The 57,671-nt window shown below is 66.3% G+C and carries 45 protein-coding genes and 1 tRNA gene (2 of these 46 cut by a window edge); 19 read left to right on the forward strand and 27 right to left on the reverse strand.

Going from position 1 to position 57,671, the window contains the following annotated elements; genetic code table 11:
• From bchZ to AAF184_00790, 6 genes are all read right to left on the reverse strand, one after another.
• Nucleotides 1-882: the 5' portion of a chlorophyllide a reductase subunit Z gene (bchZ, locus tag AAF184_00765; GenBank protein MEO0420837.1), read on the reverse strand. Its footprint begins 561 nt before the window's first position; 882 of the gene's 1,443 nt are visible here — the first part of the coding sequence; the start codon lies at nucleotides 880-882; the stop codon falls past the left edge of the window.
• A gap of 3 nt (nucleotides 883-885) precedes the next feature.
• Entirely contained in the window at nucleotides 886-2,499 is a 1,614-nt protein-coding gene (gene bchY / locus AAF184_00770; protein ID MEO0420838.1) for a chlorophyllide a reductase subunit Y, read from the reverse strand.
• Nucleotides 2,492-3,487: a chlorophyllide a reductase iron protein subunit X gene (locus AAF184_00775; GenBank protein MEO0420839.1), complete on the reverse strand. Its 996-nt coding sequence runs from the start codon at nucleotides 3,485-3,487 to the stop codon at nucleotides 2,492-2,494. The genes bchY and AAF184_00775 overlap by 8 nt, the downstream gene beginning before the upstream one ends.
• Nucleotides 3,480-4,436, reverse strand: coding sequence for a chlorophyll synthesis pathway protein BchC (gene bchC, locus AAF184_00780; protein ID MEO0420840.1), 957 nt, complete (start codon nucleotides 4,434-4,436; stop codon nucleotides 3,480-3,482). Before bchC ends, AAF184_00775 begins: the two co-directional genes overlap by 8 nt.
• A gap of 132 nt (nucleotides 4,437-4,568) precedes the next feature.
• The gene (locus AAF184_00785; GenBank protein ID MEO0420841.1) at nucleotides 4,569-5,744 is read right to left on the reverse strand and encodes a methyltransferase; all 1,176 of its coding nucleotides are present in this window, start codon (nucleotides 5,742-5,744) and stop codon (nucleotides 4,569-4,571) included.
• A gap of 18 nt (nucleotides 5,745-5,762) precedes the next feature.
• Nucleotides 5,763-6,629, reverse strand: coding sequence for a polyprenyl synthetase family protein (locus tag AAF184_00790; GenBank protein ID MEO0420842.1), 867 nt, complete (start codon nucleotides 6,627-6,629; stop codon nucleotides 5,763-5,765).
• A gap of 81 nt (nucleotides 6,630-6,710) precedes the next feature.
• Between AAF184_00790 and AAF184_00795 the strand changes: the two genes are divergently transcribed.
• Complete coding sequence (locus AAF184_00795) at nucleotides 6,711-7,763, forward strand: carotenoid 1,2-hydratase (GenBank protein MEO0420843.1); 1,053 nt, start codon at nucleotides 6,711-6,713, stop codon at nucleotides 7,761-7,763.
• 179 nt (nucleotides 7,764-7,942) lie between these two features.
• Here the strand turns inward: AAF184_00795 and AAF184_00800 are convergent, their stop codons facing one another.
• From AAF184_00800 to bchF, 13 genes are read right to left on the reverse strand one after another with little or no spacing between them, the layout of a single operon-like run.
• A complete protein-coding gene (locus AAF184_00800) occupies nucleotides 7,943-9,085 on the reverse strand; it encodes a phytoene/squalene synthase family protein (protein MEO0420844.1) in 1,143 nt (380 codons plus the stop codon).
• Nucleotides 9,082-9,903 (reverse strand): putative photosynthetic complex assembly protein PuhE, encoded by an 822-nt coding sequence (gene puhE / locus AAF184_00805; GenBank protein ID MEO0420845.1) that lies wholly within the window; start codon nucleotides 9,901-9,903, stop codon nucleotides 9,082-9,084. The genes AAF184_00800 and puhE overlap by 4 nt, the downstream gene beginning before the upstream one ends.
• Before the next feature lie 21 nt (nucleotides 9,904-9,924).
• On the reverse strand, nucleotides 9,925-10,989 hold the full coding sequence (gene acsF / locus AAF184_00810; protein ID MEO0420846.1) for a magnesium-protoporphyrin IX monomethyl ester (oxidative) cyclase: 1,065 nt from the start codon (nucleotides 10,987-10,989) through the stop codon (nucleotides 9,925-9,927).
• Nucleotides 10,990-11,041: 52 nt separating this feature from the next.
• Nucleotides 11,042-11,581, reverse strand: coding sequence for a photosynthetic complex assembly protein PuhC (gene puhC, locus AAF184_00815; GenBank protein ID MEO0420847.1), 540 nt, complete (start codon nucleotides 11,579-11,581; stop codon nucleotides 11,042-11,044).
• A gap of 5 nt (nucleotides 11,582-11,586) precedes the next feature.
• A complete protein-coding gene (gene puhB, locus AAF184_00820; GenBank protein ID MEO0420848.1) occupies nucleotides 11,587-12,258 on the reverse strand; it encodes a photosynthetic complex putative assembly protein PuhB in 672 nt (223 codons plus the stop codon).
• Nucleotides 12,255-13,031: a photosynthetic reaction center subunit H gene (gene puhA, locus AAF184_00825; GenBank protein MEO0420849.1), complete on the reverse strand. Its 777-nt coding sequence runs from the start codon at nucleotides 13,029-13,031 to the stop codon at nucleotides 12,255-12,257. The genes puhB and puhA overlap by 4 nt, the downstream gene beginning before the upstream one ends.
• A gap of 30 nt (nucleotides 13,032-13,061) precedes the next feature.
• Nucleotides 13,062-14,504 (reverse strand): BCD family MFS transporter, encoded by a 1,443-nt coding sequence (locus AAF184_00830; protein ID MEO0420850.1) that lies wholly within the window; start codon nucleotides 14,502-14,504, stop codon nucleotides 13,062-13,064.
• The gene (gene bchM / locus AAF184_00835) at nucleotides 14,501-15,202 is read right to left on the reverse strand and encodes a magnesium protoporphyrin IX methyltransferase (protein MEO0420851.1); all 702 of its coding nucleotides are present in this window, start codon (nucleotides 15,200-15,202) and stop codon (nucleotides 14,501-14,503) included. Before bchM ends, AAF184_00830 begins: the two co-directional genes overlap by 4 nt.
• A gap of 44 nt (nucleotides 15,203-15,246) precedes the next feature.
• The gene (gene bchL, locus AAF184_00840) at nucleotides 15,247-16,152 is read right to left on the reverse strand and encodes a ferredoxin:protochlorophyllide reductase (ATP-dependent) iron-sulfur ATP-binding protein (protein ID MEO0420852.1); all 906 of its coding nucleotides are present in this window, start codon (nucleotides 16,150-16,152) and stop codon (nucleotides 15,247-15,249) included.
• On the reverse strand, nucleotides 16,149-19,907 hold the full coding sequence (locus AAF184_00845) for a magnesium chelatase subunit H (GenBank protein ID MEO0420853.1): 3,759 nt from the start codon (nucleotides 19,905-19,907) through the stop codon (nucleotides 16,149-16,151). The genes bchL and AAF184_00845 overlap by 4 nt, the downstream gene beginning before the upstream one ends.
• A complete protein-coding gene (bchB, locus tag AAF184_00850; GenBank protein MEO0420854.1) occupies nucleotides 19,882-21,474 on the reverse strand; it encodes a ferredoxin:protochlorophyllide reductase (ATP-dependent) subunit B in 1,593 nt (530 codons plus the stop codon). Before bchB ends, AAF184_00845 begins: the two co-directional genes overlap by 26 nt.
• Before the next feature lie 19 nt (nucleotides 21,475-21,493).
• Complete coding sequence (locus AAF184_00855; GenBank protein MEO0420855.1) at nucleotides 21,494-22,759, reverse strand: ferredoxin:protochlorophyllide reductase (ATP-dependent) subunit N; 1,266 nt, start codon at nucleotides 22,757-22,759, stop codon at nucleotides 21,494-21,496.
• Nucleotides 22,760-22,776: 17 nt separating this feature from the next.
• Nucleotides 22,777-23,301: a 2-vinyl bacteriochlorophyllide hydratase gene (gene bchF, locus AAF184_00860; GenBank protein MEO0420856.1), complete on the reverse strand. Its 525-nt coding sequence runs from the start codon at nucleotides 23,299-23,301 to the stop codon at nucleotides 22,777-22,779.
• Between the two features lie 464 nt (nucleotides 23,302-23,765).
• Between bchF and AAF184_00865 the strand changes: the two genes are divergently transcribed.
• The 8 genes from AAF184_00865 (at nucleotide 23,766) to AAF184_00900 (ending at nucleotide 35,316) form a co-directional block, all read left to right on the forward strand.
• Nucleotides 23,766-24,431 (forward strand): cobalamin B12-binding domain-containing protein, encoded by a 666-nt coding sequence (locus tag AAF184_00865; protein MEO0420857.1) that lies wholly within the window; start codon nucleotides 23,766-23,768, stop codon nucleotides 24,429-24,431.
• A gap of 63 nt (nucleotides 24,432-24,494) precedes the next feature.
• Complete coding sequence (gene ppsR, locus AAF184_00870) at nucleotides 24,495-25,943, forward strand: transcriptional regulator PpsR (protein ID MEO0420858.1); 1,449 nt, start codon at nucleotides 24,495-24,497, stop codon at nucleotides 25,941-25,943.
• Nucleotides 25,944-26,037: 94 nt separating this feature from the next.
• The gene (gene chlG, locus AAF184_00875) at nucleotides 26,038-26,967 is read left to right on the forward strand and encodes a chlorophyll synthase ChlG (protein ID MEO0420859.1); all 930 of its coding nucleotides are present in this window, start codon (nucleotides 26,038-26,040) and stop codon (nucleotides 26,965-26,967) included.
• Between the two features lie 2 nt (nucleotides 26,968-26,969).
• Nucleotides 26,970-28,361, forward strand: coding sequence for a BCD family MFS transporter (locus AAF184_00880; GenBank protein MEO0420860.1), 1,392 nt, complete (start codon nucleotides 26,970-26,972; stop codon nucleotides 28,359-28,361).
• A 27-nt stretch (nucleotides 28,362-28,388) separates the two neighbouring features.
• Nucleotides 28,389-29,597 carry a geranylgeranyl diphosphate reductase gene (locus AAF184_00885; protein MEO0420861.1) on the forward strand — a complete coding sequence of 403 codons (1,209 nt, stop codon included), beginning with the start codon at nucleotides 28,389-28,391 and terminating at the stop codon, nucleotides 29,595-29,597.
• Nucleotides 29,598-29,797: 200 nt separating this feature from the next.
• Nucleotides 29,798-32,458 (forward strand): M14 family zinc carboxypeptidase, encoded by a 2,661-nt coding sequence (locus AAF184_00890; protein ID MEO0420862.1) that lies wholly within the window; start codon nucleotides 29,798-29,800, stop codon nucleotides 32,456-32,458.
• 54 nt (nucleotides 32,459-32,512) lie between these two features.
• Nucleotides 32,513-33,550, forward strand: coding sequence for a glycosyltransferase family 9 protein (locus tag AAF184_00895; protein ID MEO0420863.1), 1,038 nt, complete (start codon nucleotides 32,513-32,515; stop codon nucleotides 33,548-33,550).
• A 143-nt stretch (nucleotides 33,551-33,693) separates the two neighbouring features.
• The gene (locus AAF184_00900; GenBank protein ID MEO0420864.1) at nucleotides 33,694-35,316 is read left to right on the forward strand and encodes an FAD-dependent oxidoreductase; all 1,623 of its coding nucleotides are present in this window, start codon (nucleotides 33,694-33,696) and stop codon (nucleotides 35,314-35,316) included.
• On the opposite strand, the gene modA is transcribed toward AAF184_00900, so the two are convergent.
• Nucleotides 35,306-36,103 carry a molybdate ABC transporter substrate-binding protein gene (gene modA, locus AAF184_00905; GenBank protein ID MEO0420865.1) on the reverse strand — a complete coding sequence of 266 codons (798 nt, stop codon included), beginning with the start codon at nucleotides 36,101-36,103 and terminating at the stop codon, nucleotides 35,306-35,308. The genes AAF184_00900 and modA overlap by 11 nt on opposite strands.
• 78 nt (nucleotides 36,104-36,181) lie before the next feature.
• On the opposite strand from modA, the gene AAF184_00910 reads away from it, so the two are divergent.
• Genes AAF184_00910 through solA form a run of 4 tightly spaced genes read left to right on the forward strand, consistent with a single transcriptional unit; the run spans nucleotide 36,182 to nucleotide 40,780 of the window.
• Entirely contained in the window at nucleotides 36,182-38,254 is a 2,073-nt protein-coding gene (locus AAF184_00910; protein MEO0420866.1) for a prolyl oligopeptidase family serine peptidase, read from the forward strand.
• The gene (locus AAF184_00915; GenBank protein MEO0420867.1) at nucleotides 38,255-38,647 is read left to right on the forward strand and encodes a cupin domain-containing protein; all 393 of its coding nucleotides are present in this window, start codon (nucleotides 38,255-38,257) and stop codon (nucleotides 38,645-38,647) included.
• Nucleotides 38,648-38,704: 57 nt separating this feature from the next.
• The gene (locus AAF184_00920) at nucleotides 38,705-39,601 is read left to right on the forward strand and encodes a PHB depolymerase family esterase (GenBank protein MEO0420868.1); all 897 of its coding nucleotides are present in this window, start codon (nucleotides 38,705-38,707) and stop codon (nucleotides 39,599-39,601) included.
• Nucleotides 39,602-39,628: 27 nt separating this feature from the next.
• The gene (gene solA / locus AAF184_00925; protein MEO0420869.1) at nucleotides 39,629-40,780 is read left to right on the forward strand and encodes an N-methyl-L-tryptophan oxidase; all 1,152 of its coding nucleotides are present in this window, start codon (nucleotides 39,629-39,631) and stop codon (nucleotides 40,778-40,780) included.
• A 160-nt stretch (nucleotides 40,781-40,940) separates the two neighbouring features.
• Here the strand turns inward: solA and AAF184_00930 are convergent, their stop codons facing one another.
• The 6 genes from AAF184_00930 to AAF184_00955 all read right to left on the reverse strand — a co-directional run bounded on the left by AAF184_00930 (nucleotide 40,941) and on the right by AAF184_00955 (nucleotide 47,311).
• Complete coding sequence (locus AAF184_00930) at nucleotides 40,941-41,480, reverse strand: hypothetical protein (GenBank protein ID MEO0420870.1); 540 nt, start codon at nucleotides 41,478-41,480, stop codon at nucleotides 40,941-40,943.
• 973 nt (nucleotides 41,481-42,453) lie between these two features.
• Nucleotides 42,454-42,530, reverse strand: a tRNA-Arg gene (locus tag AAF184_00935).
• Nucleotides 42,531-42,599: 69 nt separating this feature from the next.
• Entirely contained in the window at nucleotides 42,600-44,030 is a 1,431-nt protein-coding gene (gene mltF / locus AAF184_00940) for a membrane-bound lytic murein transglycosylase MltF (protein MEO0420871.1), read from the reverse strand.
• A complete protein-coding gene (tdh, locus tag AAF184_00945; GenBank protein MEO0420872.1) occupies nucleotides 44,027-45,052 on the reverse strand; it encodes an L-threonine 3-dehydrogenase in 1,026 nt (341 codons plus the stop codon). The genes mltF and tdh overlap by 4 nt, the downstream gene beginning before the upstream one ends.
• Nucleotides 45,052-46,254 (reverse strand): glycine C-acetyltransferase, encoded by a 1,203-nt coding sequence (kbl, locus tag AAF184_00950; GenBank protein MEO0420873.1) that lies wholly within the window; start codon nucleotides 46,252-46,254, stop codon nucleotides 45,052-45,054. The genes tdh and kbl overlap by 1 nt, the downstream gene beginning before the upstream one ends.
• Before the next feature lie 88 nt (nucleotides 46,255-46,342).
• Nucleotides 46,343-47,311: a cupin domain-containing protein gene (locus AAF184_00955; GenBank protein MEO0420874.1), complete on the reverse strand. Its 969-nt coding sequence runs from the start codon at nucleotides 47,309-47,311 to the stop codon at nucleotides 46,343-46,345.
• A 131-nt stretch (nucleotides 47,312-47,442) separates the two neighbouring features.
• Here AAF184_00955 and AAF184_00960 point away from each other — a divergent pair, with 131 nt between their 5' ends.
• The 4 genes from AAF184_00960 (at nucleotide 47,443) to AAF184_00975 (ending at nucleotide 52,919) form a co-directional block, all read left to right on the forward strand.
• A complete protein-coding gene (locus AAF184_00960; protein MEO0420875.1) occupies nucleotides 47,443-48,735 on the forward strand; it encodes a hypothetical protein in 1,293 nt (430 codons plus the stop codon).
• 100 nt (nucleotides 48,736-48,835) lie between these two features.
• Nucleotides 48,836-50,311, forward strand: a complete 1,476-nt coding sequence (locus tag AAF184_00965; protein ID MEO0420876.1) for a tetratricopeptide repeat protein — start codon at nucleotides 48,836-48,838, stop codon at nucleotides 50,309-50,311.
• Nucleotides 50,308-52,032 carry a CRTAC1 family protein gene (locus AAF184_00970; protein MEO0420877.1) on the forward strand — a complete coding sequence of 575 codons (1,725 nt, stop codon included), beginning with the start codon at nucleotides 50,308-50,310 and terminating at the stop codon, nucleotides 52,030-52,032. The genes AAF184_00965 and AAF184_00970 overlap by 4 nt, the downstream gene beginning before the upstream one ends.
• Nucleotides 52,029-52,919, forward strand: coding sequence for a PDZ domain-containing protein (locus tag AAF184_00975; GenBank protein MEO0420878.1), 891 nt, complete (start codon nucleotides 52,029-52,031; stop codon nucleotides 52,917-52,919). The genes AAF184_00970 and AAF184_00975 overlap by 4 nt, the downstream gene beginning before the upstream one ends.
• A gap of 91 nt (nucleotides 52,920-53,010) precedes the next feature.
• Here AAF184_00975 and AAF184_00980 read toward each other — a convergent pair whose 3' ends face one another.
• Complete coding sequence (locus tag AAF184_00980; protein ID MEO0420879.1) at nucleotides 53,011-53,601, reverse strand: proprotein convertase P-domain-containing protein; 591 nt, start codon at nucleotides 53,599-53,601, stop codon at nucleotides 53,011-53,013.
• 657 nt (nucleotides 53,602-54,258) lie between these two features.
• Here AAF184_00980 and AAF184_00985 point away from each other — a divergent pair.
• Together AAF184_00985 and AAF184_00990 are read left to right on the forward strand one after the other, a co-directional pair.
• Nucleotides 54,259-56,760: a PAS domain S-box protein gene (locus tag AAF184_00985; protein ID MEO0420880.1), complete on the forward strand. Its 2,502-nt coding sequence runs from the start codon at nucleotides 54,259-54,261 to the stop codon at nucleotides 56,758-56,760.
• 151 nt (nucleotides 56,761-56,911) lie between these two features.
• A protein-coding gene (locus tag AAF184_00990) for a LysR family transcriptional regulator (GenBank protein ID MEO0420881.1) crosses the window boundary here: on the forward strand, nucleotides 56,912-57,671 show its 5' portion. It continues 146 nt past the right edge of the window; 760 of the gene's 906 nt are visible here — the first part of the coding sequence; its start codon is at nucleotides 56,912-56,914; its stop codon lies off the right edge, out of view.

Here is a 57,671-nt window from a genome sequence, read left to right on the forward strand (position 1 = left end):
CTCGTTAGCCACCACGCCGAAGTTGGCGGTGGCAAAGAAGTCCTGGGTGACCGAGCGCCAGAGATCCCACAGCGGTTTGATCGTCGTGTGCTTCTCACGCTCGATGAACGGCTCCGGATCGAGATCCAGCTCCTTGCCGAGCGCACGCAAGAACGCGGTGGTGCTGTGCAAACCGATCGGCGCTTGGAAGTAAGGCCGATCCAGCGCTTCGCACAGCAAGCGACCGTACTCGCGATACATGCAGATGTTGACGTCGCCATCCACCAGCTTCGGAATGTCGGCAAGGTGGGTCGACAGGGGGAATACGAGGTTGATCTCGGCGCCGATGCCCTCGACCAGGCGGCGAATCTCGGCGAGGTCCGACCACGTGTTGAAGTAACCGTAGGCCGGGCCGATGATGTTGACCCGCGGCTTCGCGTCAGGCTCGCGCTTGGCGCGTTTGGGCATCACGCCGCCGCGACGCAGGCCGTATTCCTTCCACAGCCAGTTCATGGCGCGGTTTGCACTCTGCCACTGATCCTCATCGATCGTGCGCGGCAGGAAGCGCTTGATGTTGGTGCCTTCCGGCGTCACCCCGCCGCCGATCATCTCGGCGATCGAGCCCGTCACCACCACGCTCGGCAGCTCCGGATCCAGCGTCTCGTTGGCCCGGCGCATAGCGTTTTCCGTGCCGTGCTGACCGAGTTCCTCCTCCGCCAAGCCGGTCACCACCACGGGCAACTCGTGAGGCGGCAGGGCATCGGTGTAGTGGAGCACGGAGGTCACGGGCAGGTTCTCGCAGCCCACGGGACCGTCGATGACCACCTGCAAACCCTTCACCGCAGTGAAGACGTAGACCGCTCCCCAGTAGCCTCCGGCGCGATCGTGATCGAGTACCAGCATCGTCTACAGCGCCTCGCCTGCCACGTTGGTCCGCGCGGCCGCCGCTTGCTTGCGTGGCTTCTTGCGGAAGTTCGGTCGATCGACCGGGATGTCCTCCCAGACGCCCGTTGCGTGGCCGGTGCCGACGCCCTCGAAGAAGGTGCGCATCTGCTCGAAGCGGCCGCGGCGCTTGATCGCCGCGTTCACCACCTCGGCGAGTGACCCAGCACCCGCGGGCCCCATGAGCGGCCGTGCGGAAATGAGATTGGTGAAGTACAAGGACGGGATCGCCCGTTCCTTAGCCTTCTGCACCACCGGCGTCGTGCCGACCGCGAGGTCCGGCTCGAACTCCTCCATGGCGGCGACGTCCTGCTCCAACGACGCACGGTAGTTCACCAGCACGCCGCGGGCTTCAAGCCATTCGCGGTCGGCTTGCGACCAAGGCGTGCGCGGGCAAGCCGTACCGACGTAGCGCACGTCCGCGCCACTCTCCACCAGCAAGCGAGCCACCAGCAGCTCAGAGCCTTCGTAGCCCGACAGGGTGATACGCCCGTCGATCCGCGCCCCGCTGAGCGCGCCGCGGATGGCGGGCACCGCCGCGTTGATCGCCTGATCACGACGGGTCGGCGATACTTCACAGGCTTCGGCGATGGCATTGAGCCAGGCGACGGTGCCGTCCACCCCGACCGGCGCCGACCCGACCACGGGACGACCCGCAGCCTCGAACTCACGCACGGACGCAGTGTAGAACGGATGCAGCGCGGCGACCGCCACCCCGGCGAGAGCCTCGTACAGCTCACGCCATTCGCGGGTGGGCACGACCGGACCCGCCGCCAAGCCCATGGGCGCCAGCAGCGCCCCGATGCCGATCGGATCGGCCGGGAAGAGTTCGCCCAACAACGTCACCGTAGGACGCTGGCTCGCCCCGCCACGGGGCGCTGCCACCGGGCCCTGGCTCGCCTCGTTGCGCGCGTACTTGAGCATGGCGCCGGCGAGCACGTCCTTCGCCTCGGCGTGGGTGGGAATGCCGAACCCCGGCACGTCGATGCCGATGATGCGCACGCCGTTGATCTGATCCGGCAACAGCTGCAGGGGCACGCCGGAGGCGGTGGGCACGCAGAGGTTGGTGACCACGATCGCGTCGTAGTCGTCCGGGTTTGCCAGCTCATGGACGGCATCGCGGATGTCCTCGAACAGGCGACCGGTGACCAAGGTCTCGCTGTTGAACGGCACGTAGCCGACCGTGCGCTTGGCACCGTAAAAATGGGAGGTGAAGGAGAGGCCGTACACGCAGCAGGCCGACCCGGACAGGATCGTCGCGGTGCGGCGCATGCGCAGGCCCACGCGCAGGGACCCGAAGGCGGGGCACATGCTTTGCGGCTGATCGTGCGGGCCCTTCGGGTAGTCCTTGGCGTAGCGTTCGAGCAGATCACTCTTGCCCGCCATCTCGGCGGCCTTCTGCATCTGCGCGGCGCCACCGTGGCACCCGCCACCCGTGGCCAGTTCTGCGACCTCGGCACTAGGCGCATGCGCCGTGGCCTCGCTTGCGGATGCGGTCGGCGCGGCGGGCGCTTCCGTCACGGGCACATCGCCCGTGCGGTCGTACACCACCTCACCCTCGCGGCTGTCATCAGACATCGTCGTACACCACCTCGAGAGACGGCTTCTCGACGACGTTCTTGCCGCACATGTCCATCGCCGTCGCCGGCTCCAGGACGACGTCTCGACCCGTCGTCTCGCTGGAGAACAGGTCTAGCAAGCCCTCCTGGCTGAGTGGCGTGGGATGCACCGGCGGCGCCTCTGCGACGTTGCGCGCCAACTCCTCGAACAGCGGTCCCCACTCACCACCGGGCACCCCGATGATCTGGTAGTTAGCGCTCTTGCGACGAATATCCTCGTTAGCCGGTATCGCGGCCAGCACGGGGATGTCGACGGAGTTCGCGAAGGCCTGGGCCTCGCCCGTGCCGTCGTCCTTGTTGATGACCATGCCGGCGACGCCGACGTTGCCGCCGAGCTTGCGGAAGTACTCCACCGCCGAGCAGACGTTGTTGGCCACGTACAGGGACTGCAGATCGTTGGAGCCGACGACGATGACCTTCTGGCACATGTCGCGCGCGATGGGCAGGCCGAAGCCGCCGCAGACCACATCGCCCAGGAAGTCGAGGAGCACGTAGTCGAAGTCCCACTCGTGGAAGCCGAGTTTCTCCAGGGTCTCGAAGCCGTGGATGATGCCGCGGCCACCACAGCCTCGGCCCACCTCTGGCCCGCCGAGCTCCATCGCGTACACGCCGTCGCGCTTGAAGCAGACATCGCCGATGCTGACTTGTTCGCCCGCGAGCTTGATCCGCGAGGAGGTCTCGATGATGGCGGGACAGGCGCGGCCGCCGAACAGTAGCGACGTGGTGTCACTCTTTGGGTCGCAGCCGATCAGGAGCACCTTCTTGCCCTGCTGCGCCATCATGTAGGAGAGGTTGGCCAGGGTGAACGACTTGCCGATGCCTCCCTTGCCGTAGATCGCAATGATCTGTGTCTCCTTGGTCACCTCACCTGTAGCCACAGGATCGGGCCCCTGAGCAGCCTCAGCGCGGAGCTTGGCGGTCATGTCCGCCCGTACATCATCAGCCATTGAGACCGTCCCTCCAGTCCAAAATCATCTTCAGGCAATGGGGATCGCCGAAGGCGGTGTGATAGGCACGATCGGCCTGGTCAGCGGGCAACCGATGAGTGATCAGGCCGTCCAGTGACAGGGCATCGCGGGTGAGCAGTTCGAGCACGGCAGCGAGGTCAGCGGGCTGCCATTGGGCGGCCACACTGATACGCGCCTCGCGCATGAAGGCGGGCGGGAAAGTGAAGCTGAGGGGCTCGCTGTAGAAACCAGCCAGCACGACTTCCCCGCCGGGGCCGAGACGGCCGATCAACGTGTCGAGCAAGCCGCTTTGCCCACTCGCGTCGCAAACCCGTCGGTAGTCCCGACGAGGATCGGTATCCGCACAGGCCACGGCGTAGTCGTAGGGGCCCGTTTGCTTACGGTCTTCATTCGGTTCCCACACCGTCGGTGCGGGGTGGCCGAGGGCGATTGCGATACGGGTGATCAGGCGCCCGAGCACGCCGTGACCGACCACCAGATCGACGGCGGCGGCCTTCCCTTCGCGATCGCATAGGGCGTGGTGCGCGGTGGCCGCCAGCGCGAGCAGCACGCCTTGCTCACCGAGACCCGAGGGGAGGACGACCACACGAGACCCGGGCACGACCAGGGAGGACGCGGCCCCACCGAACAGCCCGTGCACATCTTGGAAACAGCGGGCGCCAGGGACGAACACCTGCTCCCCGGCCCGGCGACCCGACGCGGGCCCGGCGGCACGGATGGTGCCTACCGACTCGTAGCCCGGCACCAAGGGGTAGCCCATCCCTGGGAATGGCGGCATCTCCCCCGTCCAGAGGAGGCGCTCGGTGCCGGTGCTGATGCCGCTGTAGGCGATATCGACGACAACGTCTTCGTCGCTCGGCGGATTGAGCGCTACTTCCCGTAAGCGCAGGTGCTGCGGCTCTTCGAGTACTACAGCGGTGGCATCCATTATATGAAGCAGCCCCCCGGCCAAATCCCTATGCGGAGCTCGGCAAATTCAACAGGAAACCGCGGCTTTGCAGAGCAACTGTCAGTCTATGCTTACATCAAATGTTGTCAAGTTTGCCTGACGCACCACGCGTCACGCCTTTGCAACAAGTACTCGAGTAAGTAATGGGATGGCGGTCGACGCGGGTCGCACCTGCCGAAAACCGGCGTCATGCAGCATCTGGGTGAGCTCGCCGGCGGAGCGCGGCCGCCCCTGGCCCATGGCCAGCAGGTAGAAGCCGAAGTAGGCCCCACCCATCGGCTCGGCACCCGCCGTCTCCGCCATCGGTTCCGCCACCACCAGGGTGCCCCCGGGCGGCAGGGCCGCGTGCACGGCGGCGAGCAGTTGCCGCACGACAGCATCATCGTGATCGTGGACGATGCGCACGAGAGTGATGAGGTCTGCCCCGGTCGGTAGGGGATCGGTGATGAAGCTGCCTGGGACCACACGAATTCGATCGGCCATGCCCGCCTGACGGTTAGCGGACTGCGCCTCGCTGGCCACGGCCGGCAGGTCGAACAGGCTCAACGCCAGGTCCGGATGGCGGGCACCGACGGCGCGCAGGAAGGCGCCCGTGCCGCCACCGATATCGAGCACGTGCTGATGGGCGCCGAAGCGGTAGGCATCGAGCACCTCATCGGCGATGAGCTGCTGTGAGGCAGCCATCAAAGCGGAGTAGTCAGCGGCTGGGCGCGCCGACGGATCGCTCGCCGCGGCACCGTAGTCCCAATAGCGCTGTAAGGCCGTGGTGTCCTGCTCGCCTCGCAGGAGGGCCACGGGGTCGGAAAGATCGTCGTAGAGCACCGCGTGATGGTGAATCATCGCCACCACGCCGGGATTGGCCAAGAGGGACGCGCCAAGCTCCCCGAGCACGACGCGCTCCTGGCGAGCATCGAGGAAGCTCACCAAGCGCAGGGAGGCGGCAGCCACCATGAGGCGCTGCGTCGCGTCGAGGGAAAGGCCCAACTGGGGCGACAAGCTGTTCAGGGAGCGCGGCCCCTGGCTCAGGAGCCGCGGCAGCTCCAGCTCCACGAAGGCGCGTAACACCTGCGTGTACACGAAGCCCGCGCAGAGATCGAACAGCGAGCGTGCCTGCTGGCGTGCAACGGGGCGCGCGAACGGCAAGCGCGTGGCGAAGCGGTGAAAGCGAGGGTCCGCCAGCAGCTGCGCGCGCTTGCGCAGGAACCAGCTACGCAGGGCCGTGAACATGCCAGAGCCCGCCGCTGGCGGCTCTGTCGCCGGCAGTGGCTGCTGATTGGAGGAGAGCATCGGAGGACTGCGCTTCGATCAGGCAGCCTTGCGCCCCAGCTTCGATAGCAGCCGTTGCGACTCCATCACGATGAGCGTGCGCAGGGTGGCCGCGCCCGGACAAGGCGGTACCGCATCCGCCGCGCCCTGCACCAAGGCCTGGAGGTGAGCGATAGCCCCCTGCAAACCCATCTCCTGCACGGCGCTTGGTCGACCGTTGATCTCGTCTTGATTGGTGGGCTTGCCCAGCTCTTCCTTGCGCCCGACCACGTCGCGGATGTCATCCACCACCTGGTAGGACTCGCCCAACTTTTCTCCTAGCTCGCGCCAGGGCTCCGACTCCATTCCCGCGGCAGCGGCGCCAGCGACGGTCGCCGCGGCGAAGAGGGCACCCGTCTTGGCGCGCTGATAGTCGGCCAGGGACACCTGCGGCTCACACTCCCACGCTTGGCCGGCGACGATGCCGCCCGGCGCTCCCACCAGGCGCGCCACCTCGGACACCACCGGTGCCAGGTGGGCGGGTTGCTCGACGAAACCGCTCGCGAGCGTGTCGAAGGACAGGACGATCAGCGCATCGCCGGTGAGCACCGCCAGGCTCTCGCTGAAGGCCCGATGCACGGAGGCCTTACCGCGCCGAGTGTCCGCGTTGTCGAAGCACGGAAGATCATCATGGACGAGCGACGCACAGTGCAGCAGCTCCACGGCCGCCGCCGCCGCATTGGCCGCCGGCGGACAGCCATCGCCACACGCCGATGCCACCGCCAGACAGAGGCGAGGCCGCAAGCGAGAGCCCCCGGGAAACACGGCGTAACGCAGCGCTTCGGCAAGCCGGGGTGGGCAGCCCGATGCATCGGCGCTGACGATAGCAGCCGTCAGTGACTGCTCGATCCGTGACATAGCGTGCATGAGGGGGCCTCCTGGCGGCCGCTCGCGGGGCGCGAGTGTAATCTTTTCGTGTCACCACAGAATGTCACGTAAGATAGACACATGGCTAAACTCACGTCAACGGCCCCTTTGCCCCTCTCGCCGGCAGCGGCCGCTCCCGCAGACCGTTCGGCCGCCACCGACACCTTCCGCTGGCACGACGCGCGCGCCCACCAACAGGCCGACTGGCATTGTTTTGATGCACCGCTGCAAAACGATGGCTATCGCTGGTGGTATGTGGACGCGCTCAGCGAGGACGGGCGCTCGGGGCTAACGTTGATCGCAATGCTCGGCAGCGTGTTCTCCCCCTACTACGCTGGCGCGCGACGCCGCGGACCCACCGATCCGCTCAACCACACGGCGCTCAACGTAGCCCTCTACGGCCCGCCGGCGCCCCGCTGGGCGCTTACCGAACGCGGCCGAGAGGCCGTCGAGCGCACACCCTCGCGCCTCGCCTTCGCCAACAGCGGCCTCGAGTGGGACGGTGACTGCCTGCGCGTGCGTATCGACGAACGCACGGCGCCCCTCGGCCGTCGGGTACGCGGTGAGGTCCGCATCACGCCGCGCGTGATCACGGACACGCTGATTGAACTCAGCCCGGCCGGGAACCACTGCTGGTGGCCCATCGCGCCCTATTGCGATGTCGAGCTACGCATCGACGAGCCGCAGGTGCGTTGGACCGGCACCGGATACCTCGATTCGAATTTTGGCGACGCGCCGCTGGAGCAGCACTTTCGGCGCTGGGATTGGTGCCGCGCCGCGACCGGCGTCGACGAGGCGTGCGTGCAGTACAACGTGGAACGTCGCGACGGCAGCCGCCCGGTGCTCGCCGCTCAGGTGCGAGCGGATGGCGACGTCCGCCCTCTCCCCGTGCTACCCACCGCCGAGGCCAGACGCGGCATCTGGGGCGTCCAGCGCAGCACGCGCGCGGACGCGGGCACGCGCCCGCTAGTGCGCGACGTTCTCGAGGACACCCCCTTCTACACCCGTTCGGTGCTCGATACGCACCTCTACGGGCAACGGCTCGAGGCAGTTCACGAGAGTCTCGACCTGGATCGGTTCAGCGCGCGCTGGGTGCAGACGCTGATTCCCTTCCGCAATCCTCGACGCGCCTGACGGCCTCAGTTCCCCTCGCGTTCTCGCTCCCTGCGCCTGCGCTCGGCGAGTGTGCGGCGATCGCGCTCGAGCGATCGCAGGTCCCAGAGAATGAAGCCGATCACGAACCCACCCACCATCAGGAGTTCGATCAGGATGATGGGAACGTTGTTATCGATGGGCGCGACCTGGCTTAGGGGTCAGGTAGGCGGCTGCGGCTGCGCCGAGAACCCCGGTTCGCTCGCGGCTGGCGCTGGCCCCAGGCCACGCTCTCGCCGCTCCAGGCGCGAGAATAGATCGATCATCCAGGCGAAGCCCCGCGTGTCGGCGTCGATATCCGCCAGGAGCTGACCGTAGGTCGTGCGCGCCGCCACCTCGGGCTGACTCGGATGCACGGCGGCCACGAGGAAGTGGGTCTCGTTCAAGGCGGGCGCATTGAGACGGGTCGGTGCAGGGTGAACGGTCGCCGCCATCGCTCGCTCCACGAGGGCCAGCTTGCGGCGCCAGGAGACCACCGCCCGATGCCCCACCGAGTCCAGCCCGTCGCGCTCGAGTTGACGACCGATCTCGGCGTAGATCAACCGCGCCGCGTGAATGCCCGGACGACACAGTAGCGGCAATTTGCCGATCCCCGTACTCGCCCGTCGGTAGAGGCGCTCCGCCGCCCTGAGCAGGCGTGTCACGACTTCGCCCAGGGCGGGCGTGTATACCGGGTCCTTAAGAAACTCCTCGGGATCGATACCGGCCTCGACCATCCAGGTGCGAGGTAGGTAGAGACGGCCGTTGCGCGCATCCTCTCCGACGTCACGGCAGATGTTCGTGAGTTGCATCGCCGCCCCCAGATCACAGGCGCGCGCTAGTACGGCCGCTTCGCGTCGGCCCATGACGAGCGTCATCATCGCGCCCACGGCACCGGCCACGCGGGCGGCGTAGCCCATCAGATCCGACAGATCGTCGTACTCACGACCTTCCACGTCCCAGGCGAAGCCCTCGAGCAACGCCTCGGGCAGCGCCATCGGAATCTGCCTCGTGCGCGCGACATCCGTGAACGCACGGTCCGCCGGGTGGTCCGCGGGGTCGCCTGCATAGATGCGCTGCAGGCGATCGGTAATCTCTGCCAAACCTGCCGCAGAATCGCCGATGTCCACGGCGTCATCGGCGACGCGGCAGAACGCGTAGAGGGAGCAGGCAGGTTGGGCTATCGAAGACGGTAGGAGGAAGCTTGCGGCGTAGAAGGATCGCGATCCGCCACGCAACAGCTCGCGGCATGCGCGCAGATCGTCCGCGCTCGCATTGGCGACATCCGAGGCTGGCGGCAACGTCACAAGGTCGGACACGGTCACGGCTTACTCCCACTACTGATCACTAGCGGCGCCCCGGCAGCGAGACGTGCGCGACGCTCTGCCTCGGTCTCGGTGAACCACTTCCAAAGCACAGCGCTGCGCAGGGGCAGCATGAGCATCCAGTGCTCGACGATGGCCAGCAGCAGCATGGCGAACACCAAGGCCGAGGCGCTGCGAACGAACACGTCATCCGCGCCGATCGCGCGGACCAGAATCACCCCGGCCACCACCGACGAGACGGTCACAGACCAAGGGAACAGCCAGTTGAAACGCCGCCGGTTGAGGTAGCTGACCAGGAACTGGAGGTGTTCTGGAAACCAGTCTTCGTTGAAGTTGCGCACGCCCAGGAACATGTTCAGTTTTGCGCTCCAACGCATCGCCCACAGCACCAGGTACACCCAGAGCGCCACGCGATTGGGCTGGCCCCAGGTCAGCAACACCAAGGTCAGCCCGCAGGCGATCACCGCCAACTCGTGGTAGAGGCTCGTGCCTATCGCCAATCGGAACCGCTTCAGCGGTGCCGCGCCCAATGGGCACGCTCTCTTCTGGGGGCCGGTGAGGAATCCGGTCAGGTAGCTCAACTCATGCCAAGCCCAGACCGCCACTCCGAAGACGAAGGACAGGTAGGCATCGCCAGGACTGCGTGCGTAGGGGCTGATCCACTGTGCCCCGTAGAGCGCGGCTACCAGCAGCACGCCCATCGCCCCCATGCTCCAGACGTAGGTGCGCTGTGGCGATCGCACGAGCACCAGCAGCACACCGGTGCTCGTCCACCAGAGCATCAAGGCGAAGAGCGGCGGCAGCAGAACCTCAGCCATCCCGGGCACCCGAGTCGATCGCTACCAGCTCGGCGCCATGCGCACGTTCTCAGGCAATTCGTTGCTCTGGGGCGGCAGCAGATAGAGGCTCAGGAACTGACGACCGATGGCGAGATTCACGCTGAGGCGCTGGAAGGCGACACCGATGCCCTTCTTGCCCGCCAAGGCTTCGCGCTTGCGCGAGAGATTGCAGAGACGATCGAGGCCGGGGTAGAACTTCGGATGCTCCAGATCGAGGGTAATCGGGAACACCTGCTTGGAGATCTCGGTGGTGATGTGCAGGACCTGCTTATCGTAGTCCGTCACATCGAAGCCCATCGCCTGGTGCAACACCGGACGCGCGTGGTCGCGCACGTACATGGTGGCGAACACGGCCAGGAGGAAGAAGCGAATCCAGAGCTTGTTGCCGCCCTCCATGAGCTTGGGCTCGTTGCGCATCAACAGCGCGAAGGCCTCGCCATGGCGGAACTCGTCATTACACCACCGCTGAAACCAGCGGAAGATCGGGTGGAAGCGCAACTCAGGATGGCGCTCGAACTGGCGGTAGATACTGATGTAGCGCGCGTAGCCGATCTTCTCCGAGAGATAAGTGGCGTAGTAGATAAACTTCGGCCGGAAGAAGGTGTACTTCTTCTCGCGGCGCAAGAACCCGAGGTCCACGGCGATGCCGAAGTCCTTTAAGGACTGGTTGATGAAGCCTGCGTGGCGCGATTCATCGCGCGCCATGTAGCCCATCAGCTTCTGGATGTCCTCGTTCTTCACCGCTTTCTTGATGTCGGAGTACAACACGCACCCCGAGAACTCGGAGGTAACCGAGCTGATCAGGAAATCCACAAACTCCTTGCGCAGGTCTTCGGGCAGTTCCTGGATCTCGCTGGCGAACTGCTCATCGCGCTGGAAGTGATCCTTGTTGTTGTCCGACTCGAACTCGGCCATCAGCCGATCCCACTCCGCGCGCACGCCGCTCACATCGATCTTGTCCATGGCGTCGAAGTCGGTGGTGTAGAACCTCGGCGATAGCAAGGTCTCTTCGTGCGCTCGCTGGGTAGATTCATTCGGCTGACGGGCAGCCATCGTGCTAGCCATGAGGATTCTCCTGAGGTCTCATGTCGTATGCCGTCATCGCCTGCGCCATGCGCTAGTGCGAATCGGCGATAGTTACCGCGTAAGGGGTGTCGGAATCAGTCACTCCGCCAGCGCCTGGTCCGTTGGACGCAAGCAAGCTGGCGAAAGCTTCGAGATTGGTTTGGCCGAAGGCGCGCAGGTCGTAGTCCACGCCGCTCGCCGTGTCGCGAAGCACGACGGCGCCATCCTCCCGCGCCTGCAGCAGCACGGGGGCATCGCCGTCCACGCCGCGCACCTGACGTTCGCGTGTGATCACCCGCAGCGTGCCGCGGATGAACGAGGCCTTACCCGGCGCGGCGCGGCGCAGCAGTTCATCGCTGCTGGCGTCGTAGATGAGCAGGGTGTCGTCTAAGGTGCGCTCGAAACGCAACGCTCGCGACTCGGTGACCACCAGGTTGGGGTCGAGCACAGCGGGTTGCCCGGAGCGGGTGCTCCAGCTGACGGCGAACACGAGCGCGCCCATGCCCAGCAAGAGGGTCATTAGCACGGCGCGCGCGCGCTTAGCTCGACGGCGATAGTCGGGTGAGGTGCGATCCATGGACTCGTCGTTCATAGGAGCTACACCGCCGCCGGCGATGCCCCCGTGCCGGCCGGGACGAAGGTGGGCGCGACGGGTGTCTCCGCACGCGCTGCCCTCGAAAGACTCGCCTGCAGGGCATCGGACAGGACGGTCGCCGCCTGTTTCGCATCGGGCAGTGCTCGCAACATGGGCTGCGGCTGAAGCAGCTTGCCGGGCCGAGCGAAGGGCCAGAGCATCAGATAGCCGATGCGATCCTCCTCCGGCAGCTCGAGACACACATCCCCCGCTCGCCCTCGGCCGCGGCAACGCAGGGATGCCGAACGAATCAGCCCGAAGGGCAGGTTCCAGGTTTTGGGAAGGGTGAGACCGTAACGCACCACCACGCGCCGATTGGTGATGGAGAAGACCGTCGAGTTGGCCATCAAGGCGGCGTAGGCGACCAGTGCGCCGATCAACAGCGCGCCCATGAGCACCACGATCCCTGCGCCCATCACCACGGCCATCGGCGCGAGACCATCGCTGATGCCCACCAGGACGCGCCACACCGCAAAGGCCAGGAAGTAGCCTATCAGCACCCGTAGGTGGAAGACGTCACGCGCCAGCAACCATGCATCGGGGCTGCCCTGCCATAGCAAGGCTTCCCCTGGCGGCAGAGGACCCGGGAGCCCGCGAACGGGCTCGTGGTCGTGCTCGCCAAGGAACTCACTCACAGCAGCGGCTCCATCCGAGCTGCCTTGGCGTAGAGCTTGCCACCGCCGAAGTAGCCGACAATCTTGTCTTCCTCCAGACGCGTCACGATGTCCGGATTCTTGCTCACCGGCACCTGAGCGAACTGATCGGCAGTGATCGAGCTCACGAGAATCCGACCGCGGCCGAAGTCAACGCGCGAGAAGTTCATCGGCAGCAACACATTGCGCTCCCACCCGGGAATGTCCACCTCGAGGTAGCGGATGAGCTGCTCTTCCGTATCGACCCAGAGCTCACTGACCGTGCCAGCGACCTTGTCGTCGGCGCCGATCACCTGCATCCCGCGCGGATCAGGATCGCTCTCGGCCACCACGAACTCCGGAGCCGTGCGAATCGGCATCACCTTGGGTCGATGCTCGTGGGTCATGTCCGGCTCATCGTCGCGCTCCGCCCAGGAGGCAGGCCCGACGCCATCGACCATCGGATTGCCAGTAGGATCGAATGGCGCTCCCGGCCATGCGTGCGCGGGGGTCAGCGCCAACTCGCGCTGGTCGCCGTTGTCACCGGGATAGGACACGGTGCGCCCGTCGTGCAGCAGGTAGTCCTTCGCAGGCGGCATCAGCGGCCAACCCTCTGCGGTGCGGTCTAGGGAGTTGGGCAAGGGGCCATCCTCCTCCAGAGGAAAGCCTTCGCGCTTGCTTTCCGCCTGCAGATAGATGACCAGGGCAGCGAAGAAGCCCCAGAACAGATATAGCACCATTTGCGCAACGTCGATGTAGCCGGTGATAGCACCCATTGACTTTGTCCTCTCCTACTAAAGCATTACCTAGCTGGGAAACTCGGCCAGCCCAAACTCCCCACGCTCTTCTTTGAGGTCCCTATCCGATGCACTCGCACTGCGCACGAGCGGTCCGATGGCAGCCATCGTCATGAAGAGCAACGCGATCTCGATGTGGTACACCACGCTGTAGCCGGTCGCCTGCATGGCCAGCGCGGGTCCGAGCGCGCCATCCACGGCCAGGCTGCCGATGACGTCGCGCAGGCCGCCGCCGAGGGCGACGCCGAGGCCCGCCGCCGTAGCTTGGACGGCGCCCCAGGCCCCCAGCGCGAGGCCGCTCGCCCCATCGCGGGCGAGGCCCATCGCGGCCACCAGCGTGCCGACGCCAAACAGCCCACCGCCGAACCCGATCAGCGCCGTGCCCGAGCGGAAGAGGATCGGCAACTGGAAGGGCTCTGCGAAGATGACGGCAGAAAACCCGATCACGCCGACGAGCGTGCCGGTGGCGGCGAGGCGACAGGGATCGGTACCGCGACCCATCTCGCGCGCGGCCCACCCCAGGGCGACCAGCGTGCCGCAGGCCAAGATCGCCGTTAGGCTGGTAGTTTGCGCGACGCTCAAGCCCAGGATCTGAGCGCCGTACGGCTCGAGCAGGATGTCCTGCATGCTGAACCCGACGGTGCCCAGACCGACCACCACCAGGAGCCGCGTGGAGCGACCGCTGGCCACAAAGCTACGCCAGGCGGAAGCGAAACCCGGGCGCGGCGCGCTGCGGGCGCGGGCGCGGACCGGGTCGCGCGCCTCCTGCTTCCCCAGGGCCACCGTGTTGAGCACTAGCGAGAGCACCGCAGCGCCCTGGATCACCCGAATGAGTTTGACCTGACTGAAGTCCGTGAGCAGCGCACCGAAGGCGAGGGAGCTCCCCACCATACCTACCAGCAGCATCACGTAGAGCAGCGCGACCACTCGGGGCCGGGATTCCTCCGGCGCCAGGTCGTTGGCCAGCGCGAGACCAGCCGTTTGCGATGTGTGCAGACCCGCGCCGACGAGCAGGAAGGCCAGGGCGGCGCCCAGTTGCCCCACCACCGCAGGCCCCGTGCTGTCGCCCGAGAGCAGGATCAGTGCGAAGGGCATGATGGCCAAACCACCGAACTGCAGCAGGGTGCCCATCCAGATGTACGGCACACGCCGCCAGCCGAGGACCGATCGGTGATGGTCGGAACGGAAGCCGATCAACGCACGCAGGGGCGCGAACACCAGGGGAATCGAGATCATCAAGGACACGAGCCAGGTCGGTACGCCCAACTCGACGATCATCACTCGGTTCAGCGTGCCGTTGAGCAAGACGAAGGCGAGGCCGGCCGTCACCTGGAACAGGGACAGGCGCAGCAAGCGCCCCAGGGGAAGTTCGTCCGACGCCGCGTCAGCGAACGGCAGGAGGCCGGGGCCTATCTGGAAGCCGCGACCGAATCTCGCCTCGTGGTGCCTCATGACCGACGCAACTCCATCGCTTGAGAAGTGTAGAACCCGCTGCTGATCCGCCGCGTGTTGGCCACCTGCCAATCGCCGAGGATGCCGCTGCGCTCGATGAGCCGACGCAGATTTGCCTCGCTTACCGGCTCGATCGCCGGCGCCCGGTCGCCGCGAGGGAACAGTCGCCCGACCGTGTGCATCGCCGCCAGAGCGGCCGTTTTGGGGGCGAAGGTAATCACCATGGAGCGACGCACCCGCGGCGCCAGGCGCTCGAGGGCGTTGACGATATCCGGCGCTCGGTAGTGGATCAGCGAGTCCATGCACACCACGTGATCGAACTCGCCCAGGCCCTCGTCGAGCATGTCACCGGTGCGGAACTCGATGCTGCCGGGCAGATCCCGTGGTCGCCGCTCGTCAGCCAGTTGCACCAAGGTCGGCGACAGGTCGATCGCCGTAACCTCGGCACCGCGGGCGGCGGCGGCGACCGAGAGGGCGCCCGTGCCACACCCGGCATCCAGAATCCGCGCACTGCCCAGTTGCAGCGGCAACCACGCGAGCAATTGCTCACGCATGGCGTCACGGCCTGCACGCACGGTCGCGCGCACCCCCGACACGGGTGCATCGGACGTGAGCTTGGCCCACGCATCGGCTGCAGTCCGATCGAAGTACTCTTCGAGTTCCCCGCGCCGTTGCTGATAAGTGGTAGAGCCAGCCATCGTCTACATCCTCTCCTAAGCCAGGGCCTCGAGGACCCCTAGCTTCAATCGAAACCCAGGAAGTCAAACAGCTCGCGATCCTTCATCGGCACCGCCGACACCGGATCCAAGCCGTCCCACAGGTTCTGCGCCAAACGCAGGTATTCGGTCTGCACCGCTTCGAGTTCAGCCGTTGGCTCCAGCTCGAACAAGGTCGATTTCTTCAGGCGACTGCGGCGAATCACATCGAGGTCGGGAAAGTGGGCCACGCGTTGCAGACCCACCGCCTCGTTGAAGCGGTCGATCTCATCCGTGGCGGAGCTGCGGTTGGCGATCACGCCGCCCACGCGCACCTTGTAGTTCTTCGACTTCGCCTGGATCGCCGCCACGATGCGGTTCATCGCGAAGATGGAATCGAAGTCGTTGGCGGTGACGATCAGCGCGCGATCGGCGTGCTGCAGCGGCGCGGCGAAGCCACCGCATACCACGTCACCGAGCACGTCGAAGATCACCACGTCGGTGTCTTCCAGGAGGTGGTGCTCCTTGAGCAGCTTCACCGTCTGCCCCACCACGTAGCCACCGCAGCCCGTGCCGGCCGGCGGTCCGCCCGCCTCCACGCACATCACCCCGTTGTAGCCCTCGTAGACGAAGTCATCGAGTTCCAGCTCCTCGGGGTGGAAATCCACCGATTCGAGGACGTCGATAACTGTAGGCACCAAGCTCTTGGTGAGCGTAAAGGTGGAGTCATGCTTTGGATCGCAGCCGATCTGCACCACCCGCTTGCCGAGCTTCGAGAAGGCGACGGACAAGTTCGAGGACGTAGTGCTCTTGCCGATGCCCCCCTTGCCGTAAACGGCGAACACCTTGGCCGCACCGATGCGCATGTTCGGATCCTGCTGGACCTGAACGCTGCCCTCGCCGTCCGGCGGTCGGCGCGTTTCAACTTTGACGGGAATACTATCGAGACTCATGCGGCTGCTACCCCTTCGGCCGTTACACCCTCGAGGCGATCCTCGAGTTCCTCGCCGGCGCGCCGCAGCGCCTCCAGCGTTTCTTCATCCGGCGACCAATAGTCGCGCTCGTGCGCCTCGAGAAGGCGATTCGCCACCTTCAGGGAGGCGGCGGGATTGAGCTCGGCGAGGCGCTTGCGCATCTCATCGTCGAGCACAAAGGTTTCCGAGAGCCGATCGTAGACCCACGGCGCCACCTGCCCCGTGGTGGCCGACCAGCCCAGCGTGTTGGTGATGGACGCTTCGATCTGGCGCACACCTTCGTAGCCGTGCTTGAGCATGCCCTCGTACCACTTCGGGTTGAGCATGCGCGTGCGCGCCTCGAGCGCGACCTGTTCGTTCAGGGTGCGCACGACGGACTTGCCGCAGGTCTGATCGCCGATGTAGACAGGCACCTCGTCGCCGCGCTCGCGCAGCACAGCGCGGCCGATACCGCCGAGCGTGTCGAAGTAGTGGTCGACGGTGGTGACCCCTAACTCGACGGACTCCAGGTTTTGGTAGGCCAGCTCGACGTTGCCGAGTACGCCCGCGAGCAACGCCGACTGCTTCACCGGCTTGCCGCCGACTCCGTAGGCGAAGCACTTGCGCTGGGCGTAGGCGTCGGCCAACTCGTCCTCCTCGTCCCAGCAGCTCGAATCGATCATCTGATTGACGTTCGAGCCGTAGGCGCCGTCCGCGTTGGAGAACACGCGCAGCGCCGCCGTCTCCAGATCTCCCCCGTGCTCGCGCTGCCAGGCTAGGGCGTTGGCGCGCACGTAGTTGGCCTCCAGGGGCTCGTCCTCCGCGCTCGCAGCGAGGTAGGCCGCCTCGGCTAACATGCTCGTTTGCAGCGGCAGCAGATCGCGGAAGATCCCCGACAGGGTCATCACCACATCGATGCGGGGCCGGCGAAGCTCCTCCAGGGGAATCAGAGCGGCGCCGCACAGACGCCCGTAGCTGTCGAAGCGAGGCGTCGCCCCCATCAGCGCCAGCGCCTGGGCCAGGGGTCCGCCTTCGTTCTTGATGTTGTCCGTGCCCCACAGCACGATGGCGATCGACTTCGGCAGGGCGCCGGTTTCCTGCTGGTGCCGCGCGAGCAGTTGCGCCGCTTGACCGGCACCGTCGCGCACAGCGAAGGCACTCGGGATGCGGAAGGGGTCAAAGCCGTGCAGGTTGCGACCGGTCGGCAGAATATCCGGCGTACGGATCAGATCACCGCCCGGCGCCGGTGCCACGAAGCCCCCGTCCAGGGCGTGGACGATCGCGTCCAACTCCGGATCGCCGCTCAGCTGACTATTGATCCTGACCAAGTGCACGTAGGCCTGAGCACGTTCCTCGCGCGCTTCTTCCGACAAGGTCTGCAGTTCCTCGTCGACCGCCATCGCCGCCTCGGCATCGCCGCCGCAAGTCAGGGTCTCCAGCGCTTCGAGCGGCGGCGTGAATCCGTGTGTCGCATCCGCCACCGCAGCGAGCCAGTCCACTCGCTCAGCAGCAGTCGGGTCCGCCCCCACCACGTGCATGCCGTGGGGGATCAGCGTGTACTCGAGTTCGAGCATGCGCCCCGCTAGCGTATCGATATGCTCCGCTGGCGCCTCCCACGCGGGCGCTTCCTCCGCGAGATCCAGGGCAGCCGCCTGAGCTTGGATGAGCGCCGGCAAATCCTCGCGCCCAACGCGTTCGTCCGGCGCCAGAGACCGCCAAGTGTCGACGGACTCGCGCAGGTCCAGCAGCCCTTGATAGAGGCCGGCATGCTGAACGGGAGGCGTCAGGTAGCTCACTAGCGTGGCAGCGGCACGGCGCTTGGCGATCGTGCCCTCCGAGGGGTTGTTCGCCGCGTACAGGTAGAAGTTAGGCAGGGCGCCGAGCAGGCGCTCGGGCCAGCACTGATCCGACATCCCCGTTTGCTTCCCGGGCATGAATTCGAGTGCACCGTGGGTGCCGAAGTGCAGGCAGGCGTGCGCTGCGAAGTCTTCGCGCAGGTAGCGGTAGAACGCGGCGAAGGCGTGGGTGGGTGCGAAACCGCCCTCGAAGAGCAGGCGCATGGGATCGCCTTCGTAACCGAAGGCCGGCTGCACGGCGACGGCCACGTTGCCGAAGCGAGCGCCGAGCACGAACAGGGAGCGACCGTCCGTTTGGTGCTTACCGGGTGCGGTACCCCATTGGGATTCGATCTCGTCGAGCCAGGGTTCGCGACGCACGTGATCGTCGACGCTCACGTGGTCGAGCACATTGGCGTCCGTCCCAAACCGGGTGCGGTTGCCTTCGATGACCGCGTTGCGCAGCGTGTCCACGCTATCGGGCACTTCGACCTCGTACCCGGCCTTCTTCAGGCGTGCCAACGTGGCGTGCAGCGACTCGAAGACGGACAGGTAGGCCGCCGTGCCGACGCTGCCACCGTTGGGCGGGAAGTTGAACAGGACGATGGCCACGCGCCGCTGCGCACGCTCGGTGCGCCGTAGCGCCACCATACGCGCCACGCGATCGGCGAGGCGTTCGGCACGCTCAGGGTGCACTGACATAGCCCGGTCACGGCCACCCTCGAGTTCGCGACGCCCACCGAACAGCATCGGCGAGGTCGCGCCGTCGAGCTCCGGTATCGCCACCATCATCGTGGCCTCGACGGGCTGCAAGCCCCGCGCCGACGATTCCCACTGATCGAGTGTCTGGAACTCCACCGGATGGCAGGCTATGTAGGGCACGTCGAGGCGACCGAGAATCTTCGCCGCCGCGTCTGCGTCGTTATAGGCGGGCCCGCCGACCAGGGAGAACCCGGTGAGCGAGACGACCGTATCCACCGTCGAATTACCTTGGGGATCGAGGAAGAACTGCTCGATCGCCGGACGCGCATCCAGGCCGCTTGCGAAGGCCGGCACCACGCGCAGCCCCTTAGCTTCCAAGGCCTCGATTACGCCGTCGTAGTGATCTGCGTTGCCAGCCAACACGTAGGATCGCAACACCAGCAACCCGACCGTGCCGCGGGGCGAGTCGGGAGACGGCAGCGCCCCGCCATCCTCCCCCATACGGCCCTTCAACCGTGGGTGGTAGACGCCCACGTCGGGGTAGTGCACCGGTGCTTCCGACTTCACCTTCCCGCGCAATTTGCGATGGGCGCCGTCGGCGTAACGTCCGACCAGAAAGCGCACCATCTCCACGACGTTGTCGTTGGAGCCCGCCAGCCAATACTGCAGGGTGAGGAAGTAGGCGCGAACGTCCTGGGCCGTGCCTGGGATGAAACGCAGGATCGCCGGCAGACGGCGCAGCATGCTCATCTGCGACGCCCCGGCTGAGGAGTTGTTAGCCGTCTTCTTAGGCTTGAGTTTCTTCAGTAACGCCATGGGGCCCTTCGCGGAGCCGTCCATGGTGAAGCGCCCCATGCGGGTGAGCTTAGTCACCTCGCCCGCCGCCATCGAACACACCATCGCTGCACACTCGTCGCGGCGCGCCTTCAACTGGGGCAGCACGGCCTGGATGTGTTCCTCCAGGAAGAGCATGTTGACGACGAGGATGTCGGCGCTCGCAATGTCTTCATGGCAGCGTGCCAGTGCTTCTGAGTCGTCGCCCCATTCAGCCGCGCAGTGCATACGCAGAGTGATGTTCAGGCCTTCCCGCACGAAGCACTCGCGCGCGTGCTCGACGGCCCCGCCCAGATGACTGTCCAGGGTCACGATCACGAAGCGCAAGGGGGGCTGCCCCTTGGCTGTCGCTTTCGTTTTAGCGGCCGAAGTGCGCTTTGGCATCGTAGAGCGTCTCGACAGTGATGGTGGCTACGCCGTGCTCGCGTGCGAAGCGCTCCGTATTGCGACGCGCCTTACCGCGCACGAAGAAGGGGATCTTCTTCAGTTCACGCTCCGCGTCCTGGGCCCAGCCGAGTGCGATGTCCGCCGGCATATCCGAGGGAGGCTCGTCCAGGGCCGACGAGGGCGGCGATTCGCTCGCGACTTCCGGCCGCTGCCCGCTGCCCAGATGGGAGGCGACGGCGCCATCGTGGAACTCGAAGTCTTCCCGGAACATCGTGAGCAGATGCTCCTCCAGCCCCATTACCAGGGGGTGCACCCAACTGTCGAAGATGACGTTGGCGCCCTCCCAGCCCATCTGCGGCGAATACCGCGCGGGGAAGTCCTGCACATGCACGGGCGCGGAGATCACCGCGCACCCCACGCCCAGGCGCTTGGCCATATGGCGCTCCATCTGCGTGCCCAGCACGAGCTCGGGTTGCAGCTCGGTGACGTGCCGCTCCACCTCCAAGTAGTCGTCGGTGATCAATGGCTCGAGCCCCAGCGGCTTGGCCGCCGCGCGGACCATGCGCGCCTGCTCTCGGCTGTAGGTGCCGATGCCCACCACCTCGAAGGCCAGCTCTTCCGTCGCGATGCGGGCGGCGGCGGCCACGTGGGTGGCGTCACCGAAGATGAACACTCGCTTGCCCGTCAGGTAGGTCGAATCGACGCTGCGCGAATACCAGGGAAGACGCGAGGGATCGCCGGCGAGCGCTGCGCTCACGTCGATATCCAACACGGCCCCCAACTCCGCCAGAAAATCGCGCGTGGCGCCGACGCCGATCGGCACCGTGTGTACCGCCGGTTGGCCGAAGGTGCGCTCCAGCCACTTCACCAGCGTGCCAGACACCTCCGGGTAGAGACTGATGTTCGCATCGGCCTCGGGAAGGCGAGCGAGATCTTCGGGGGCGGCGCCGAGCGGGGCCACCACGTTGACATCCACCCCCGCGCTCGCCAGCAAACGCGTCACCTCGACCACGTCGTCGCGGCAGCGGAAGCCGAGGGAGGTAGGTCCCAACAGGTTGACCTTGGGGCGCTGGCCCTCCGGTCGGGCCGGTCGGCTTGCGGTCGTGCCCGGTGCCGGCATCTGGCCCGCCAGCATCGTTCGCGCCAACTTGTAGAAAGTCTCCGCGGCGCCCCAGTTCTCCTTACGCGAGTAGGCGGGCAGCTCGAGCGGGACCAGGGGCACGTTGAGCGTCATGCCCTCGGCGAGGGCGCCGGGCTGATCCTGGATCAGCTCCGCCGTGCAAGACTCACCCACGAGCATGGCTTGTGGCTTAAAGCGCTCGTTAGCTTCCTCGAGCGTGCGAATGAACAGCCCGGCGGTGTCGCCGCCGAGATCACGCGCCTGGAAGGTGGTGTAGGTAACCGGCGGGCGCGAGTCGCGCCGCTCGATCATCGTGAACAGCAGATCCGCGTAGGTGTCACCCTGCGGCGCATGCAGCACGTAGTGCAGATCCCGCATCGAGGTGGCGATGCGCATAGCCCCAACGTGTGGTGGGCCTTCGTATGTCCAGACCGTCAATTCCATGGCTCGACGCCGTCGGTCCTCAGACCGCGAGGCGCTCCTTTCGCAACAGGGGCCGTGCGAACAACTCCGCCAGGTCAGCTGCCTGATCGAAGCCGTGAACCGGCGAAAAAACGAGTTCGATGGACCACTTGGTACGCAACCCCTCGGCTTCGAGGGGATTGGCCAGGCCAAGGCCACATACGGTCAGGTCGGGTCGATCAGCACGCACCCGATCGAGCTGATCGTCCACGTGCTGCCCCTCCACCAGACGAACACCGGCGGGAAGCTGGGGGAGTTCCGCCGCGAGCAAGCCACGATCGAGGAACGGCACACCGATCTCGCCGAGCTCCATGCCGCACTCGCGATGGAGGAACCTCGCCAGGGGAATCTCCAGCTGAGAGTCCGGCAGGAAACTGACACGCTGCCCCTTCAGCGTGCTCGCATAGCGCGCCAGCGCTTGGCGGGCACGGCGCACGGGCGCCTCGGTGACCTGCGCCAGGCGCTCCTCGGTGCAGCCGAACACCTCGCCCGCCGCACGCAGCCAGGCGAGCGTGCCCTCGACGCCGAAGGGATAGGGCGCCGAGAGATGACGCGCGCCCCGTGCCTCCAGCGCACGGGCCGTTTCGTTCAAGAACGGCTGCGCCAGCAAAAAGGGAGTACCGGGTGCAATCGCGGGCATCTCAGAGGAACGTCGTGCCGGCAGGAACCGCACGGGCCCGACGTCCATCGCATCGAACTGCCGCTGGAACTGGTCTTCCACAATGTCCGGCAAGCTACCCACGACCAGCAGCGAATGAGCCGCCGTCGGATCCTCCGGGAGATGCTCCACCAGCGCCTTCAGGCACTGATCTTCACCCTGGGTGAAGGTGGTCTCGATACCGCTGCCCGAGTAGCTCAGCACGCGCACCCGACCAGTGTGCGCTGCCGTTAGGCGTTCGGCCGCCTTGGCCAGATCGAGCTTGATCACCTCGGACGGGCAGGAGCCCACGAGAAACAGGGTGCGGATATCCGGTCGGCGCGCGAGCAACTCACCGGCGATGCGATCGAGCTCGTCGTTGCAGTCGGCCATACCGGCGAGATCCCGATCCTGCAGGATCGCTGTGCCGAAACGCGGCTCGGCGAAGATCATCACTCCCGCCGCCGACTGGATCAGGTGGGCGCAGGTGCGAGAGCCCACCACGAGAAAGAAGGCATCCTGAATCTTGCGGTGGAGCCAGATGATGCCTGTGAGACCGCAGAACACCTCGCGCTGACCACGTTCACGCAAAACCGGCAGGTCATCGCAGCCCAGATCTTGCTGCAGCACATGCTCTTGTACGTCGCTCACTTGCCCGCTCCATAGGCCAAAGAGCCGGTCGGCGGCGCAGGCGCGACGGGCGCCATCCGCGCCTGGCGAAGCTTGAGCACGAACTGCACCGCGTTGACCACGTAGGTGGCGTAGGCGATGAGCGCGAGCAGCATCTGCCCGACGGGACCGAGCGCGCCGGTAAACACGGCGATCAGGTAAGCCGTGTGCGTGCCGATCACCAGCATGCTCACGACGTCTTCCCAGAAGAACGGCCCGGCGAAGAGGTACTGCCCGAAGACATCACGCTCCCAGAGGGCACCGGTGACCATGATGGTGTAGAGCACCAAGGTCTTGATCACCACCGAGGCCGTGGCGAGCGCGAAGCCCTCCCCGCCCACCAGGTAGCGGATCACGAGCACTACGCTCACCAGGAACACGAGGAACTGAAGCGGGGCCAGAATGGCCTGCACCATCGTCCACGGCGACGCATCACGCCGCGTTCGCTGCTCTGCGGTATACAGCGCCGGCTGCGCGGGTGTTGTCGGCAGGCTTCGCTGCATCGGCCTCTCCACACTATAAGCAAGGCCAATCTAGTCCTCGGACCCGCTGAGTGTCAACTCAGGTAGACACAAAGTTTCGTACCATCAGCTTGACAATTATGGGACAGAAAGCGCTAAGTACGATCGCTCAAGGTGGTCGTCGCACGGACGCGCAGAAGCCGCGATCGTGACGCGGCCGACTCCACTCACATCCACCTTCCTGATGGGCAGGCGTTTTTCGGTTGGTAGGGACGAGGTGAAACATGCCTGTCTGTTCGCAACGGGCGGTTGACGCTACGCAGCATGACGACCGCCGCACAGCCGGCGCTCCCCAACCAGCGTGCTCCGGGAAGGAAAGATCCTACGGCGACGAGCTCGGCGGGCTGATCGCCACTATCGAGAGCGAGGTGATCCCCCGCTTGCTGCTCTCAAGACCTGAACAACAGTTAGTCAGCCAGGCACTGCCCGAGCCGCCGGGAGTGCGAGTGTCGCCCGCCTGCGTGGACGCCCTTGTCGACGCCTTATTGCGGGATGAGGCGGTGGAGCCGCTGATCGACGCCCACCTGGCCCAAGACACGCCGGTGGAAGACATCTATACGCAGCTGCTGGCCGGCGCCGCGCGCGAGCTCGGCGAACGCTGGGAGCGGGACGGCGCGAGCTTCGCCGACGTCACCGTCGCGGTCGGCCGCCTGCAGCAACTGCTGCGTGAGCTGAGCTACGACTTTCTCGGCGCCACTCGCTACCCGCACCCTCGCCGCAGCATCCTGCTGGCCCCGTGCCCGGGCGAGCAGCACCTGTTCGGCACGCTGATGGTGTGCGAGTACTTCCGCCGCGCCGGATGGGAGGTGGCCACCCTCCCAGGCGCAGAGCTCGATGAGCTCGCCACCACGGTCGCCAACGATTGGTTCGCCGTGGTTGGCCTATCTGCTGGCTCCACCCGCCAGCTCGACTCGCTCGCCGCCACCATCCGCGCCATCAGGCGTGCGTCAGTCAATCGCGCGATCGGCATCATGGCCGGCGGCCCAGCCTTCATCCATCGACCAGAACTCGTCGCTCGCGTGGGCGCTGATGCGGGCGCGGAAAAGGCCCAGGATGCGCCTGCGCGCGCCGAGCAACTGCTTGGATTGCTCGCCGCCGATTGCCGCGCCTGACGGCTCCATTAGAATGCGCACCTTTTTGCTGGTTCACACTGGGACTTAGGGAAGGCATCACGCGTGAAGTCATTTAGGACTCCACAAGAATTCCTCGCCGCTGTGCACGTCGATGCCACGGCAAACCTGCTTGCCGCGGCAGCAGATCTCGCGATCGTGCTGGGCGCCGACGGCGTGGTCGAAGATCTAGCGGTGAGTGACGCGGATCTTGAGGAGCTCGGCGTAGAAGGGTGGATCGGCAAGCGTCTGGAGGACACGGTCTCCGCTGATACCCGCCCCAAGGTGCCGGAGTTGCTTGCGCAAGCACCGGCCGATGCCCCGAGCGCCTGGCGACAGCTCAACCACACCGCCCGCAGCCGCGACAGCGCGGACGTTCCGGTCAACTACGCCGCTCAACGCCTCGGCGACGGCGGTCAGATCATCCTGATCGGTCGCAACTTGGGTGCCATCTCGAAGTTGCAACAGCGCCTGGTCGAAGCCCAGCAGACCCTCGAACGCGACTACTCACGCATTCGCATGGCGGAGACCCGCTACCGATTGCTGTTTCAAACCACCGGCGAAGCGGTGCTGATCGTTGACGCGAACACCGAGAAGGTGCTCGAGGCCAACCCCGCCACCCGCGAGTTACTCGGCGATGCAGGGCGCGGAATCGTCGGCCGACGCTTGCTGGAGTGCTTCGAGGCGGGCGCCGCCCAGACGATCGGCACAATGCTATCGACCATCCGCGGTGCCGGGCGGGCGAGCGAGGTCACGGTCGGCACGGGCGAAGGCGAAGCCGCCTTACTGGTCGGTGCGTCCATGTTCCGGCAAGACGCCAACCCGTGCTTCCTGGTGCGAATCACCCTGCCGGAGCGACGCGAGGGCGGTGCTCAGGGCGAAGGGCCATCACGGTTCCTGAGCTTGATCGACCGAGCGCCCGAGGCGTTCGTGGTGACCGACCACGACACCCACATCCAGGCCGCGAACCCGGCCTTCGCCGATCTCGCCCAGTTAGCATCGGTGGACCAGGCCAGCGGTAAGCCCCTGGAGACATGGCTGGGACGGCCGGGCGTGGACACCAACGTGCTGCTCTCCCACCTGCGCCAGCACGGCAGCGTGCGCCATTACGAGACCAATCTGCGGCCGGAGATCGGCCCGCCGGTCACCGTGGAGCTGTCAGCCGTGACCGTTTCCAACGGTGAGGCCTCCGCCAGCTACGGCTTCACGATCCGCCACACGGTGCGCCCCCAGGCCAGCAACGGCGACAGCCGCGCCCTGCCGCGCTCCGTCGAGCAGCTGACCGAGTTGGTGGGCCGCGTGCCGCTCAAGGAACTCGTCCGCGAGACGACGGACGTGATCGAGCGCCTGTGCATCGAGGCGGCGCTCGAACTCACCGAGGACAATCGCGCCTCCGCCGCCGAGATGCTGGGCCTCAGCCGCCAGAGCCTGTACGTGAAGCTGCGCCGCTACGGTCTGGGTGACCTGGCGAGCGATTCCGACGGCGAGAGCCCACCCCCCGCCGGGGACAGCTGACCGCAGCGCAACGTCAATCCAAGGCGACAGCGACACCCCCGGATAGCTGTAAGCTTTAATTGACACTGAGCCCTGACGCGACTACCTTGGCGCCATGGCTACCAACGCTCCCCAAGCCTCCACGGGTGCCGCCGCGGCAGCCGGGACACCGCTTCCTCAATTCAGTGCCGTGGTGGAGCTGTTCAAGCCCATCACCTGGTTCCCGCCCATGTGGGCGTTCACCTGCGGCATCGTCTCCACCGGCCTGTCCGCTGATGGTCGCCTGCTGATCATCGCGGCCGGCGTGTTGCTGGCCGGCCCCATGGTCTGCGCCACCAGCCAGGCGGTGAACGACTGGTTCGACCGCCACGTCGACGCCATCAACCAGCCCGAGCGCCCGATTCCTTCCGGTCGCATTCCCGGGCGCTGGGGGCTCTACATCGCCATCGCCTGGACCGGTGCCTCGCTGGCCGTGGCCACCTTGCTCGGCCCCTGGGGCTTCAGCGCCGCCGTCTTCGGCCTGGTCCTGGCCTGGATCTACAGCGCACCGCCCCTGCGCCTGAAGCAGAACGGCTGGTGGGGCAACACCGCCGTCGCGCTCTGCTACGAGGGGCTGCCTTGGTACACCGGCGCTGCCGTCATGGCGGCGACAGCGCCCGACGGGCGCATCATCACCTTGGCCCTGCTCTACAGCTTCGGTGCCCACGGGATCATGACCCTGAACGACTTCAAGTCCGTGGACGGCGATACGCAGATGGGTCTGCGCTCCCTCCCCGTGCAACTCGGCGTAGAGCGCGCGGCGCGCCTCGCGTGCGTGGTCATGGTGCTGCCGCAGCTCGTGGTGATCCCCCTGCTCTGGTCCTGGGGGCAACCCATCCACGCCCTGATCGTCCTTGGCCTGCTGCTAACGCAACTCGCGCTCATGGCCAAGCTGCTGCGCCAGCCCCGTGAGCTCGCCCCCTGGTACAACGCCACTGGCATCACCCTCTATGTTCTCGGCATGCTGGTGAGCGCCTTCGCCCTACGCGCCCTCGCAGGAGGCTAGCCGTGCAAGGCTCATCTCGTCTCGGTTGGTTCGGCATCTTTCGCCTAGGCCTGGTGCAGGCCTCCCTCGGCGCCATCGTGGTGCTGGACACGTCGGTGATCAATCGCGTTATGCAGGTTGAGCTCGCCCTGCCGGCGATGCTGCCCGGCGTACTGATCGGCATCCATTACGCGGTGCAGATGATGCGCCCACGTATGGGCTATGGGTCTGACCTGGGCGGTCGCCACACCCCGTGGATCCTGGGCGGCATGGCGGTGCTGGCCTCGGGTGGCGTGCTCGCCGCCGTGGCCACCGCGCTCGCCGCCACCCACCTCATCGCCGGCATCGCGCTGGCGATGCTTGCCTTCGTCGCGATCGGTCTCGGCGTGGGCGCCTGTGGTACGGTCCTGCTGGTGCTCATGGCGAAGCGGGTGCCCGAAGGTCGACGCTCGGCGGCGGCCACGATGATCTGGATCATGATGATCGCGGGCTTCATCATTTCCACCGCCGTGGCCGGGCAGATGCTCGATCCCTTCTCCCTGCAGCGCCTCATCGAGGTGACCGCCTGGATCGGTGGCGGGGCCATGCTGATGACGCTGATCGCCATGTTCCGCCTGGAAGCGTCGTGCGCGGCACCTACAGAAAACGATAGGGGAGCACAGGCGCAAGAAGCACCGGCCTTCGGTCGCGCGATTCGCCAGATCTGGGACGAACCTCAAGCGCGCCTGTTTACGATCTTCGTCTTCGTCTCGATGCTCGCCTACGGCGCACAAGACCTGATCCTCGAACCCTTCGCCGGCGTGGTGTTCGGCATGACGCCTGGCGAATCGACCTTGCTGTCGAGCACCCAGAACAAGGGCGTGCTCCTCGGCATGCTGCTCATCGGTATCGTCTGCAGTTCCCTGGTGGGCGGCCGCCTCGGCTCCGTACGGGCGTGGACCGTCGGCGGCTGCCTCGCATCCGCCCTGACGCTGGCCTTGCTCTCCATTGGAGGCTCCGTGGGCACCGAGTGGCCCCTGGAGGCCAACGTCTTCGCCCTCGGGCTCGCCAACGGCGTCTACGCGGTGGCGGCGATCACCTCCATGATGCAACTGGCGGGCGCCGGACGAGCTCGCCGAGAAGGCGTTCGCATGGGCCTGTGGGGCGCCTCCCAGGCCATCGCCATGGGCCTAGGCATGTTCCTCGGCACGGTCGCCGTGGACGTGGTGCGTGGCATCTTCGGATCGCCCCTCGGCGCCTTCGCCAGCGTCTTCGCTGCCCAGGCCGTCATCTTCCTGGCCGCTGCCGCCCTGGCCGCGCGTATCGGCCAGCCCGCTCCCGCCCGCGCCAGCGCCGTCGAGCGCTCGGTCCCCAGCAGTAGTGGCGGCGGCGGTCATCCCTCTCTCAGCGCGCCGTCCGATCGGCACGTGATTTGATTTCGACGGCGAAGGAGACTCTCAGGTATGAGCCGCGCGATGGACATCTATGATGCAGTGGTGGTTGGCGGTGGACCCGCCGGTGCGACCGCCGCTGACGTGCTAGCGAGAAACGGTCGCTCCGTATTGCTCCTCGACAAGGCGGGCCGTATCAAGCCTTGCGGCGGCGCCATCCCACCGCGCCTGATCCGCGACTTCGCGATCCCCGATCACATCCTCAAGGCTAAGGTGCAATCCGCGCGCATGGTCTCACCGTCGAACAACCTGGTGGACATGCCCATCAGCGACGGCTACGTCGGCATGGTCGACCGCGACGAGTTCGATGAGTGGCTGCGGCAACGGGCCGCCGACAACGGTGCCGAACGCCGCACCGGCGCCTTCGAGCACTTCGATCGCGACAGCGACGGCACGCTGCAGATCCACTACAAGGCACGCCACGGCGGCGCCGGCGAAGTGGGCACGGTGAAAGCCCGCATGCTGATTGGGGCGGACGGCGCCCGCTCGGAGGTGGGACGGCAGGGTGTGCCCGGCGCCGGCAAGATCCCCTTCGTGTACGCCTACCACGAGATAATCGAGTCCCCGCCCCCGGCCGAGACCACCGCTCACTTCGACCCGGCGCGCTGCGACGTCTACTACCAGGGCGATGTATCACCGGACTTCTACGGCTGGGTGTTCCCCCACGGCCACACCACGAGCGTGGGCACGGGCACGGCCATGAAGGGTCAACACTCTTTGCGCAACGCCGTCGGCGAGCTGCGCGATCGTGCCGGCCTGCGCGATGCACCCACCGTGCGCCGCGAAGGCGCGCCGATCCCCATGAAGCCCCTGAAGCGCTGGGACAACGGCAACGACATCATCCTGGCCGGCGATGCGGCGGGGCTGGTGGCGCCGGCTTCCGGTGAGGGTATCTACTACGCCATGCTCGGCGGCCAGGTGGTGGCCGAAGCGGTGGAGCTAGCGCTGGCTAACAGTGATGCTCGTCTCCTTCGGACCGCCCGGCAACGCTTCATGAAGTCCCACGGCCAAGTGTTCTGGATCCTCGGCATCATGCAGCACTTCTGGTATCGCAACGACAAGCGCCGCGAACGCTTCGTCAAGATCTGCGAAGACCGCGACGTGCAGCGCCTGACCTGGGATGCCTACATGAACAAGGAACTCGGCAAGCCCGACCACGCGGCCCACGCCCGGATCTTCTTCAAGGACCTCGCCCACCTGCTCGGATTCGCCAAGGCGTAGTTCCTTCGCACCACGGCGCCTCGCCCGGGCTCACCCCCGGGCGCAGGGCCGAAGGCGCAACACCCCCAGCAGCGTCGCCGCGGCGCGTCATTCGCGCAGCTGAGCGGCCACGCAAAGCCTCCCCGGATCGCGTACCATCCAAGCGGAACGAGCCCTCGACGTAAGGGCTCGCGTTACGCAAAAAGATCCGGGGGTTCCCCATGCACTATCGCCTACTGCTCGCGGCGGTTGCCCTGCTCGCACCGCTATTCGCCACGGCGCACACGCTCGCCGTCGACGGCGATGATCCCATCATCGTCACCGCTTACTTCGAAGACCGTACGCAGGTGGAGGCTTTGGCCGCCGACTACGTGCCCTGGCGGGTGGTCCACGAGAAGGGTTACCTCACGATCGGCGTCGACGCCAAGGGCTTGGAGCGCCTGGAAGCGCTCGGTTTCCGCGTTGAGCTCGACGAACGCGCCACGGCGCGCCTGCGCAACCAACAGACGCGGCTCGCCCTCACTCCCAGCCCACAGGGCAACATCCCGGGATTCGTCTGCTACCGAACGGTGGAGGAAACCCTCTCCAGCGCCGCGGCGATCGCTGAGAACTTCCCGGACCTCGCCGAGTGGACGCCGATCGGCGAGAGCTGGGAACGCGAGACGGGCCAAGGCGGCTTCGAGGTGAGCGTGCTACGCCTCACCAACGAGAACATCCCGGGACCCAAGCCCAAGCTGTTCGCGATGAGCGCCATTCACGCGCGCGAGTACGCCACCGCCGAACTGAACACGCGCTTCGCTGAGTACCTCATCGACAGCTACGGCGTGGACGCGGACGCCACCTGGCTCCTCGACGCACACGAAATCCACCTCGTGCTCCAGGCCAACCCGGACGGGCGCAAGCAGGCGGAGACGGGCCTGGTCTGGCGCAAGAACACCAACCAGAACTACTGCAGCCCCACCTCCACGGCCCGGGGCGCAGATCTGAACCGCAACTTCGAGTTCCTGTGGGGCTGTTGCGGCGGCTCCAGCGGCAACCAGTGCAACGAAACCTATCGAGGCCCTACGCCGAGCTCGGAACCTGAGACGCAGAACATCCAGAACTACCTGCGCACGATCTTCCCCGACCAGCGTGGCGATGACATCGGCGATGCAGCACCCGCCGATGCCAGCGGCGTGTTCCTCGACATCCACAGCTTCAGCGAACTCGTCCTGTGGCCGTGGGGCTGGGGCAACGCCGATGCGCCGAACGGCCAGGCCTTGACCACCCTCGGGCGCAAGCTGGCCTTCTTCAATGGCTATGAGCCCGATCAGGCAACGGGCCTGTACATCACCGACGGCACGACGATCGATTTCGCCTACGGCGAGCTCGGCCTCGCGGCCTACGTGTACGAGCTCGGCACAGAGTTCTTCCAGGAGTGCGGCGTATTCGAGAACACGATCCTGCCGGACAACCTGCAGTCGCTGCTCTACGCAGCGAAGACGGCGCGTGCGCCCTACCTGCTGCCGGCCGGCCCCGAGGTGATCGAGGTGACCGTGGCTCAAGCGGTGGTCGAACCTGGTCAGCCTGTCGACGTATCGGCGTCTATGAGCGATGGCCGCTACAACAACAGCAACGGCCGTGAACCCACCCAGAACATCGCCGCGGCGCGCGCCTACGTCGACGTCGCCCCCTGGGAAGCCGGCGCCACACCAATTGCGCTCGGCGCCCTGGACGGCAGCTTCGATGAGGTGACTGAGGACGTGAACGGACTGCTCCCGACCGGCGGTCTGGCGGACGGCCGACACATCGTCTACGTGGAGGGCGAAGACGCCGCCGGCAACCGCGGCGTGGTCACCGCGGCGTTCTTCTACGTGCTGGACCCGGCCAACGCCGCCAGCCTGGCAGGCAGCGTCACCGCCGCCGACTCAGGGCTCCCCCTCGAGGCCACCATCAGCACGGATGGCTTCAGTGCAGACACCTTGGGCGGTAACTACGATCTGGCCCTGCCGGCTGGCGACTACACCGTCTCGGTCAGCACCGTGAGCGATGACTACGCGGACCCCGCACCGGTGGACGTCAGCCTCGCGGGCGGTCAAACGCAACAGCTCGACTTCGTGCTCGAGCCGTTCTGCACCGTCTTCTCGGACGATGTGGAGGGCGGCAACGTGGGCTGGACCCCGGACGGGCGCTGGGCCATCAGCCCCGAGCTTGCCAACAGCCCGGCCAACGCCTGGTCCGACAGCCCTGGCGGCGACTACAGCTCGAACCGCAGCGACTCACTCACCTCACCGGTGTTCAACCTGAGCGCCTACGACGACGTCCGCCTCAGCTGGAGCCAGGTGTGCGACACGGAAGCCACCTATGACTTCTGCTATGTCGAGGTGAGCACCGACGGCAGCACCTGGAGCACGCTCGCGAGCTTCGACGGCACGGCCAACAGCTTCTCCCAGCAGCAGCTGGACCTGCCGCAGCTGGCGGGCGCCAGCCAGGCCCAGTTCCGCTTCCGCATCGACACGGACGGCTTCGTCAGCGCCGATGGCTGGCACGTCGACGATGTGCTCCTGCGTGCGGCCGGCGCGGGCTGCGACACGGACGACACGGACAGCGACGGCGTGCCGGATGCGCAGGACAACTGCACCTTGGTGGCCAACGCCGATCAGCGCGATACCGACGGCGACGGCTTCGGCAATGTGTGTGATGCGGATCTGAACAACAACAACATCGTCAACTTCCAGGACTTCCAGATCTTCCGTCCCCGCTTCAACAGCAACGATGAGGACGCGGACTTCGACGGCGACGGCGTCGTCGACCTGGACGACTTCTTCATCCTGCGCGACAGCTTCGGTCAGCCCCCGGGGCCGGCCGGCGACCTCGCGGACGGTGGCGTGATAGGCGACTGACGAGAAGCAACCACAGGCGGGACGCTCGGGCATCGGGCGTCCCGCTCAGCCATCGTGTCGTCCTCCCCACCCATAATCCTCATCATTCGCCTGAGCGCGATTGGTGACATCGTCTTCACCACCGCCCTTCTCCCCGCCCTGCGCCAGCGCTGGCCCGACGCTAAGATCACCTGGCTAACCACACCGATCGGCCAGGAGTTGCTCCACGAGCACCCCCTCATCGACGAGGTACTGGTGCTGCCGAAGGGCGTTCGTAGCGGGCCTTCGTTCGCCGGCCTGGCAGAGGGTTGGCGCTTCGCGAAGGCCTTGCGGGCGCGTGGATTCACCCTGGCGATCGACGCCCAGGGCTTGCTGAAAAGCGCGCTGTGGACCGTTCTAAGCGGCGCCCCTCGCCGGGTCGGACTACGCCCACGAGAGGGGGCGCAGCTGCTCTACACGCAGAGCGTCTCAGGGCGGATGGACGAGCAGCCCGATCGCCCCTCGCGCGAGTATCGCCACCTCGCCCAGGCCCTCGGCCTCGACGTAGCGGACTTCCCCATGTCCCTCGCCGCCAGGGACGCTGATGCTCAGGCAGCGGCCGAGCGTCTTGGGCTCGCGAAGCCAATCTTCCTGCTTCCCTTCACCACCCGCCCCCAGAAGCACTGGTTCGACGACTACTGGGCGGCACTGGCCACCCAACTGCAGGCGGCGCACAGCGGCCATCCGATCTGGCTCCTAGGCGGCCCCGGCGATCTCGACCACGCGCAGCGCATCGCCGCCGCCACCGAGGGGCAGATCACGGTGGTGGCCGGCCCCGACAGCCACCTCGGGGAGAAGATCGCCCTGCTGGCGCGCGGTGCCCTGAGCATCGGCGTCGACACGGGCCTCACCCACATGAGCATCGCCCTGGGGCGACCCACCCTCGCCCTGTTCGGCTCCACGTGCCCCTACGTGCGCACGGACCCGGCACCGGGCACGGTGCTCTACGACCACCTCGACTGCTCGCCCTGCCGCCGCCATCCCACCTGCGGCGGGGCGTTCACCTGCATGCGTGAGCACACCCCCGAGCGCGTGCTCGGCGCGGCGCGAGCGCTGCTCGAGGCCGAACGCTAGCCCGACGCCCCCGGCGTCGCTGCGCGCAAGCAGGGCGCGCTTGCGAGGTTCTCAAGAAACGTCGGTCGTGCATCGGGCGATGATGAAAGACTGGTCACCTTCGACCCGTATACTCGCCTCGGACCTAATGCCAGGAGCCCGCCATGGAGAGCCTCGCCGCCGACCTCAGAACCATGATTCGCACACCGCTGCACGAAACACACGTGGCGCGGATGCGCGAAGTGGGGGTGGTGCGCGACTACCCCGCCGGCGCCACCCTGAGCAGCTTCGGCGAACCTGCCGACACCTTCCGCTACGTACTCGAAGGGCGAGTCGAGGCCGTCGACGCGATCAGCGGCGAACGCTACGCGGACGCCACCCTCGGCCCCACCCAGTTCGCTGGCGAGATCTCCTTCCTGCACGGTGGCAGCTCCATGCTCGGCACGCGCACGGTGGAGCCGAGCAAGATCCTCGAGGTGCCGCGCGAAGCGATGCTCTCGCTCATGAGCCAGATCCCGGAGATGAGCGACATCGTCGTGACCGTCTTCGCGGCCCGTCATCGGCGCCTGCTCGAGAGCAACGATGCCGGCTTGGTGCTGATCGGCGCTGAAGCTAGCAAAACGATTCGGGAGATCGGCGCCTTCGCCCTGCGCAATCGCATCCCCGTGCGCTCGCTCAGCCTGAACTCCCCGGCCGCGAGCAAGGAGATGTCCGCCTGCGCCCAAGGCCTGTGTCAGGAGGAGCCGTGCGTCATCTTCGGTAAGCAGCGGGTGATCGAAGAACCCACGCCCGCGAAGATCGCAGCCCTGTTCGGCCTCGACATGGCGATCGGCGAGGCGCGCCAGTTCGACGTGATCATCGTCGGCGGCGGCCCGGGCGGCGTGGCGGCCGGCGTCTACGCGGGAGCGGAAGGACTCAGCGCCTTGGTGCTGGAAGACCTCACCGTTGGGGGGCAGGCGGGCACCTCGTCGCGGATCGAGAACTACATGGGTTTCCCCACCGGCATCTCCGGCGCTGATCTGTGCTGGCGCGGGGAGGTGCAAGCGATGAAGTTCGGCACGCGCTTCGCGATGCCCCGCCGGGCCAGCGCCCTCGTGCGCCAGGAGGACGGCAGCTTTCGCGTGAAGCTCGCCGACGGCGCGGACGTGTGTGCGCGCGCCGTAGTAGTCGCCACCGGCGTGCAGTACCGCAAGCTCCCCCTCGATCGCCTGACGGATCTGGAAGGTGCCGGCGTGTACTACGCGGCGACGGATCTCGAAGCACGCTTCTGCCGGGAATCGGACGCGGTGGTGATCGGCGGCGGCAACTCGGCGGGCCAAGCCGCCATGTTCCTCTCGCGCTACGCCACCCACGTGCACGTGCTCGTGCGCAGCAACAGCTTGGCGGACTCCATGTCGGACTACCTGCTGTCGCGCCTGGAGGAGGATCCAGCCATCACGATTCACTTCGGCACGCAGGTCACCGAGCTCCACGGTGAGGACTCGCTGGAGGCGGTCACGGTCTCGCGCCGCGACTCAGATGAGACCCGTCACATCCCCGCCTGCGGCCTGTTCATCATGGTCGGCGCTGCCCCGAACACGGCGTGGCTCTCCGGTGCTGTGGCCATGGATGAGAAGGGCTTCGTGCTCACCGGCGCCGCCGCGGGTGCTAGCAGCAGCTTCGCAACGTCCGAGCCCGGGGTGTTCGCCGTCGGCGACGTGCGCTCCGGCTCTGTGAAACGCGTCGCCTCCGCCGTGGGCGAAGGGTCGGTGGTGATCTCCGAGGTGTTCGCCTACCTCAACGACTAGGCGGCAGACGATAACCAGCCGCCTCGATCTGCGCGCGAGCGGCGTCGCTGCGCAGGAACGCGTAGAAGGCCTGCGCGCCCTCATTCCCCTCGGCCCGCGCCAGGAGCACCATGTCCTGGCGAATGGCGAGCGCCTCAGGCAGTGCCGGCTCCCAATAGGCGCCGATCACCGAGGGCGGCAGCGTGCGCAGCTGGGACAGGGCGACGAACCCCACGGCCGCGTTGCCCGAACGCACGAAGGCAAAGGCCTGAGCGACGTTCTCAGCGAACACTAGGCGCCCCTCGAGGGCCTGCTCGAGTTCGAGCTCGCGCAGCACCGCCTGCGCCGCGGCGCCGTAGGGGGCCAGGTCCGGATTGGCGAGCGCCAGGCGCCGAAAGCCGCCCGCCCGCAGACGAGCCGGGCCGTCCACGCGTGCCGCGCGTGGATCCCACAGCACCAAGCGGCCGACCGCGTAGGTGTGGCGCATACCCTGTGCCACCTGCCCCGTTGCGACCAGGCGCTGCGGGCGTTCCTGGTCCGCGGCCAGGAAAAGATCGAAGGGCGCCCCGGCGACGATCTGTGCGAAGAGCTTTCCCGTCGAACCACTGATCACATCGATGCGCACACCCGCGTGCGTCCGCTGGTAGTCCGCGGCGAGATCTTCGAGCACTGCGCGGAAGTTCGCCGCCACGGCGACGCGCACCGGCGCCTCGCCCGCACGGGCGAGCGGAGCCCCGATCAACAGCAGCCACGCGAAGACCAGCGCACCCCAAGGGGCCGTGTCACATCGCTGAGTCCATCCTCGCAAGGGCTGTCGCCTCCACCGTGCGCGCCTACCTGAAACGATAGAATACGAGATCTCGAAGGCCCGCAGCGGAGCCCCCCCTTGAAGTATCCCAAGAGCAAGACCGTCGACCAGGTCGACGAGTACTTCGGCGAGGCGGTCGCCGACCCCTACCGCTGGCTCGAACAGGACGTGCGCAACGCACCCGAGGTGCGCGACTGGGTGGAAGCGCAAAACGCCGTCACCACCAAGTACCTGGCCAAGCTGCCAGGGCGCAAGGCCTTGGCGGAACGCCTGACCACCCTGTGGAACTTCGAACGCCGCAGCGTGCCCCACCGCGTGGGCAAGCGTTGGTTCCAGTACCGCAACGACGGCCTGCAGAACCACGCCGTGCTCTACACCGCGCCGAGCGTCGACGGGCCCTGGACGACGCTCTTCGATCCCAACGATTGGAGCGAGGACGGCACCGATGCGCTCGGCGGTGTGAGCGTGAGCAGCGACGGCCGCTACGCCGCCTACGCCATCCAGCAAGGCGGCAGCGACTGGCGCACCTGGCGCGTGCGTGATCTGGCGACTAACCATGATTTGCCCGACGAGCTACAGCGCTTGAAGTTCACCGGCATCAGCTGGGAGAAGAACAACGAAGGCTTCTTCTACAGCAAGTACGACGATCCGCGTGAGGGCGATGAGTTCACGGGCCTGAACCTCAACAACCGCATCATGTACCACCGCCTGGGCAGCACCCAGCAGGACGATGTGGAGGTGTACTGGCGCCCCGAGCACGAAGACTGGAATTACGCCACAGAGGTGACCGAAGACGGCCGCTATCTGCTGATCTACATCAGCGTCGGCACGGACGATCGCTACCGGCTCTACGTGAAGGATCTGCAGCACCCCTACGCCGCGCCCATCCCGCTGGTCGACAGCTTCGAGTACAGCTTCAGCTACGTCGACAACGACGGCCCCACCCTCTACCTGCGCACCAATCACGACGCCCCGCGCGGGCGCGTCATCGCCATGGATGTCGCCCACCCTGCGCCAGAACACTGGCGCGAGATCGTGCCCGAGTCCGATGCGGTGCTGGAGCAGGTGAGCGCCGTCGGCAACCAACTCATCTGCAGCTACATGCGCGATGTGAAGTCGCAGGTGGAGGTCTACGCGGCCGACGGCCGTCATGTACGCACCCTGGAATTGCCCGGCGTAGGCACGGCGCACGGCTTCGAAGGTAAGCCCGGTGATACGGGCACCTGGTTCGGCTTCTCCAGCTTTGCCGTGCCACCGTCGGTCTACCACTACGACCTGGTCAGCGGCGAGAGCACCCTGCACTTTCGCCCCGACGTGGACATCGACCCGGACGCCTACCTCACCGAGCAGGTGTTCTACACCTCGAAGGACGGCACCGAGGTGCCGATGTTCATCACCCGCCGCCGTGACATCACCCTCGATGGTGACCACGCCGCCATCCTCTACGGCTACGGCGGCTTCAACATCCCCCTGCAACCTAACTTCAGTATCAGTCGCATCGCCTGGCTCGAACTAGGTGGCATCTACGTGGTGGCCAACCTGCGCGGCGGCGGCGAGTACGGCCGCGACTGGCACGAGGGCGGCAAGAAGCTCAACAAGCAAAACGTCTTCGACGACTGCCTGTGCGCCGCCGAACACCTGATTGCCAAGGGCTACACGCGCGCCGATCGCCTCGCGGTGCAGGGCGGCTCCAACGGCGGCCTCCTGGTGGGCGCAGTGATGACCCAGCAGCCGGCGCTCTTCGCCGTTGCCTTGCCCGCGGTCGGGGTCATGGACATGCTGCGCTTCGATGCCTTCACCGCCGGGCGCTACTGGACCGACGACTACGGCTCGGCCAACGATTCGAAGGAGATGTTCGAGTACCTGCGCGACTACTCGCCCTACCATAACCTCGTGGACGGCACCGAATACCCCGCCACCCTCGTGACGACGGCGGATACGGATGACCGCGTGGTCCCAGGGCACTCATTCAAGTTCGCAGCACGTCTGCAGGCCGCCCAGGGCGGCAAGGCGCCCACCCTCATTCGCATCGAGACCCGCGCTGGCCACGGCGCCGGCAAACCGATGTGGATGCAAATCGAGGAGTTGGCCGATGTGTACGCCTTCACCGCTCGCCACACGGGCCTAACCATCAAGGACGGAGGCAGTTAGATGACCAAGCAGCGACTCGATCAGTACCCGGTTCACCTAGGCGTTGGCGCCCGCATCGTGCCCCAGCCCGCCTTCGATGGCATGAGCTGGTATCAGGGCTACGGCGAACGCCATGGCGAGGAAGGCGTCGAGGGCCGATTGGTCACGGTGCATCACTTCGACACGTCCTGGGATACCTGGGAGATTCACCCTCACGGGGACGAACTGGTGATGGTGCTGGCAGGCACCATGACCTTGCTCCAAGAATTCGGAGATCGTATCGAGCGCGTAGGCTTAAGCGCCGGGGAGTACGCGATCAACCCGCCCGGCGTATGGCACACCGCCGATGTCGATGGCCCCGTCAGCGCCCTGTTCATCACGGCGGGCCTCGGCACGGAGAACCGCGATCGATAGCGACCTCGCGCGCGAGCGTGTGAGACGATAGTGACCACAGCCTGCGAGGGAACGCTTATGTTGAAGTTCATGAAGAACACCATCCGCCTGATCATGGCGATGGCGATCGGCCTCACGCTCGCCGCACCAGTCACTTTTGCCCAGCAAGACATCTTCATCGACTTCGGGCGTGGTCCGGAGGCCGTGCACCTGCCGCCGCAGATCGAGTCGGAAGAGCCGCTGCCTCTCGTCATGATGTTGCACGGCTACGGCTCCAGCGCCCTGCTCACGGACATCTACCTCGGCTTCACGGCGGAGGCGGATCGTCGCGGGTTCATTCTGATCAAACCCAACGGCCGCGTTGATGTATTCGGCAATCGCTTCTGGAATGCGACGCCCGCCTGCTGCCAGTACTTCGGCGAGAGCAACGACAGCGCTTACCTGCGCCGCGTCATCGACACGCTCGCCCAGCGCTTTGCCATCGATGAAGGCCGCATCTACGTGACCGGCCATTCGAACGGCGGCTTCATGTCCCACCGCATGGCCTGTGACCACGCGGATCGCATCGCCGCCATCGCGGGCATCGCCGGCGCCACCTGGGCCGATCCTGGTGCCAATTGCACGCCCTCGGAGCCCGTAGCCGCCCTGCAAATCCACGGCACCGCGGACTTCACCATCCTCTACAACGGCGGCTGCCTGGCGGGCCTAGGGTGCTACCCGAGCGCCCGTTTCAGCGCGTACAGCTGGGCCGTGCTGAACGGATGCGATCTGGTGCCGGACACCGCGGAGGAGCAGCGAGACTTCACCACCGGCGGCGCTGGCGAGGAGACGACCCTGCAGGCTTATCCGAACTGCGATGCGGGCGGTGCCGCCGCACTTTGGACCTTGACCGCTGGCGGCCACGTGCCCGCGTTCACTTCTGAGTTTCTGCCGGCGATGGTGGACTTTCTCTATTCCCATGAGAAAGCCCAATAGGCTCGGCGAGCTCCCTATGCCCACCTGATGCCCGCCACCCACTACGACATCGCCGTCATCGGCAGCGGTGTCATCGGCGCGGCGGTCGCCTGGCAGTGCGCCGAGCGTGGCCAACGCACGCTGATCCTCGACCGCCACCCTGCCCCGCACACCTTCGGTAGCTCCCACGGCCAAACCCGCCTGCTGCGCGTCGCCTACGCGGAAGGCGAGCACTACGTGCCCCTCGTACGGCGCTCGATCCGCCTCTGGCGAGCGCTGGAAAAACGGACGGGACAAGCCGTGTTTCGCCAGTCCGGGGTGGTCTACGTGGGTCAGGAATACAGCCCGCTGATCGCAGGCGTACGGGCAGCCGCCGCGGCCCACGATGTGCGGGTACGCGAGATCGACGGCCCTGCGCGAGCCACCGAGATGCCTGAGCTCGAGGTATCGCCGGACTGGACGATGCTGATCGAAGACGAGGGTGGCTACCTGTACGCGGAGGCGGCAGTGCGCGCGATGTTGGCGCTCGGCAAGGCCACTATCCACCTATCGGTTCGACTGGGTGATGTAGCGCATTGCCAAGAAGTTGCCGATGGCGTCTCGATCGGATTGCGAAGCGGCGAGGAGATTCGCGCAGCCCGCGCTGTCGTCTGCGCCGGCGCGTGGGTGGGCGATCTACTGCCGGGCGTGGGCGATCGCGTCCAGCCGCACCGCCAGCTATCGCACTGGTTCGACGGCGATCCGAAGCACTTCGGCGAGGACGCGAGCTTCCGCCCGTTCGGCGTCAACGACGCGCGGGCGAACACCTTCTACTACGGCTTCCCGCGCATCGACAAACTGGGCGTTAAGGTCGGTGATCACTTCGTGCGCGAGCCGCCCGCGCACGCGGACGATCGACGGATGGACGTGACTGCCAGCGAGGTAGCCGCAACGGCCGAGTTCGCACGCCAACATCTTCCGCGCCTCGGGCGCCACCTGAGCTCGCGTAGCTGCCTGTACACCTGCACGGTATCGGAAGATTTCATCCTGGACTGGGCCCCTGCTGGTGCGAAGCGCATCTACGTCTGCAGCGGCTTCTCGGGTCATGGCTTCAAGTTTGCGCCGGCGATCGGCGAGGCGGTGGCGCAGCGCCTGCTTGGTGAACTCCCCTCGTGCGACATCAGCAGCTTCGGCTTGGGTCGTCCTACGGCGTCCACATGAGCGAAACGACGATCGAGTATCAGCACTAGACCGGGTCAAGCCGCCCCGGCCCGCAGGCGGCCTCCGCATCAGCCAAACTGCCGTAGCGATGGCCGGGATTTCCGTCCTTCCTTGTGCCTTTGCACCACACCCTTCACCAAGATTCCAGCCGTAGACAGCGCTACTCAACGACGAACCGTATCTCTCTAGCACGGGCATTAAGAGACACATAGCCTTCAATACCGTTCCGCGCGGCGATCCCAAAGGAGCCCACCTCAGCGTCCTCCGGCACCGTGTAGGAAGCGCGAATTGACATGAGTCCCGAAAAATCCTCTGTGATCAGGAACGGGATGTCGTACTGGAACCCGAGCCGCGGGGCGATTACCTTCAGGAGCAATTCGCGCCCAATCAGCTCTTCGAACGGTACGCCAAGCGTATCGAGCGGATTGAACTCAATTCCGATACCGACCCTCTGACCACGCCTGACTACCACCAGGTCACGGCGGCCGGAATCCGATAGAACGATGATCTCGGTGTCAAACGTGAGCACCGGTTCGCCCTCGTCTATTCGTTCGGCTACGGGATGTCGAGACTGATTCAACGGTCTCTCTAGAACGGTTCCATCGGTAAACTCAAGGACAAACACAGGTCCAGTGGACTCACCGGCAGCGAGGGCCAAGCTGGAGAACAGCAGCAGACTAAGAGCAGGCAGCGTTTTCATGATCACCTCTCAACGCGATTGGTTGGCACCCACTGTTAGGCGATCTAAGTTATTCGGTCCTTCTGGCCCAAGCGCTCTCGGAAACTACCTATTGAAAAGTCGGAACGGAGATTCGCCCTCACCTTCGGCGCAGAGATTTGAGAGACAACCCAACGAAACCTCGACAGATCCTATTCGTGCGTGATGACTTATGCTGCCCAATGGCCCGAAACACCGTATGTTGAGAGCGATTGCGCGTTGCAGCAGCTTCGAAAAGTGGCAGAGATGGGTCATTGGCCAGCTGCGCTCGGATCGCCAGGACAGTGGACTTGTTAGTCTATCCGGGGCGACCGAGCTAGCCATACCCACAGGCAGTGGATACCCCAACGGCGCAAGTTCTGCGTAGCACCACCCTTCATGCCGCATTGGACTAACTTATCCAATCGCTGATCGCCTACGTACCCGATTACAGAACGCCTCGATGTACTCGAGGTGTACCGGACGAACCAGGATCATCTGGATGGCAAGACAGAAGAGCATGTCCCCCAGAACAGCTTTTCGCTTTGGCGAGGGTGGTGTTCAGTGAGATCTGGGACTCGAAGTTGGCTAGCGCTCAGGAAGGCAGCCCTACGGAAACAGCTTGGGGGAATAGACAGGGAAGTCGAAGCACGCCTGGACCGCATCGCCGATACGCGAGTCGACCTAGTCGCTAGGGCCTACGAAGGCAAGGTCAGAAGCTACAAGAGGAACGGATCGTGCTTCAGAAGAAGATCGGCAAGCCGCATGTGGATCGTAACGAGGCGCTTAGAACTCCTTTGGCGTTCCTCGTCAATCCCAAAACTCTGGGATTCCAATAGCTTGGAGGCGAGACAAACCGTGCTAAAGCTCGCGTTTATCGAGAAATTAGTATTTGACCGTGGCCGAGGACTTCGAACCCCCGAAACCGCCTTACCCTTCAGGGTTTTGGAGGAGCTGACAGGTGGGAATCTGAAGATGGCGCGCCCGGAAGGATTCGAACCTCCGACCCCCTAGTTCGTAGCCAGGTACTCTATCCAACTGAGCTACGGGCGCGCTGCCGACCGAGCGGGCGGACGCCCGTCTCGAAAGGACTGCGAATTGTGCCGACGTCGCCCGGCCAAATCAAGGCCCCGACGGGGTGATTTCCGCCTCGCTGCCCAGGGAGGCGCGCAGGATGTCCTCGTAGTTGCGGATCCGCTGGACGTAGCGCACGGGTTCGGTGCCGCGGGCGTAGCCGTACTTGAGCGATCGGTAGACGCTCTGGTCGGCCAGCAGGGGCAGAACCTCGCGTACATCGTCCCAGCGACCGGGGTCGCCACCGCGCTCCCGCGTGAGGGACTGGGCGTCGTGCATGTGGGCGCGGCCGATGTTGTAGGCAGCCAGGGCCAGGTAGGTGCGGTCCGGCTCGGGGATGTCCTCGCGAAAGCGATCTCGCATACGCGCCAGGTACTTAGCGCCGCCTTCGATGCTCTGCGCGGGATCCAGGCGGTCGGTCACGCCCATGGCTTTGGCGGTGGGCAGGGTCATCATCATCAACCCTCGCACGCCCGTGGGGCTCTTGGCCTTGGGGTCCCAGTGAGACTCCTGGTAGGCCTGGGCGGCGAGCAGTGAGGGGGCCAGGTCGTAGGTCTCGCCCGCCGCGGCGAACAGCTCGGCGTACTTGGGATAGCGTCGCTCCAGGCGCCGCTGGAAGGCGCGCAACTCGACGAAGTCAAACAGCTCCGCGTAAGCGTAGTGGCGCTCGAGCACCGCCTCTAGGCGGTCCCCCGTGGCCGGCTCGGCGAACCATGCCTGCAGAGCGGGGACCAGGTCGGCCTCATTGCTCTGATTCACCCACCAGACGAGGGCGTCGTCGGTGGTCAGCTTGAACTGGCGGCGCAGGGTGGGATGGTAGCGGCGGTTGATCGCGGCGATGTGCGAGTCCGCCACCGTGCACTCGATCTCCTTCTCGGCGACCGCGGCGAGCAGCTGCTCCGTGCCCCGTGCCTCCTCGCGATAGGTCAGCGCCGGGAACTGGGCGACCAAGCCTTGCAGCGTGTCGGCATAGGCGGAGCCGGCGGACACCACGAGTTCTGCGCCCACCAGGTCCTCGACCTTATTCAGGCGGCGTCGATCGCGATGGCATACCACCTGTTGCGAAATTTCCTGATAGGTAGGCCCGGCCCGAAACTGCTGCGCCCGTGCGGCCGTCTGCGTGAGACCAGCTGCGGCCAGATCAGCGTCGCCGGCGGCCAGGGCGTCGAGCACGGCGGCCGGCGTATCGCGCACCAACAACGTGACCGCCACGCCGAGATGCTCGGCGAAGGCGGCGACGAGTTCGTAGTCGGGGCCGGCGGGCTGTTCGTCGCGATCGAGGTAGTAGATGGTCGGCGCGTTGCGCGTCACCACCCGCAGCTCGCCGCTCGCTTGAATCGCCTCGAGGGTGCGCCCCACGGGCGGGGCTGCCGCTGCCTCCTCTTCGCTGCCGCGCTCCCCGCACCCCGTCCCGAGCAGAAGCAGGGCCCCTGCGCCGGCCAAGGCAAGGGCGCGGAGCGCGATCCGCACCAGCTTCACGCCCAGTCCAGGATGACTTTGCCGGACTGGCCCGACTCCATGAGGGCGAAGGCCTCCTCGTAGTCGTCCACGGGGAAGTGGTGGGTGATGATCGGCGAGACGTCGAGGCCACTCTGCAGCATGCTCGCCATCTTGTACCAGGTCTCGAACATCTCCCGGCCGTAGATACCCTTCAACACCAGACCCTTGAAGATCACCTGGTTCCAGTCGATGGCCGTGTCGTCCGGCGGGATGCCCAGCAGAGCCACGCTGCCGCCGTGGTGCATGACGCGCAGGAGATCGCGCAGGGCGTGGGCGTTGCCGGACATCTCCATGCCTACGTCGAAGCCCTCGGTCATGCCCAGCTCGCGCATGACCTCGTCGAGAGACGTGCTGCGCGCATCCACGGCGAGGGTGGCGCCGAGCTTGCGGGCGAGCTCCAGGCGGTAGGGGTTAATGTCGGTGATCACCACGTGGCGGGCACCCGCGTAGCGCGCGATGGCGACGGCCATGATGCCGATCGGCCCGGCGCCGGTGATCAGCACGTCCTCTCCCACGAGATCGAAGGAGAGCGCCGTGTGCGTGGCGTTACCGAGGGGATCGAGGATCGCCGCCAGGTCGTCGGTGATCGCCTCGGGCAGCTTGAACACGTTGAAGGCCGGCACCGCCAGGTACTCGGCGAAGGCCCCGGCGCGGTTCACGCCCACGCCCTCGGTGTTGATGCACAGGTGGCGTCGCCCGGCGCGGCAGTTGCGGCACACGCCGCAAGTGATGTGCCCCTCGGCCGACACCCGGTCACCCACGTCGAAGCCGCGCACCTCGCTGCCCATGTCGACGATCTCGCCGGAGAACTCGTGGCCCACCGCCAAGGGAACGGGGATGGTCTGGCGCGCCCAATCGTCCCACTGAAAGATGTGGATGTCCGTGCCGCAGATCGCCGTGCGTTTGACGCGGATCAGCACGTCGTTGTGCCCGACCGGCGGGCGAGCGACATCTTCGAGCCAGATGCCCCGCTCGGCCTTCGCCTTGACCAAGGCTTTCATTAGGAGATCACTCCTAGTTCGCGCCCCACCTCCGTAAACGCCTCCACCGCCGTATCCAGGTGCGCGCGGGTCAGGCCAGCGGACATCTGCGTGCGGATGCGCGCTTCGCCCTTCGGCACCACCGGGAAGGAGAAGCCGATCACGTACACGCCCTTGGCGAGGAGCCGATCGGCCATGTCACTGGCGAGCTTCGCATCGCCCAGCATCACGGGGATGATCGGGTGCTCGCCGGGCTTCAGGGTGAAGCCGCGCTCGGTCATGCGGGCGCGGAAGTACTCGGCGTTGCTCGCCAGGGTTTCGCGCAGACCGTCGTCGCGCTCGAGGAGGTCGAGCACGGCGATGGACGCGGCGACGATCGGCGGCGCCACGGAGTTCGAGAACAGGTAGGGCCGCGAGCGCTGACGCAGCCAGCCGATCACTTCCTTGCGCCCGGAGGTGAACCCGCCGGACGCGCCGCCGAGGGCTTTGCCCAAGGTGCCCGTGATGATGTCGATGCGGCCCATCACATCGCAGTACTCGTGGGTGCCGCGACCGGTCGCGCCGAGGAACCCGGTCGAGTGGCAATCGTCGATCATCACCATGGCGTCGTGCTGGTCGGCGAGGTCGCAGATGGCGCCCAGGTTGGCGATGGTGCCGTCCATGGAGAACACGCCGTCGGTCACGATGAGGCGGTTGTCCGCGTCGGCCGCGTCTGTGAGCTGGGTGGCGAGGTCGGCCATGTCGTCGTGCTTGTAGCGCAAGCGGCGCGCCTTGGAGAGGCGGATGCCGTCGATGATGCTGGCGTGATTCAGCTGATCGCTGATCACCGCATCACTGGGCCCGAGGATGGTTTCGAACAGGCCGCCGTTGGCGTCGAAGCATGAGGGGTAGAGGATCGTGTCCTCCGTGCCCAGGAACGCACTGATGCGGGCCTCGAGCTCCTTGTGGATGGTCTGCGTGCCGCAGATGAAGCGCACGGAGGCCATGCCGAAGCCGTACTCGTCGAGTGCGCGATGCGCCGCGGCAATCACCTCGGGATGGTTGGCCAGGCCGAGGTAGTTGTTGGCGCACAGGTTGATGACGTGGGAAGGCGCGTCGCCGCCCTCGCGCACGTCGATATCGGCCTGCTGGGGGCCGTCGATCAGGCGCTCCGCCTTGAATAGACCCTCACCCTTCAGCGCTTCGGTCTGTTCCCCGAGCGACTGCAGAAAAGCGGCTGACACAGCAGCACCCCCTAGTAATTCATGACACCGATTGAGGGCGCGCATTATAGCGCCGCGAGGCCGTCTACTCCTCGCGTGTGAGCACCGATCAGCTCGTGGTGCGGCGCAGTTCGCCGGGCGGATGGCCATAACGCCGGCGGAAGGCGCGGGCGAAGGACTGGGAGGACCCGTAGCCCACCTCCTCGGCTACCCGGTCGAGGGAGAAACGCGAATTCTCGAGCAGTTCCCGCGAGCGCTCCAGGCGCCACAGGGTGAGGTAGTCCATCGGTGCCATGCCGAGCACCTGCTTGAAATGGCGCGCAAGGGTGGCCCGCGACGCGCCGGCGCGCTGGGCCAGGCTCTCCAAGGACCAGGGCGCCGCCAGGTGGCGGTGCATCAGCCCCAGGGCGCGGGCGAGGCGCGGCTCACGCAGCGCGTGAAAGAACCCACTCACCTCGGGTGCGCGCCGAAGGTGCTCCTCCAGCAACTGATGGAACATGAGTTCGACCAGGCGATCGACCATCACGTTCGCCCCGCGACCGGTGCCGTCGAGTTCCTCCTCGATGAGTGAGGCCAGCATCCTCATGGACGAACATTTCTGATCGCCCGCCCCCACGTGGAGCATCGTCGGCAGGGAGTCGAGCAGGGGATGCTGCACATCGCCATCGAACTGCACGTTGGCGCAGATGAGCTCATGGGTTCGCTCGCCGTGCTGAAACGCGGGCGCACCCAACACGCAGGCCTCCACGACCGCCTCACTGGACAACAGGGTGCGCCCCGGCCGATCGGCAATCCAGTGAGCACCCCCGCGCGGAAACGCCACCACCTCGTCCGCCTGAAGCTTGAGGGGACCCACATTGCCACCTCGCCCCACATGGCAATCGCCACTGCGCACGAGGTGCAACAGCGGGGTCGTTGACTTCGCTACGGAAATACCCCATGGCGCCGCCAGCTGCGAGCGAAAGAACACACTCCCCCGCGCCCGAAGCCCCGACAACACATCACCCAGCACATCGAAGCTCGCAGCGCAGTTGAGACGATCGGCGTGTTCGTTGAGACGTTCAGCTAATGCTTGCATCAGTTGCTCCAGCGATGATTTCCCCACGGCTCGCCACCGGCGCCCTGAGCGATGAAGCCAGAGCGATAGCTCCCGAAGCGCGCCATCAACGGATCGACCCTACCCCTCGAATCTCACAAGGAGATCACCGTATGCAATTCGTTAGAACTCTGGCCCCGTTGGCGGCTGCAGCTACGTGCCTGGCCCTGCCGGCCTTAGGCCACGCGCAAGACTTCGTGGGCGCCGTGTACGCCATGACCAACGACTTTGACGCCAACACCGTCGTGGCCTACGGCCGTGCCGACGACGGCACGATCACGCCGATCGGCGAATTCGCGACGGGCGGTCAGGGGGCAGCGTTCGACGGTGGCGAAGGCCTCGACCCGCTGATCTCCGCCTACGCCCTCCTGCTCACCGATGGCAACGAGTTCCTCCTCGCAGCAAACGCAGGCAGCCAGACATTGACCGCGTTCAAAGTGGAGGAGGACTTCTCGCTCACGGTGACCGACGAGGTGCCCGTGTTCGGTGTGGGAATCAACAGCATCGCCTACAGCGATGGCCTCGTTTACGTCTCCATCATCGACGCCGACGGCATCTTCGAGGGCGAGCCCGACCAGGAGGGCGGCCTGCTCGGCTTCGAACTCACCCGACGCGGCAACCTAGTGCGCGTGCCCGGCTCCGCTCGATTGCTCGAGAACCGCCCCTCCGCCGTACGCTTCTCACCGGACGGTGAGTTCCTCGTGGTGAGTTCCATCAACGCCGGCTCCAACGCCCTCGCCAGCGGCAGCATCGACGAGATCGTGAGCTACCGCGTGCAACGCAACGGTCGCCTGATCCCCATCCCCACGGGCCGCGCCACCTCCACGCTCCCCAACAACCGCGAGGGCCGCAACCTGCCGAGCGCCATCGGCTTCGACATCGTGAGCGACGACGGCGGTCAGTACGTGGTGGTGACCGAGGCACGCGAGTTCGACGCCGAGGGCAACCCACCCGCCTTCCCGAGCCTGCAGTCAGGTTCCGTCTCCACCTGGCGCCTGAACGAGAACGGCAGCTTCGCGCCCGTCTCCCTCGACGTCATCGCCGGCAACGACTTCTTCGACGGTGAGCTCACCACCTGCTGGATCGAGTTCTCCGCCGACGGCAACGCCTTCTGGGTCTCCAACGCCCTGCCCGCCAGCCTCTCGTCTTACTCCTTCGACAACGGTGAGATCAGCCTCATCAACGTGGCCGAAGCCCGCGGCACCCCCGCCGAGAACGACGATCCCTTCGGCACCACCGACGGCTGGATCGATCTCGACTCCAGCGCCGATGGTCGCTACGTGTACCAGCTCTACGGCCTGAGCGGCGTGATCGGCGTGTACGCCGTCGACGGCACGGGCCTCACCCTGATCCAGGAGGTGGACAACCTGCCTGAGGTCAACACCCAGGGCATCGTCGCCTTCTGATTCCCCGAGGGCGACCGTGCAGCCGAGCCCAACCCGCCTGCGTGCGGGTTGGGCCTTGGCGCTGGGAGAGACTCGCGCTGTGCTAGGCTCTGGCCGCGTCATGGAGAGCATCACCAGCACCGGGTCGCCGCGACGCACACCGGCACGCCGCAAGGAAGCGAGCAGACGCCACCTCGCTCCCCTCACCGTCCTGTCGGCGTGCTTGTGCTTAAGCCTTCTCAGCGCCTGCGAGGCGCCGCTGCCGCCCCTCGAGGCGGTCGACCTCAGCGCCTATCCGCCTGCGCTCGCCGAGCGCCTGCAGGGCGAGATGGATGCAGCCCAAGCACGCGACGCCGACGCCAACCGGCAACTCGGCCTGCGCCTCGCCGCCTACGAACACCACCGCGCTGCTGCGACGAGCTTCACTCGCGCCGCCCTGATCTCCCCCGAGGCCCGCCACGACTACCTGGCCGGGAGCGCCTGGCTGGCGGCCGGCGAAGGCGCCCTAGCCCTCGACGCCTTCGCGCGAAGCAACACGCAGCAGGCCTCGGCGCGGGCCACCACCGGCGAAGGGGCCGCCCACGAACTCCTCGGCGAACGCCCCGCGGCGATAGCGAAGTTCGAAGCGGCCCTGGCCCAGGACGAGGACGCTGCCTACGCCCTGTGGCGCCTGGGGCAACTGCATCTGGAAGACGGCGACCCACGCCGCGCCCTGCCCTATCTACAACGCGTGCTGTCCACGCACGGCGATGTCGGCGCGGTGCACTACGCGCTCAGCCAGGTTCACGCCCGCCTCGGCGATGACGCCAAGGCGCAGCAGCACCAACAGGCCTTCATCACCCACCGCGAACGCCAGCTGCGTCGCGACTCCGCCCTCGCCCGCCAGCTGGCCGGCTACGTGTTGTCCGATCGCGCGGCGATCGCGCGCGGGCAGCAGCTCTTCGCGGCCAACAAGCTGCCCGAGGCGGTCGCCGCCTTCGAGCAAGCCCTGGCCATCAACCCGAACAACGCCAGCACGCACACCACGCTGATCGGCGTGCACACGGCCCTGCGCCAAGTGGAGGACGCGAAGCGCCACTTCGAGGCCGCCACCCGCCTCGCCCCGGGGCAGGCCCGCGCCTACTTCAACTACGGTCGCGCCCTGGCCAACGCCGGCCGCTGGCAAGAGGCTGCGACGCTGGTAGAAGAGGCGGTGCGACTGCAACCGCATACGGTGGAGTATCGGCTCGTCTACGGCAGCACGCTCGGCGCCACCGACCGCCTCGCGGAGGCGGCGGCCCAGTTTCGAGCCGTGGCCGACGGTGACACCGACCACGCCCTCGCCCACACCAACCTCGTGCGCGTACTCGGCGCCATGGAAGATGACGAGGCCGTGCTGGCGCTGATCGAGAAGGGGCGCGCCGGCTCGAGACCCCTGCTACCGATGCTGTTAGCTCACGCCCAGACCCTCGCCGGCCGGCCCGACCCACAGACGGCGATCCCCTGGCTGCGCGAGGCGCTCAACACGCCGCAAGTCACGGCAGATGCCGCCCTGGCCGGGCGCATCGAAGCGCGCATCGACGTCATCGAGGCGCTCGCCACCGAGGGCACGAGATGAGAGCGCTCGCATCGATCGGCGCCGCCGCCCTCGCCCTGACCCTGCCGGCGTGCTCACCCTCATCCACGCAGACCCCTGCCAGCAACAACGGCGCCGGCGAAGGCCCGCCCCCCTTCCAGGAGGTAGCGGCGCAGGCGGGCCTCACGTTCACGCATTTCGCTGCCGCGAGCGACGCCTACCACGTGCCCGAGATCATGGGCGCCGGTGTCGCGCTGTTGGATCTCGACGGGGACGGCGATCTCGACGCCTACCTCGTCCAGGGCGCCCTCAGCCCCAACGGTGACGACACGGTCGAGGCATCGACACCAGATCGCCCCCTTCGCAACACACTCTGGCGCAACGAGTCGACACCCGACGGCCTGCGCTTCGCCGACGTGACCGACACGGTGGGCGGCGGCGACCCAGGGTTTGGCATGGGCGTGGCGACCGGGGATATCGACGGCGACGGCGACACGGACCTCTACGTCACCAACCTCGGCGACAACACCCTCTACCGCAACGACGACGGCCGCCTGCACGCGGTGGCCGACGCCGGCGGCGCGCAGGACCCTCGCTGGAGCACCAGCGCCAGCTTCTGCGACTACGATGGCGACGGCGACCTCGACCTCTACGTCGCCAACTACCTTGGCTACAGCTACGCCGAAGATCTGCGCTGCACGGACACGGCCGGCCTGCCCGACTACTGCTCGCCGGGCAGCTACCCCCCGGTCTCCGACAGCCTGTTCCGCAACGACGGCCAGGGCGCCTTCACGGACGTCTCCGAGACCACCCGCATCGCCACGCTCCCCGGGGCAGGCCTCGGCGTCGCGTGCCTGGACGCCAACGGTGACGGCCAACGCGACTTTTACGTGGCCAACGACGGCATGGCGAACCGCCTCTGGCAACAGGGCGAGGACGGCACCTTCGAGGACGTCGGCCTCACCAGCGGCACCGCCTACAACGCCGCCGGTGCGCCCGAGGCGGGCATGGGCATCGTCGCCGAGGACATCGACCAGGACGGCGACACGGACCTGTTCATCACCCACCTCAACGGTGAAAGCAACACCCTGTACCGCAACGAGGGCTCGCTCTTCGCCGACATGACGGGCCCCGCCGGCCTCGGCCCCGCCAGCCTGGCGTACACGGGCTTCGGTGCGGTGGCGATCTACGCGGACGACGACGACCTAAGCGATCTGTTCATCGCCAACGGGGCAGTGGCACGGGGCGCCGGCCGCACGGGGCGACTGACCGCCTACGCCCAGGCCAACCAGGTCTTTCGGGGGAACGGCGAGGGACGCTTCGCCCTCCTGCCCCAGGGCCCCGGAGACGACGTCCGGATCAGTCGCGGTGTCGCCAAGGGTGATCTCGACGGCGATGGCGATGAGGACCTCATCGTGCTCAACAACCACGGCCCCGCCGCCCTCTTGCAGCGGCGCGGCAAGCCCGCCGGGGAGTCGATGCACGTGATCGCCTTGCGGGCGGCGCCGGGGCAGGCGGTCGCCGGGGCGAGGCTCGTCTTCGACTGTTCGCCCGCTTCGCAAATTCACCGCCAGGTGCGCCGCGATGGCAGCTACCTGAGCGCCAGCGCACCGCGAGTGCACGTGCGCGGCTGCGGTGCTAGAGCGGACATCACCGTCACCTGGTTGGATGGTCGCCAGGAGCGATTCCGCCAGGTGCCCGCCGGCGCCACCGCGATAAGATGGCTGACCCAGGGCGACGGCCAGGAGATTCAGCAGCCTTGAACAAGCAGCTAGTGTTCACCGCTGCCGCGGGTGCGCTCGCGGGGCTTCTCGCGTACGCGGGCATCGACCACCTGCTGAGGGACGGGGCGCCCGCGAGCGCCGCTGACCAGGTCGACGCCAGCGCTGCAGCCACGATCTCCCGCCTCGAAGCGCAGCTGGCGGATGCCCGGTCCGCCAAGGCGCGACTCGAGACTCAACTGCTGGAACAGGTGGCGCGGCTGCAGGCGCTACAGCAACAACAAGCCAGCGGTGATAACGCCCTCGCGCACACCATCGATAGCGCCCTAGCGTCGCCAGCTACTTCGCCTGAAGCGCTCGCTGCGGCCGAGAAGACGGCGCAGGCACGCGGCGCGGGCACCAGCAGCGATGGCGCCGACCCGCTGGCCCGCTACCTGAGCAGCGGCATGGACCCCGTGCTGGCGGCCCGGCTCAGCGACCGCAACGACGAGATGACCCTGGCCCGAATGAACCTGCGCGATCGCGCGGAGCGAGAGGGATGGCTCGACTCGCCGCGCTACGCGCAAGAGCAAGCAGCGATCGCCAGCTGGTACCAGGACCTGCGCCCTGAGATCGGTGATGAGGCCTACGATCAATTTCTCTTCGCGTCGGGCCGCCCCAACCGCGTTGTGGTCCGGGAGGTACTCACCGGCGGCGCGGGGGCGTCCGCCGGGCTGCAGGTGGGCGACACGATCATGAGCTATGGAACGGAGCGCATCTTCGATACACGAGCCCTGCAAGATGCGAGCGTCGCAGGCTCGGCGGGAGCGCAGACGTTGGTGGAGGTGCTTCGCGACGGGCAACGACTCACCCTGTACCTGCCGCGCGGGCCCCTGGGGGCCGGCGTGCGTACGGGCAGCGCCAACCCCGCGACGTCGACCAACCCGTAGGGATCACGCACAAAAAAAGCGGGCTCCGTTGCCGGAGCCCACTTCGGTCGTCACGATCGAACGGCCGGCTCGGCCGCCCGCCTCGTCAGTACTAGTCCTTGAAGACTTGCTGCGGCGCCATGCCGCGGTTGTTGATCACCAGTGCCCAACCGTTTAGGACACCGAGGTCACCGCCGGCATTATCGGACAGGAACAGGGTCCAGGTGCCGTCGCCCGACTCACCGTTGAAGCCACTCAGAGCGCTTTCGGGAATGAACGCGCGAACACAGCCATCGCCCATGGTATCCGACGGGCTTGAATCGCAGTCCGAACCGGCACTCTCCGCCTCGGCGATGAAGCGATCATCGAAGATCAAGGCCAGGCCCGAGGACATGTCACTCGAGTCACCGAAGTCACCCTGTTCGGGGTTACCCGGACGGTCCATCAGCGTGACGGTGGTGCCTGAAGGTGAGGTGACGGTCCAGATCAGATCGCCCACCCAAGTGTGGTCGATGGAGACGGCGATAGACACGCTCTCGACGGTGCCAACCCCACTGGCATCGATCGAGCTGGTCACGCCGTTCGCATCATCATCCGGCAGATCGAGGCCGAGGCCGGGGCCTGCGAGGAAAATTTCAGCGTTAGCGGCCGTAGCAAAGCCTACCAAGCCCGCAACTGCGAGCATCGTACGAACAAAGGTCATGAAGTACTCCCCAGAATTGTTGGTATTGAGCGCCACATCGTGAGGCGCGCAATCGTCACAGCATCCCTACTGCTGCCAGGCGACTCTAATTCATGAAAACGTCAAACGCCAATTATGGATAGTGGCGGAGAGGACCCGCACGCTGGCGGCGCTTCCTGACACCCGGACCGATGCAGCGCGTCAAAGGCGCGCTGCATCGCGCCAATCCAGTAGCACTCGGTTCACCTATCCTATTCGATAGCTTTCCATAAGCTATTGAAACTGTCCGTGGACAGCGCCTTACTACCGATTGCATCGCCGGGGTGATGCCTGAGCGATCGAGCAACGTCGCGATGATGGGCAACAGCTAGTCGCGTCAACCCTCGGTCGCGAAGAGACACGATCGGCGCCAAGCGCTCGACACCATCCGGCGGACACTTGCCTGGCCCACCTTGGTCCACCATGGCGCTTTCCCAAGGACAACCGCGACCGGGATAGCCGGTCCGTTGCGCACTGCGCGGATCAGCTCACAGTTCTCACACGCCCCTGTCCAGACATCCACACGTTTCGTGCGCTGCGTTCACGTGGAGGGGATCTTCTAGGTTGCAGACTCAACGGCGTTTGAGTGGGCGACCAATGCGCCCCCCTAATATCCCGACCGGAGACTGCACGGCAGCCATGAGCACCAAAGACGAAACCCCGGGGACCGAAACTGAGTCCTCCGCACTTAACGAAGTGCTTCATCAGGCAATCGACGCGGTGGTCACCATCGACCACGAGAACCACGTCACGTTCTTCAACCCCGCGGCCGAGCGCCTGTGGGGCTATGACGCCGATGAGGTAATCGGCCAGAACGTCAAGATGCTGGTGCCGGAACTCATCCGCAGCCAGCATGACGACATGGTCAACGCCAACCGTGACACGGGCGTCGACAAGATCGTCGGCACCAGCCGTGAGGTCGAGGTTCACCGCAAAGACGGGTCCCTGGCATGGGGCCTGCTGTCCCTCTCTCGCGTAAAGAAGGCCAATGGTGAGACCCACTACACCGCCTTCGTCAAGGACGTCTCGGCCGACAAGCGCCGTCGCGAGATGATCCGCCAGACGCTGAATCAGGCGGTGGACGCGGTGGTGACGATTGATGGCGACAACAACGTCACCTTCTTCAACCCGGCCGCTGAAGCGCTCTGGGGTTACGACGCTGATGAGGTGATGGGCAAGAACGTGCGCATGCTCGTACCCCAGGTACACCAGGCGCAGCATGACGACCTCGTCAACGCCAACCGCACCACCGGCGTTAACAAGATCGTCGGCACGGGTCGCGATGTGGAGGTCCACCGCAAGGACGGCTCGGTGATCTGGGGCAACCTCACTCTGTCGAAGCTCGAATTCGATGGCGAGATCAACTACACGGCCTTCGTGAAGGACATCACGGCCGAGCGCCGCAGGCGCGAGATGATGCGCCAGACGCTCGAACAAGCGATGGATGCCGTGGTCACGATCGACAGCCACAACGAGGTCACCTATTTCAACCCCGCCGCCGAGGCCCTGTGGGGCTACGACGAGGACGAGGTGATCGGCAAGAACGTGCGCATGCTCGTGCCCCAGGTGCACCAGGCGCAGCACGATCACTTCGTCAACGCTAACCGCGACACGGGCGTCAACAAGATCGTCGGCACGGGCCGCGAGGTGGAAGTGCACCGCAAAGACGGCTCGATGATCTGGGGCATGCTCACGCTCTCCAAGCTCGAGGTCGATGGCGAGATCAATTACACCGCCTTCGTCAAGGACGTCACGGCCGAGAAGCGCAGCCGCGAGATGATCACCCAGACGCTGACCCAGGCGCTGGACGCGGTGGTCACCATCGATGGCGAGAACAACGTGACCTTCTTCAACCCGGCTGCCGAGACCCTCTGGGGCTACAGTGCAGACGAGGTCGTGGGCAAGAACGTGCGCATGCTCGTGCCCTCGATCCATCACGCGGAGCACGACAACTTCGTCAACGCCAACCGCACCACGGGCGTGAACAAGATCGTCGGTACCGGCCGCGAGGTGGAGGTCCACCGTAAGGATGGCTCGGTCGGCTGGGGCTTCCTCTCCCTGTCGAAGGTCAAGGTGGGCGACGAGGTGGTCTACACGGCCTTCGTGCGCGACATCAACGAAGAGGTTCGCCTGCGCGGTGAGGCTGAGCGTGAGCGCCGCCGCCTCATCGACGGCGTCGTCACCGACGCCAGCGAGCTCCTGCAGGCGATCGCCCGCGGCGACCTGCGCACCCGCATGACGGGCGAGTACGGCGAGGACTTTGCAAGCCTCACCACCGCCATCAACGATTGCGCCAACTCCCTGAGCGAGATCGTGACCGAGATCCGCGGTGCCGCCGTCTCGATCGAGAGCGGCGCTCAGGAAGTCCTGCAGAGCAACCATCAGCTGAACGAGCGCACGGAGTCGCAGGCCTCGGCCCTCGAGGAGACGTCGGCGAGCATGGAGGAGATGACCCAGTCCGTCGCCTCCAACGCGTCCAACGCCCGCGAGGTAGAGACCCTCACCGTGGATGCTGTGAAGGTGGCCACCGAAGGCAACACCGTGGTCGGCTCGGCGATCGAGGCCACCCACTCGATCCGCGAGTCCAGCGAGCGCATCGGCGACATCACCAACGTGATCAACGAGATCGCCTTCCAGACCAACCTCCTCGCCCTGAACGCCTCGATCGAGGCCGCTCGCGCCGGCGAGCACGGTCGAGGCTTCGCCGTGGTGGCGCAGGAAGTGCGGGCCCTGGCCCAGCGCAGCGCCGACGCGGCGAAGGAGATCAAGGTGCTCATCCAGGACAGCACGGAGCGCGTGAACACCGGCGCCAGCCTCGTCACCCAGGCAGGCGAGCGCCTGCAGGACATCGTGAAGTCCGTGGACGGCGTGAACACCTACGTCACGCAGATCGCCAGCGCCTGCGCCGAACAGGCCGAGGGCATCAACCTGGTGAGCGGCGCCCTGGTGCACATGGACAAGAGCACCCAGGAGACCTCAGGTCTTGCCAACGCCGCCGCCAACTGCAGCCGCTCCATGAGCGACAGCGCACGCCGCCTGTCCGAACTGGTACAGCACTTCGAGCTGCAGGGCGAGAACCACGGTGGCTCGGGCGTGGTCGACCTCAATGGTCAACACGGCCACGACCGGATGGCCAGCTAAGGCCGACTGCCCTAAGGCCCGCTCCCTGGCGGAGCGGGCCCTCGCGATTCCCACCGGCCGCCGTCCCGCAGCCCTCGACCGTCACCGTCGGTGCTACCGTTGTACGCTCACGCCAAGCTTCGGCGCGCGCTGAGCGGACTGCACGGGGGACATGAGTCGCATGCTGCGCAACTGGGACGACCTACGCATATTCCTCGCCGTCGCCCGCGAGCGCTCCCTGAGTGACGCGGCCGCTGCCCTCGAGGTCAGCCAACCCACGGTGAGCCGACGCCTGAAAGAGCTGGAGCGTCGCCTCAGCGCCACCCTCATCAACCGCAGCGCCGAGGGCTATACCCTCACCCCCGCCGGGGAGCAGATCCTGTCCCTGGTGGAGGAACTCGACCGCGGGGTGAACGCCGTCGAACGCCAGGTGGCCGGCACGGACACGCGGATCAGTGGCAAGGTGAAGGTGGCCGCCACCACGGGCCTTGCCCGCCTCTGGCTCGCCTCCCGCTTGCGTGCGCTGATGGACGAGGAGCCGGATCTTGACATCGACCTGTGCGTCGGCATCGATCACTCGGATCTCCTGCGTCGCGAAGCCGACGTGGCCCTGCGCTTCGGCGATCCGGGCTCCGATCAGCTGGTGGGCCGGCGCCTGGGCCAGGTGTACTGCGGCCTCTACGCCAGCCCCGACTACCTGGCCGAGCACGGCGAGCCGAAGACCCCGGACGACCTTACCGGCCACGTGGTGATCGAGTCAGCTCGCGTGATTGATGAGTTGGTCCAGGTGCGTGCTCTACGGCGCCTGGCGCGCGGCGCGCGCGCGCGCATGACCAGCGACAACGTGGAGGTGCAGCTGGCCGCCGCCGAGGCAGGACACGGCATCGTTCCCCTGCTTACCTACATGCGCCACGGCGCGCCGACGCTGAAGC

The sequence above is a fragment of the Pseudomonadota bacterium genome (assembly GCA_039815145.1).
Lineage (GTDB): Bacteria > Pseudomonadota > Gammaproteobacteria > Steroidobacterales > JBCBZW01 > JBCBZW01.

What these genes read in the sequence shown, in the direction of transcription:
- bchY (MEO0420838.1), bottom strand. Translation starts at nt 2,499, where the DNA reads ATGTCTGATGACAGCCGCGAGGGTGAGGTGGTGTACGACCGCACGGGC.
- AAF184_00775 (MEO0420839.1), bottom strand. Translation starts at nt 3,487, where the DNA reads ATGGCTGATGATGTACGGGCGGACATGACCGCCAAGCTCCGCGCTGAG.
- bchC (MEO0420840.1), bottom strand. Translation starts at nt 4,436, where the DNA reads ATGGATGCCACCGCTGTAGTACTCGAAGAGCCGCAGCACCTGCGCTTA.
- AAF184_00785 (MEO0420841.1), bottom strand. Translation starts at nt 5,744, where the DNA reads ATGCTCTCCTCCAATCAGCAGCCACTGCCGGCGACAGAGCCGCCAGCG.
- AAF184_00790 (MEO0420842.1), bottom strand. Translation starts at nt 6,629, where the DNA reads ATGCACGCTATGTCACGGATCGAGCAGTCACTGACGGCTGCTATCGTC.
- AAF184_00795 (MEO0420843.1), top strand. Translation starts at nt 6,711, where the DNA reads ATGGCTAAACTCACGTCAACGGCCCCTTTGCCCCTCTCGCCGGCAGCG.
- puhE (MEO0420845.1), bottom strand. Translation starts at nt 9,903, where the DNA reads ATGGCTGAGGTTCTGCTGCCGCCGCTCTTCGCCTTGATGCTCTGGTGG.
- acsF (MEO0420846.1), bottom strand. Translation starts at nt 10,989, where the DNA reads ATGGCTAGCACGATGGCTGCCCGTCAGCCGAATGAATCTACCCAGCGA.
- puhC (MEO0420847.1), bottom strand. Translation starts at nt 11,581, where the DNA reads ATGAACGACGAGTCCATGGATCGCACCTCACCCGACTATCGCCGTCGA.
- puhA (MEO0420849.1), bottom strand. Translation starts at nt 13,031, where the DNA reads ATGGGTGCTATCACCGGCTACATCGACGTTGCGCAAATGGTGCTATAT.
- AAF184_00830 (MEO0420850.1), bottom strand. Translation starts at nt 14,504, where the DNA reads ATGAGGCACCACGAGGCGAGATTCGGTCGCGGCTTCCAGATAGGCCCC.
- bchM (MEO0420851.1), bottom strand. Translation starts at nt 15,202, where the DNA reads ATGGCTGGCTCTACCACTTATCAGCAACGGCGCGGGGAACTCGAAGAG.
- bchL (MEO0420852.1), bottom strand. Translation starts at nt 16,152, where the DNA reads ATGAGTCTCGATAGTATTCCCGTCAAAGTTGAAACGCGCCGACCGCCG.
- AAF184_00845 (MEO0420853.1), bottom strand. Translation starts at nt 19,907, where the DNA reads ATGCCAAAGCGCACTTCGGCCGCTAAAACGAAAGCGACAGCCAAGGGG.
- bchB (MEO0420854.1), bottom strand. Translation starts at nt 21,474, where the DNA reads ATGGAATTGACGGTCTGGACATACGAAGGCCCACCACACGTTGGGGCT.
- bchF (MEO0420856.1), bottom strand. Translation starts at nt 23,301, where the DNA reads ATGCAGCGAAGCCTGCCGACAACACCCGCGCAGCCGGCGCTGTATACC.
- chlG (MEO0420859.1), top strand. Translation starts at nt 26,038, where the DNA reads ATGGCTACCAACGCTCCCCAAGCCTCCACGGGTGCCGCCGCGGCAGCC.
- AAF184_00885 (MEO0420861.1), top strand. Translation starts at nt 28,389, where the DNA reads ATGAGCCGCGCGATGGACATCTATGATGCAGTGGTGGTTGGCGGTGGA.
- AAF184_00890 (MEO0420862.1), top strand. Translation starts at nt 29,798, where the DNA reads ATGCACTATCGCCTACTGCTCGCGGCGGTTGCCCTGCTCGCACCGCTA.
- AAF184_00900 (MEO0420864.1), top strand. Translation starts at nt 33,694, where the DNA reads ATGGAGAGCCTCGCCGCCGACCTCAGAACCATGATTCGCACACCGCTG.
- AAF184_00915 (MEO0420867.1), top strand. Translation starts at nt 38,255, where the DNA reads ATGACCAAGCAGCGACTCGATCAGTACCCGGTTCACCTAGGCGTTGGC.
- AAF184_00920 (MEO0420868.1), top strand. Translation starts at nt 38,705, where the DNA reads ATGTTGAAGTTCATGAAGAACACCATCCGCCTGATCATGGCGATGGCG.
- solA (MEO0420869.1), top strand. Translation starts at nt 39,629, where the DNA reads ATGCCCGCCACCCACTACGACATCGCCGTCATCGGCAGCGGTGTCATC.
- AAF184_00930 (MEO0420870.1), bottom strand. Translation starts at nt 41,480, where the DNA reads ATGAAAACGCTGCCTGCTCTTAGTCTGCTGCTGTTCTCCAGCTTGGCC.
- tdh (MEO0420872.1), bottom strand. Translation starts at nt 45,052, where the DNA reads ATGAAAGCCTTGGTCAAGGCGAAGGCCGAGCGGGGCATCTGGCTCGAA.
- AAF184_00955 (MEO0420874.1), bottom strand. Translation starts at nt 47,311, where the DNA reads ATGCAAGCATTAGCTGAACGTCTCAACGAACACGCCGATCGTCTCAAC.
- AAF184_00960 (MEO0420875.1), top strand. Translation starts at nt 47,443, where the DNA reads ATGCAATTCGTTAGAACTCTGGCCCCGTTGGCGGCTGCAGCTACGTGC.
- AAF184_00965 (MEO0420876.1), top strand. Translation starts at nt 48,836, where the DNA reads ATGGAGAGCATCACCAGCACCGGGTCGCCGCGACGCACACCGGCACGC.
- AAF184_00970 (MEO0420877.1), top strand. Translation starts at nt 50,308, where the DNA reads ATGAGAGCGCTCGCATCGATCGGCGCCGCCGCCCTCGCCCTGACCCTG.
- AAF184_00980 (MEO0420879.1), bottom strand. Translation starts at nt 53,601, where the DNA reads ATGACCTTTGTTCGTACGATGCTCGCAGTTGCGGGCTTGGTAGGCTTT.
- AAF184_00985 (MEO0420880.1), top strand. Translation starts at nt 54,259, where the DNA reads ATGAGCACCAAAGACGAAACCCCGGGGACCGAAACTGAGTCCTCCGCA.